The organism is Ruegeria sp. B10 (assembly GCF_056539825.1).
In genome coordinates this window covers 228,899-282,368 of the sequence record NZ_JBQFVP010000007.1, presented here as the reverse complement: position 1 = coordinate 282,368, position 53,470 = coordinate 228,899, and the positions used below count along the sequence as shown (strand labels likewise).

54 protein-coding genes are annotated in these 53,470 nt (G+C 59.7%); 23 read left to right on the top strand and 31 right to left on the bottom strand.

The annotated features are described in order from the left end of the window. The first annotated feature begins 206 nt into the window (after nucleotides 1-206). Both ACR0J4_RS12095 and recR read left to right on the top strand, forming a co-directional pair. Complete coding sequence (locus tag ACR0J4_RS12095) at nucleotides 207-551, top strand: YbaB/EbfC family nucleoid-associated protein (RefSeq protein WP_170328851.1); 345 nt, start codon at nucleotides 207-209, stop codon at nucleotides 549-551. A 61-nt stretch (nucleotides 552-612) separates the two neighbouring features. Next, nucleotides 613-1,206: a recombination mediator RecR gene (gene recR, locus ACR0J4_RS12090; protein ID WP_170552512.1), complete on the top strand. Its 594-nt coding sequence runs from the start codon at nucleotides 613-615 to the stop codon at nucleotides 1,204-1,206. 70 nt (nucleotides 1,207-1,276) lie between these two features. Here recR and ACR0J4_RS12085 read toward each other — a convergent pair whose 3' ends face one another. Next, a complete protein-coding gene (locus ACR0J4_RS12085) occupies nucleotides 1,277-1,774 on the bottom strand; it encodes a lactoylglutathione lyase family protein (protein WP_170483306.1) in 498 nt (165 codons plus the stop codon). A 197-nt stretch (nucleotides 1,775-1,971) separates the two neighbouring features. Between ACR0J4_RS12085 and ACR0J4_RS12080 the strand changes: the two genes are divergently transcribed. Further along, on the top strand, nucleotides 1,972-2,460 hold the full coding sequence (locus ACR0J4_RS12080; RefSeq protein ID WP_170638333.1) for a hypothetical protein: 489 nt from the start codon (nucleotides 1,972-1,974) through the stop codon (nucleotides 2,458-2,460). Here the strand turns inward: ACR0J4_RS12080 and ACR0J4_RS12075 are convergent. Further along, complete coding sequence (locus ACR0J4_RS12075) at nucleotides 2,457-3,098, bottom strand: ribonuclease T2 (protein WP_170642668.1); 642 nt, start codon at nucleotides 3,096-3,098, stop codon at nucleotides 2,457-2,459. The genes ACR0J4_RS12080 and ACR0J4_RS12075 overlap by 4 nt on opposite strands. A gap of 130 nt (nucleotides 3,099-3,228) precedes the next feature. Between ACR0J4_RS12075 and ACR0J4_RS12070 the strand changes: the two genes are divergently transcribed. Beyond that, entirely contained in the window at nucleotides 3,229-3,993 is a 765-nt protein-coding gene (locus ACR0J4_RS12070) for a DUF1013 domain-containing protein (RefSeq protein ID WP_170642667.1), read from the top strand. A 52-nt stretch (nucleotides 3,994-4,045) separates the two neighbouring features. Then, a complete protein-coding gene (locus ACR0J4_RS12065) occupies nucleotides 4,046-4,435 on the top strand; it encodes a hypothetical protein (RefSeq protein WP_170552503.1) in 390 nt (129 codons plus the stop codon). Nucleotides 4,436-4,488: 53 nt separating this feature from the next. Here ACR0J4_RS12065 and ACR0J4_RS12060 read toward each other — a convergent pair whose 3' ends face one another. Then, on the bottom strand, nucleotides 4,489-5,520 hold the full coding sequence (locus tag ACR0J4_RS12060; RefSeq protein ID WP_170747261.1) for a permease: 1,032 nt from the start codon (nucleotides 5,518-5,520) through the stop codon (nucleotides 4,489-4,491). Further along, nucleotides 5,513-5,821, bottom strand: coding sequence for an ArsR/SmtB family transcription factor (locus tag ACR0J4_RS12055; protein ID WP_170642665.1), 309 nt, complete (start codon nucleotides 5,819-5,821; stop codon nucleotides 5,513-5,515). Before ACR0J4_RS12055 ends, ACR0J4_RS12060 begins: the two co-directional genes overlap by 8 nt. 128 nt (nucleotides 5,822-5,949) lie before the next feature. On the opposite strand from ACR0J4_RS12055, the gene pdxR reads away from it, so the two are divergent. The 7 genes from pdxR (at nucleotide 5,950) to ACR0J4_RS12020 (ending at nucleotide 16,034) form a co-directional block, all read left to right on the top strand. Then, complete coding sequence (gene pdxR / locus ACR0J4_RS12050; RefSeq protein WP_170552497.1) at nucleotides 5,950-7,410, top strand: MocR-like pyridoxine biosynthesis transcription factor PdxR; 1,461 nt, start codon at nucleotides 5,950-5,952, stop codon at nucleotides 7,408-7,410. 128 nt (nucleotides 7,411-7,538) lie between these two features. Continuing rightward, on the top strand, nucleotides 7,539-9,317 hold the full coding sequence (gene xsc / locus ACR0J4_RS12045) for a sulfoacetaldehyde acetyltransferase (protein WP_170642664.1): 1,779 nt from the start codon (nucleotides 7,539-7,541) through the stop codon (nucleotides 9,315-9,317). A gap of 5 nt (nucleotides 9,318-9,322) precedes the next feature. After that, the gene (gene pta, locus ACR0J4_RS12040) at nucleotides 9,323-10,360 is read left to right on the top strand and encodes a phosphate acetyltransferase (RefSeq protein ID WP_170642663.1); all 1,038 of its coding nucleotides are present in this window, start codon (nucleotides 9,323-9,325) and stop codon (nucleotides 10,358-10,360) included. Nucleotides 10,361-10,415: 55 nt separating this feature from the next. Further along, complete coding sequence (locus ACR0J4_RS12035; RefSeq protein WP_170642662.1) at nucleotides 10,416-11,447, top strand: putative sulfate exporter family transporter; 1,032 nt, start codon at nucleotides 10,416-10,418, stop codon at nucleotides 11,445-11,447. 27 nt (nucleotides 11,448-11,474) lie between these two features. After that, on the top strand, nucleotides 11,475-14,294 hold the full coding sequence (locus ACR0J4_RS12030; RefSeq protein WP_170642661.1) for a molybdopterin oxidoreductase family protein: 2,820 nt from the start codon (nucleotides 11,475-11,477) through the stop codon (nucleotides 14,292-14,294). Nucleotides 14,295-14,397: 103 nt separating this feature from the next. Further along, nucleotides 14,398-15,147, top strand: coding sequence for a 4Fe-4S dicluster domain-containing protein (locus ACR0J4_RS12025; protein ID WP_170552480.1), 750 nt, complete (start codon nucleotides 14,398-14,400; stop codon nucleotides 15,145-15,147). Next, complete coding sequence (locus ACR0J4_RS12020; RefSeq protein ID WP_170552477.1) at nucleotides 15,147-16,034, top strand: DmsC/YnfH family molybdoenzyme membrane anchor subunit; 888 nt, start codon at nucleotides 15,147-15,149, stop codon at nucleotides 16,032-16,034. The genes ACR0J4_RS12025 and ACR0J4_RS12020 overlap by 1 nt, the downstream gene beginning before the upstream one ends. 71 nt (nucleotides 16,035-16,105) lie before the next feature. Here ACR0J4_RS12020 and dapA read toward each other — a convergent pair whose 3' ends face one another. Beyond that, on the bottom strand, nucleotides 16,106-16,978 hold the full coding sequence (dapA, locus tag ACR0J4_RS12015; protein ID WP_170552474.1) for a 4-hydroxy-tetrahydrodipicolinate synthase: 873 nt from the start codon (nucleotides 16,976-16,978) through the stop codon (nucleotides 16,106-16,108). Nucleotides 16,979-17,112: 134 nt separating this feature from the next. On the opposite strand from dapA, the gene ACR0J4_RS12010 reads away from it, so the two are divergent. Further along, nucleotides 17,113-19,086 (top strand): lytic transglycosylase domain-containing protein, encoded by a 1,974-nt coding sequence (locus ACR0J4_RS12010; protein ID WP_170642695.1) that lies wholly within the window; start codon nucleotides 17,113-17,115, stop codon nucleotides 19,084-19,086. Here the strand turns inward: ACR0J4_RS12010 and ACR0J4_RS12005 are convergent. Together ACR0J4_RS12005 and mnmC2 are read right to left on the bottom strand one after the other, a co-directional pair. Next, nucleotides 19,060-19,929 carry a DMT family transporter gene (locus ACR0J4_RS12005; protein ID WP_480668623.1) on the bottom strand — a complete coding sequence of 290 codons (870 nt, stop codon included), beginning with the start codon at nucleotides 19,927-19,929 and terminating at the stop codon, nucleotides 19,060-19,062. The two genes, ACR0J4_RS12010 and ACR0J4_RS12005, sit on opposite strands and share 27 nt — an antisense overlap. Then, the gene (gene mnmC2 / locus ACR0J4_RS12000; protein ID WP_170642660.1) at nucleotides 19,926-20,591 is read right to left on the bottom strand and encodes a tRNA (5-methylaminomethyl-2-thiouridine)(34)-methyltransferase MnmC2; all 666 of its coding nucleotides are present in this window, start codon (nucleotides 20,589-20,591) and stop codon (nucleotides 19,926-19,928) included. The genes ACR0J4_RS12005 and mnmC2 overlap by 4 nt, the downstream gene beginning before the upstream one ends. 55 nt (nucleotides 20,592-20,646) lie before the next feature. Here mnmC2 and ACR0J4_RS11995 point away from each other — a divergent pair, with 55 nt between their 5' ends. Then, complete coding sequence (locus ACR0J4_RS11995; RefSeq protein WP_170642659.1) at nucleotides 20,647-21,681, top strand: NAD(P)/FAD-dependent oxidoreductase; 1,035 nt, start codon at nucleotides 20,647-20,649, stop codon at nucleotides 21,679-21,681. Here ACR0J4_RS11995 and ACR0J4_RS11990 read toward each other — a convergent pair. The 4 genes from ACR0J4_RS11990 to ACR0J4_RS11975 all read right to left on the bottom strand — a co-directional run bounded on the left by ACR0J4_RS11990 (nucleotide 21,673) and on the right by ACR0J4_RS11975 (nucleotide 24,641). Further along, nucleotides 21,673-22,467, bottom strand: coding sequence for an FAS1-like dehydratase domain-containing protein (locus ACR0J4_RS11990; protein WP_170642658.1), 795 nt, complete (start codon nucleotides 22,465-22,467; stop codon nucleotides 21,673-21,675). The two genes, ACR0J4_RS11995 and ACR0J4_RS11990, sit on opposite strands and share 9 nt — an antisense overlap. Nucleotides 22,468-22,478: 11 nt before the next feature. Beyond that, a complete protein-coding gene (locus ACR0J4_RS11985) occupies nucleotides 22,479-23,024 on the bottom strand; it encodes an NAD(P)H-dependent oxidoreductase (protein WP_170642657.1) in 546 nt (181 codons plus the stop codon). Between the two features lie 126 nt (nucleotides 23,025-23,150). Beyond that, a complete protein-coding gene (locus ACR0J4_RS11980; protein ID WP_170642656.1) occupies nucleotides 23,151-23,822 on the bottom strand; it encodes a YiaD family glycine zipper/OmpA-like lipoprotein in 672 nt (223 codons plus the stop codon). Between the two features lie 126 nt (nucleotides 23,823-23,948). Then, entirely contained in the window at nucleotides 23,949-24,641 is a 693-nt protein-coding gene (locus tag ACR0J4_RS11975) for a helix-turn-helix transcriptional regulator (protein ID WP_170375494.1), read from the bottom strand. A gap of 109 nt (nucleotides 24,642-24,750) precedes the next feature. On the opposite strand from ACR0J4_RS11975, the gene ACR0J4_RS11970 reads away from it, so the two are divergent. Beyond that, nucleotides 24,751-24,942 (top strand): hypothetical protein, encoded by a 192-nt coding sequence (locus tag ACR0J4_RS11970; protein ID WP_170642655.1) that lies wholly within the window; start codon nucleotides 24,751-24,753, stop codon nucleotides 24,940-24,942. A gap of 2 nt (nucleotides 24,943-24,944) precedes the next feature. Here ACR0J4_RS11970 and ACR0J4_RS11965 read toward each other — a convergent pair whose 3' ends face one another. Then, complete coding sequence (locus ACR0J4_RS11965; RefSeq protein WP_170642654.1) at nucleotides 24,945-25,592, bottom strand: RluA family pseudouridine synthase; 648 nt, start codon at nucleotides 25,590-25,592, stop codon at nucleotides 24,945-24,947. Nucleotides 25,593-25,687: 95 nt separating this feature from the next. Between ACR0J4_RS11965 and ACR0J4_RS11960 the strand changes: the two genes are divergently transcribed. Further along, entirely contained in the window at nucleotides 25,688-26,098 is a 411-nt protein-coding gene (locus tag ACR0J4_RS11960) for a nuclear transport factor 2 family protein (protein WP_170642653.1), read from the top strand. Between the two features lie 2 nt (nucleotides 26,099-26,100). Beyond that, complete coding sequence (locus tag ACR0J4_RS11955; protein WP_170642652.1) at nucleotides 26,101-26,811, top strand: SGNH/GDSL hydrolase family protein; 711 nt, start codon at nucleotides 26,101-26,103, stop codon at nucleotides 26,809-26,811. Here ACR0J4_RS11955 and rarD read toward each other — a convergent pair. The 11 genes from rarD to ACR0J4_RS11900 form a co-directional block, all read right to left on the bottom strand. After that, a complete protein-coding gene (gene rarD / locus ACR0J4_RS11950) occupies nucleotides 26,802-27,707 on the bottom strand; it encodes an EamA family transporter RarD (protein ID WP_480668618.1) in 906 nt (301 codons plus the stop codon). The two genes, ACR0J4_RS11955 and rarD, sit on opposite strands and share 10 nt — an antisense overlap. Nucleotides 27,708-27,959: 252 nt before the next feature. Continuing rightward, nucleotides 27,960-30,413, bottom strand: a complete 2,454-nt coding sequence (locus ACR0J4_RS11945) for a GcvT family protein (RefSeq protein ID WP_170747262.1) — start codon at nucleotides 30,411-30,413, stop codon at nucleotides 27,960-27,962. A gap of 89 nt (nucleotides 30,414-30,502) precedes the next feature. Then, entirely contained in the window at nucleotides 30,503-31,486 is a 984-nt protein-coding gene (locus tag ACR0J4_RS11940) for a helix-turn-helix domain-containing protein (protein WP_170642649.1), read from the bottom strand. Between the two features lie 17 nt (nucleotides 31,487-31,503). Beyond that, nucleotides 31,504-32,397: a homocysteine S-methyltransferase family protein gene (locus tag ACR0J4_RS11935; RefSeq protein ID WP_170642648.1), complete on the bottom strand. Its 894-nt coding sequence runs from the start codon at nucleotides 32,395-32,397 to the stop codon at nucleotides 31,504-31,506. A 12-nt stretch (nucleotides 32,398-32,409) separates the two neighbouring features. Next, nucleotides 32,410-33,462: an alcohol dehydrogenase family protein gene (locus ACR0J4_RS11930; RefSeq protein ID WP_170642647.1), complete on the bottom strand. Its 1,053-nt coding sequence runs from the start codon at nucleotides 33,460-33,462 to the stop codon at nucleotides 32,410-32,412. A gap of 97 nt (nucleotides 33,463-33,559) precedes the next feature. After that, entirely contained in the window at nucleotides 33,560-36,007 is a 2,448-nt protein-coding gene (locus ACR0J4_RS11925; protein WP_170642646.1) for a GcvT family protein, read from the bottom strand. 16 nt (nucleotides 36,008-36,023) lie between these two features. Further along, the gene (locus ACR0J4_RS11920) at nucleotides 36,024-36,404 is read right to left on the bottom strand and encodes a GFA family protein (protein WP_170642645.1); all 381 of its coding nucleotides are present in this window, start codon (nucleotides 36,402-36,404) and stop codon (nucleotides 36,024-36,026) included. Nucleotides 36,405-36,408: 4 nt separating this feature from the next. Further along, a complete protein-coding gene (locus ACR0J4_RS11915) occupies nucleotides 36,409-37,032 on the bottom strand; it encodes a LysE family translocator (protein WP_170642644.1) in 624 nt (207 codons plus the stop codon). Further along, nucleotides 37,032-37,601: a helix-turn-helix domain-containing protein gene (locus ACR0J4_RS11910; RefSeq protein ID WP_170375545.1), complete on the bottom strand. Its 570-nt coding sequence runs from the start codon at nucleotides 37,599-37,601 to the stop codon at nucleotides 37,032-37,034. Before ACR0J4_RS11910 ends, ACR0J4_RS11915 begins: the two co-directional genes overlap by 1 nt. A gap of 125 nt (nucleotides 37,602-37,726) precedes the next feature. Further along, on the bottom strand, nucleotides 37,727-38,179 hold the full coding sequence (locus ACR0J4_RS11905) for a GAF domain-containing protein (RefSeq protein WP_170375547.1): 453 nt from the start codon (nucleotides 38,177-38,179) through the stop codon (nucleotides 37,727-37,729). A 74-nt stretch (nucleotides 38,180-38,253) separates the two neighbouring features. Then, on the bottom strand, nucleotides 38,254-39,426 hold the full coding sequence (locus ACR0J4_RS11900; RefSeq protein WP_170642643.1) for an acetyl-CoA C-acyltransferase: 1,173 nt from the start codon (nucleotides 39,424-39,426) through the stop codon (nucleotides 38,254-38,256). Nucleotides 39,427-39,526: 100 nt separating this feature from the next. On the opposite strand from ACR0J4_RS11900, the gene ACR0J4_RS11895 reads away from it, so the two are divergent. The 3 genes from ACR0J4_RS11895 (at nucleotide 39,527) to ggt (ending at nucleotide 42,140) form a co-directional block, all read left to right on the top strand. Continuing rightward, on the top strand, nucleotides 39,527-39,865 hold the full coding sequence (locus ACR0J4_RS11895; protein ID WP_170552425.1) for an STAS domain-containing protein: 339 nt from the start codon (nucleotides 39,527-39,529) through the stop codon (nucleotides 39,863-39,865). A 14-nt stretch (nucleotides 39,866-39,879) separates the two neighbouring features. After that, complete coding sequence (locus tag ACR0J4_RS11890; protein ID WP_170642642.1) at nucleotides 39,880-40,335, top strand: ATP-binding protein; 456 nt, start codon at nucleotides 39,880-39,882, stop codon at nucleotides 40,333-40,335. Nucleotides 40,336-40,562: 227 nt separating this feature from the next. Next, nucleotides 40,563-42,140, top strand: a complete 1,578-nt coding sequence (gene ggt, locus ACR0J4_RS11885) for a gamma-glutamyltransferase (protein ID WP_170642641.1) — start codon at nucleotides 40,563-40,565, stop codon at nucleotides 42,138-42,140. A 25-nt stretch (nucleotides 42,141-42,165) separates the two neighbouring features. Here the strand turns inward: ggt and hspQ are convergent, their stop codons facing one another. Beyond that, nucleotides 42,166-42,492 carry a heat shock protein HspQ gene (gene hspQ, locus ACR0J4_RS11880; RefSeq protein WP_170375556.1) on the bottom strand — a complete coding sequence of 109 codons (327 nt, stop codon included), beginning with the start codon at nucleotides 42,490-42,492 and terminating at the stop codon, nucleotides 42,166-42,168. A gap of 80 nt (nucleotides 42,493-42,572) precedes the next feature. Here hspQ and ACR0J4_RS11875 point away from each other — a divergent pair, with 80 nt between their 5' ends. Beyond that, the gene (locus ACR0J4_RS11875; RefSeq protein WP_170552416.1) at nucleotides 42,573-43,454 is read left to right on the top strand and encodes an AEC family transporter; all 882 of its coding nucleotides are present in this window, start codon (nucleotides 42,573-42,575) and stop codon (nucleotides 43,452-43,454) included. A gap of 61 nt (nucleotides 43,455-43,515) precedes the next feature. Then, the gene (locus tag ACR0J4_RS11870; RefSeq protein WP_170375559.1) at nucleotides 43,516-44,097 is read left to right on the top strand and encodes a transglycosylase SLT domain-containing protein; all 582 of its coding nucleotides are present in this window, start codon (nucleotides 43,516-43,518) and stop codon (nucleotides 44,095-44,097) included. Between the two features lie 10 nt (nucleotides 44,098-44,107). Here ACR0J4_RS11870 and ACR0J4_RS11865 read toward each other — a convergent pair whose 3' ends face one another. From ACR0J4_RS11865 to ACR0J4_RS11850, 4 genes are all read right to left on the bottom strand, one after another. Beyond that, on the bottom strand, nucleotides 44,108-44,704 hold the full coding sequence (locus ACR0J4_RS11865; RefSeq protein ID WP_170642640.1) for an outer membrane lipoprotein carrier protein LolA: 597 nt from the start codon (nucleotides 44,702-44,704) through the stop codon (nucleotides 44,108-44,110). A 39-nt stretch (nucleotides 44,705-44,743) separates the two neighbouring features. Then, nucleotides 44,744-47,677, bottom strand: coding sequence for a DNA translocase FtsK (locus tag ACR0J4_RS11860; RefSeq protein WP_170642639.1), 2,934 nt, complete (start codon nucleotides 47,675-47,677; stop codon nucleotides 44,744-44,746). Between the two features lie 14 nt (nucleotides 47,678-47,691). Beyond that, entirely contained in the window at nucleotides 47,692-48,873 is a 1,182-nt protein-coding gene (locus ACR0J4_RS11855) for an aminotransferase class I/II-fold pyridoxal phosphate-dependent enzyme (RefSeq protein WP_170642638.1), read from the bottom strand. 109 nt (nucleotides 48,874-48,982) lie between these two features. Further along, entirely contained in the window at nucleotides 48,983-50,311 is a 1,329-nt protein-coding gene (locus ACR0J4_RS11850) for an amidase family protein (protein ID WP_170642637.1), read from the bottom strand. 87 nt (nucleotides 50,312-50,398) lie between these two features. On the opposite strand from ACR0J4_RS11850, the gene ACR0J4_RS11845 reads away from it, so the two are divergent. After that, nucleotides 50,399-51,625: an FAD-dependent monooxygenase gene (locus ACR0J4_RS11845; protein ID WP_170375576.1), complete on the top strand. Its 1,227-nt coding sequence runs from the start codon at nucleotides 50,399-50,401 to the stop codon at nucleotides 51,623-51,625. A 25-nt stretch (nucleotides 51,626-51,650) separates the two neighbouring features. On the opposite strand, the gene ACR0J4_RS11840 is transcribed toward ACR0J4_RS11845, so the two are convergent. From ACR0J4_RS11840 to trxA, 3 genes are read right to left on the bottom strand one after another with little or no spacing between them, the layout of a single operon-like run. After that, a complete protein-coding gene (locus ACR0J4_RS11840) occupies nucleotides 51,651-51,836 on the bottom strand; it encodes a Trm112 family protein (RefSeq protein ID WP_170375578.1) in 186 nt (61 codons plus the stop codon). After that, nucleotides 51,833-52,474 carry an LON peptidase substrate-binding domain-containing protein gene (locus tag ACR0J4_RS11835; RefSeq protein WP_170552397.1) on the bottom strand — a complete coding sequence of 214 codons (642 nt, stop codon included), beginning with the start codon at nucleotides 52,472-52,474 and terminating at the stop codon, nucleotides 51,833-51,835. Before ACR0J4_RS11835 ends, ACR0J4_RS11840 begins: the two co-directional genes overlap by 4 nt. Before the next feature lie 27 nt (nucleotides 52,475-52,501). Next, nucleotides 52,502-53,419 carry a thioredoxin gene (gene trxA / locus ACR0J4_RS11830; protein ID WP_170642636.1) on the bottom strand — a complete coding sequence of 306 codons (918 nt, stop codon included), beginning with the start codon at nucleotides 53,417-53,419 and terminating at the stop codon, nucleotides 52,502-52,504. Between the last annotated feature and the right edge of the window lie 51 nt (nucleotides 53,420-53,470).

Below are 53,470 nucleotides of genomic sequence, written 5' to 3'. Positions count from 1 at the left end.
GGCGTGTGCCCACCCCCTCTCTGCGGCGGACCCCCGGGGGCGGCCGGGCCCCCGGCGGCGGGGGGCTTCCTCCCGGCCCCTGCCGGGCCCAACGGGAGGAAAGGTCTTGCCAAAGACCTTGACGACGGGCGGGAGTGTGCTCTGCTCTTGTGTCACCACGGTGACCCCCGTATCTAGTCAAAAACCGGACCTACAGGAGAAGCAACATGCTCAAAGGACTAGGCGGCCTGGGCGATATGGCCAAGATGATGAAATCCGCGCAGGATCTTCAGACCAAGATGACCGAGATGCAGGAAGAGCTGAACAACCTTATGGTTGTAGGCGAGTCCGGCGCAGGGCTGGTCAAGGCGACGGCAACCGCCAAAGGAGAGCTGAAGGGCCTGGATATCGACCCGTCGATCTTCAATGGCGACGACAAGGAAGTGGTTGAGGACTTGATCCTGGCCGCCATCAAGGACGCTCAGACCAAAGCCGCCGAGCGCTCGCAAGCCGAGATGGCCAAACTGACCGAAAGCATGGGCCTGCCCGCAGACATCAAGCTGCCGTTCTGATCTCCATCTTTTCAATAATACTACCGCCGGAGGCTCCCTCCGGCGCCAGACAGGACAGGCCGTGAGCTCCAACAGCGACATCGACAATTTGATCGACCTGATGGCCAAACTTCCCGGCCTCGGCCCTCGCTCGGCTCGCCGCGCGGTGCTGCATCTGATCCGGAAGCGCTCCCTGCTGCTGACGCCCCTGTCCGACGTGATGCAGCAAGTCGCCATCACAGCCCGCGAGTGCCTGAATTGCGGCAATGTGGGCACCACCGACATCTGTGACATCTGCAACGATGAGGCCCGCGCAACCGGAGAGCTCTGCGTGGTCGAAGACGTCGCCGACCTCTGGGCGATGGAGCGTGCCGGCGTGTTCAAAGGCCGCTACCACGTGTTGGGCGGCACGCTGTCGGCGCTGGATGGCGTCGGCCCGGACGAGTTGCGGATTCCCCGCCTCAAGGACCGGGTGGTGGCCGAAGGCGTCACCGAGATCATTCTGGCCCTGAACGCCACCGTCGACGGCCAGACCACGGCACATTACATCGCTGATCAGTTGGAGGGGCAGGTCCGCCTGACCTCACTAGCGCAAGGCGTGCCGATTGGAGGCGAGCTCGACTATCTGGATGACGGGACGATTACGGCAGCACTGAGGGCCCGAAAAGAGCTCTGAGTATTGCGCTACTACAGCAACCGGAACGCTTTCGCCCGGTCCGGTTGCACGCGAGACTCTGACTCGTATTTCAGGTGTAAGCGCCCGACGAGTAGGTCAATTCATAGGAATGGCTATAAATCTCGAAGACAATACCAAAGGGGTCTTCAACGTAGACCATTCGGTAGGGCTTCTCTCCGGGATAATAGTATCGAATCGGCATACGTTGTTTGCCACCCGCCGCAACGATTTTTTCTACCAGGCCTTCGACATCCGGGTCTTGGACGCAAAAATGGAACGTTCCATTCTGGCGAAAATCGATATTGTTTTCCGGTACATAATTACCGTCAAACTCGAAAAGCTCGAACCCGATGCGATCAGCAGTCGCAAGGTGCGCAATACGTAGTTTTTTCCATTCCGGACCAAACACATCAGTGCACATGACACCAATATCTGTGTCATCCTCTACCACATCAGTCGGTGGCATGATTACGTAGAAACCAAGGACTTCGGAGTAGAACTTCACAGCCTCATCGACGTTTGGGACGGACAATCCGATGTGAGAGAACGTTCTTGGATGTTGCGGCATGGCTCGCTCCTTGTTTTATGGGGCGAAAACTATTGTGCTACAGCTGAGTTTCAAGCGCCTACCCAGCGAGGCATACCCAGGTTCCGCCATGCACATAGGTCTTCTTTCGTGGTGCCATCAGTCAATAATGGCCTTTGCCTGCCGCACGCGGCGTGTACTATGGATATGACCTTATCCGTTTGATTTTGGGAACTGTTATGAAACGCCTTTTTGCCCTCACACTTGCCGCCTTTACAGCCACTGCAGCTTTTTCTCAGCAACTGATCGACAAAGGCTTTGTCGACGGCTGGAACATCATGATGGACCCCGCGTTGGGCAATGGGTGCCTGATCCAGACGGTGTATCAGGACCTCTCCGTCGTTCGGATCGGCTATGACGCGCTAGGCAATCGCGGGTATTTCGCCGTCTACAACAAGGCCTGGGGCGATATCGAACAAGGCAAAACTTACCCGATCCGATTTGCTCTGGACGGCAAAAGCTATGACGCTACCGCCATTGGCTTCAACGAGCGTGACGTCCCCGGCGCGACCGTCTTTTTCACTGACCGGAATTTCGTCACCGCGATTGCTCAGAACAAGACGATGACGGTTTACAACCCGGCGGGCGAAGTAGTGATGGCCATCGACCTCAAAGGCACTGCAAAGGCGCTGGAATACGCACGAGACTGTCAAAACAGAAAGCTTTAACGAATCGGGTCGAAAAGGGCGTCTTTGGCCGTGCAGTCCCGGATGACATCGCGGCCGCAGGGCACGGGATCAAGGTCGCGGGACAGGCACAGGCGAACCTCTTCGATGTAACCCTGTTTGCAGGTGATGGTGATCATGTCGCGCCCCAGCGTTGGGTTGGCCTTTAGAAAGGCCTCTTCGACGATCGACGCGGGCAGTTTGACCGAGGTATCAAGCTGGCGGAACACCTCGGGCCGGGTCACGCGACCATAAGCTTCGCGCGACAGATCCATATAGCCCCGCGCCGACAGGCCCGAACAGGTGCCGTGTTTCTTCCACTGATGCCATGCAAGGCCCGCACTGCCCTGAATATCCTCCATCGCGCGGGTCATTGCGCGCGACGGCGGGGCCTCGGGCGTGCGGCAATAGGAGGGCCAGCCCTGATGGAACTGAGGCCAGAGCCCGTGCAATATCCAGCCATGGTCATGCCGGGCGTCGCATTGATCTGAACCCCGCGCATCCCCTTCGCGCGCGCACCAGTTCGGAGACCAGCTCAGCGCCAGAACGTAGTAGTCGAACTCACCGGCCTTTTCGGCTTCGGCCAGCGCGGCAACGGCGCTTGTGACCCACAAAACCAGCGCTAAAAACCCTTGGCGCATTCGCCTCTTCCCTTCTTGCGTCGCGGCGACTATATACACCGCAAGTTCCCCGACAACGGAAACCTGCCCCAAAACCCCGGGGCCGCCGAATTCCGGCGACGGGACAGATGTATGTATAGGAGACGGGCTGATGGCAAAACCGCTTATGGCCAAGGCAACAGCCGTATGGCTGGTGGACAACACCACGATCAGCTTTAAGCAGATCGCGGATTTCGTAGGGATGCACGAGCTTGAAGTGCAGGGCATTGCCGATGGCGATGTGGCCGCTGGTGTTAAAGGGTTCGACCCGCTTGCCAACAACCAGTTGACGCAGGAAGAGATCGATGCAGCGCAGAACAACCCGCTGCACAAGCTGAAGCTCAAGTTCAACCCGTCGGCAACGGGCGAGGAAAAGCGCCGTGGTCCGCGCTACACCCCGCTGTCCAAGCGTCAGGACCGTCCGAACTCGATCCTGTGGCTGGTCAAGTTCCACCCCGAGCTTAGCGATGGTCAGATCGCCAAGCTGGTTGGCACCACCAAGCCGACCATCCAGTCAATCCGCGAACGTACGCACTGGAACATCGCCAACATGCAGCCCATCGACCCAGTTGCCTTGGGCCTGTGCAAACAGTCCGAACTGGACGCCGTGGTGCAGAAGGCCGCTGCGAAGAAAGCCGCCGAAGGCGGCGTGATGAGCGATGACGAGCGCCGCAAGCTGGTCTCGACCGAGCAGTCGCTGGAAATGGACGCAGCACCGAAGATCCCGACCGCGATTGAGGGTCTGGAAACCTTCTCGTTGTCGGAAGAGCCGGAAGCCGAAAAGGAAGACAGTGATCCGATCGTGGACGCCGACAGCTTCTTCAACCTGCCCAAAGGTGGCGGGGACGACGAAGATGAAGACGATCTGCGCCCCTGATTTCTGGCCCGCCCCGGTCTAAACTGGCTGGGGCGTTTTCTTGGGACCTCTCATGCTCAGCATTCTATCTGCCATCTTTGGCCCACACCGCGCCGTAACGATCTATGCCTTCCTAAAAACCTGGGGTTTGGGTCTGGCCGCTGCCGTGGTCATGGCTTTCATCGTCGGCGGTCTTTTCCTGTTAGGGGATGACGGCGAGCATGAGCATCATTCTTTCATGACCGTCCCGGTTCTGTCGGCCACAGCGATCAACGGGGATCTCAAGAACGGGGTCATTGCCTCGGTTCGTCTGCCGGATGGAACGGCCACGTCGATCACCTCAACCGAGGCGCCAGTATCCCAATCGGTGGGCACCAGCGCCTGCGTGGAAAAACGCGTCTACGTGGAAAGCGGAGAGGCACGATACCGGTTCAAACTACCTCGGTTCTGCGAGGCCGGTTGATCGCGAACGAACCAGAAGAAAACGCCCGGACAATGCGCCGGGCGTTTTCTTTTTCAGAGCATCTGGAAAAGGATTCCGGCGACAATCGCGCCCCCAACCCCAAGGGTCAAATAGGTTGCAAAGACGCGCGGTTTCACCAGTGACCAAACCGCAGCCATGGCCGGGATTGAGCTGACCGCCCCTGCCACCATGAATGACATGGCCGCCCCCGCCGTCATGCCTTGCTCCATCAGCCCCGCCAAAAGCGGTGGCGCGACGTAGGAGTTCAGATAGGCGGGCATTCCGACCAGCGCGGCAACGACGATGGGCAGAACGCCTTCTCCGCCGACAACGCGTGCGATCAGGTCTGCTGGCACATAGCTGACCAGAAGCGCCTCAAGCACATAGGCCAGAGCAAGCCATTTCAGCAGGAAGATACCGTTATGAACGAACTCAGAGCGGAAACGCTGACATCGTTCGGGTTCCTGCCAGAACTTCCAGACGGGTTTGTCATCCAGCTTGGGGCCGCAGCCACAGCAACCGGCGGGTTTGTATTCGCGCAGGGGCTGAACGAAGGCTCCGTTGCGCATCAGAAGACGCACGGCGAACCCGCCGAACAGACCCAAAGCGACTGCTGCAACGGCCTTGCCGATGGCAAAAGGCCACCCCAATGCGCCTGCGGTGATCAGCAATGTCGGCGGGTCGATCAGTGGTGAGCTGAGCCAGAAGGCCATCACCGCAGAGAGCGGCGCGCCCAATGCCAGAAGCCCGGCGATAAACGGGATGACCTCGCAGGAACAAAACGGAGCAAGCCCTCCGAACAGAGCGGCCAGCAAAATCATCCGGGTTTCCCGCCCCTCAAAAGCGCGCGCCACCATAACCTCGGCCCCGGTGGCCTTGAGATAGGACAGAAGGAGGACTGCGAAAAGGATATACTGGCCCGTATGCGCCAGTGCCTTGGCGGCGAAACTTGCGACCTCAGCCCAGTTGCCCGGATCGAGGACTGCGACAAGCGCCAGTATCGCGACGATCAAAGCCCAAGGCGTTTTGATCACATCCAACGCGAGTTTGGCCGAGGCTTTCGGATTTTGTGATAGTTCAGCCATCGTTTGCGGCCTTTCCGACTTCGTCTGCGCAGCATTCGCTGAGAATGAACTGCGCCAGGTTTCGCAATTCGTTGAAACAGGCGCGGTTTATGGTCGAGCGCCCGATCTTTTCCTGCTCGACCACGCCCCCTGCGGCCAGAAACCGAAGGTGATGCGCAAGCGTGGAGGGGGCAATTCCGGTGCGCGTCTGGATCTCACCCACGGTGAGACCGGCCTGCCCGGCCCTCACAAGTGTTTTCAGAACCTTCAACCGGGCCTCGGACCCCATGGCCGAAAATCCTGATGCAGCGGTTTCCCACATCTGAATTCTCCATTAAACTAGATTTCTAGTTTTTTAGGTGATTCGAGTTTTCTCGTCAAGTTGCGGAAAATTTCCTTCAGCGCGTAAGTCCAGATTGCCACCGCCTTAAGTCCAATATATAAGCGCTCATGGCTATCTCGGTTGACACTTTCTTTCTTGAGCTGAACGGACAGGGGACGCTGCAGGCGCAAATCCAGCAGATGATCGCCGAAGGCATTCTGTCGGGTCGGTTCCACATTGGGGAAAAGCTGCCCTCGTCCCGCAAGCTGGCGACCCATCTGGGCGTCAGCCGGATTACGGTGACACTGGCCTATACCGAGCTTCTGGCCAATGACTACCTGACCGCCAAAGGGCGTTCGGGCTACTACGTATCAGAAAACGCGCCGGTCCCACCGAAATACACGCCCGTCCCGCGCAGCGAAGAGACGGTCGACTGGGACAATGCGCTGGCCCGGCGGTTTTCGGGCGGTAATGTTCTGACCAAACCTCAGGACTGGCGCAACTACAAATACCCATTCATCTACGGGCAGGCTGACCGGACTCTGTTTGACCACGCGAACTGGCGACTTTGCGCGGTTCGGGCGCTGGGACACAAGGATTTCGAGTCCCTTACGACTGACTACGCTGATCAGGACGATCCTCTGCTGGTCGAGTTTATTGCCCGCCACACCCTGCCACGCCGAGGCATCACCGCCCGCCCCGAAGAGATCCTGATCACGCTGGGCGCGCAGAACGCGTTGTGGCTGGCCTCGCGCATTCTTTTAAAAAAAGGGCGCACCGCGGCAATCGAAGACCCCTGCTACTACGCGCTGCGTGAGCTGCTAAGCCATTCGGATTGCACCATGGCCCCAATCCGCGTTGATGGCGACGGGCTGCCGCCCGGGGCTTTGCCAGACGACACCGATGTTATCTTTACCACCCCCAGCCACCAAAGCCCCACAACGGCCACCATGCCCGTTAGCCGCAGAACCGCCCTTTTGGAACGCGCGTCCGCGCTGAACGCCATGATCGTTGAGGACGACTACGAGTTCGAGATGGCCTATCTGGGCGCGCCTTCACCCGCGCTCAAGTCGATGGATCGCGACGGGCGGGTGGTCTATGTGGGCAGCTTCTCGAAATCGCTGTTTCCGGGGTTGCGTCTGGGCTACATGGTCGGGTCCGAGACCTTCATCCGCGAGGCACGCGCGCTGCGGTCGCTCGTGTTGCGGCATCCACCGGGGCATGTTCAGCGCACGGCAGCCTATTTCTTGTCCCTCGGGCACTACGACGCTCAGATCCGGCGTATGTCGAACGCCCTGGCCCAACGGCGCGAGGCGTTGGACGAAGCCGTTCAGACCCATGCGCTACAGGTCGCGGGGCGCGGTGTACTCGGCGGGTCCTCCATATGGATGCAGGCCCCCGCTCATGTGGACACCGCGCAGCTGGCGGCCACATTGCAGGCGCAAGGGGTGCATATCGAACCTGGCGCGCCTTTCTTTTCGGGGCCAAGGCCGCCTCGGAATTTCTACCGTCTGGGATATTCCTCGATTGCGCCTGACCGTATCGAGGCCGGGGTGAAACTGATCGCGGATGCGATCCGGGCCAGTTAACCCTCGGCTGGACGTATTCCGCCGCCTCATCTGGCCCTAACGCCATCCGCACCCATACGCCAAAACCATATCAAAGGCCGGGCTGTACCCCCCGGCCAATTCACGCATTCAGTTTTGGAGAGCCACCGATGAAAATGACCACGGAAGAAGCCTTTGTTAAGGTTCTGCAGATGCACGGGATCGAGCATGCCTTTGGCATCATCGGTTCTGCCATGATGCCGATCTCGGATATTTTCGGGAAAGCTGGCATCACCTTCTGGGATTGCGCGCATGAAGGCTCTGGCGGCATGATGGCCGACGGCTACACCCGCGCCACCGGCAAAATGTCGATGATGATTGCGCAGAACGGCCCCGGCATCACCAACTTTGTTACCGCCGTCAAAACCGCCTACTGGAACCACACCCCGCTGCTGCTGGTCACTCCTCAGGCCGCGAACAAGACCATGGGCCAGGGCGGTTTCCAGGAAATGGAACAGATGCGGATGTTCGCAGACTGCGTCTGCTATCAGGAAGAAGTGCGCGACCCGTCGCGTATGGCCGAAGTCCTCAGCCGCGTGATCACCAAAGCCAAGCGCGCCTCAGCCCCGGCACAAATCAACGTGCCCCGTGACTTCTTCACTCAGGTCGTCGATATCGAACTGCCAGCCGTGGTCGAATTCGAACTGCCTTCGGGCGGCGCCTCTGCCGTGACCGAAGCTGCCGCTCTGCTGTCCGATGCCAAGAACCCAGTCATCCTTAACGGTGCTGGCACGGTACTGTCCGCGGGCGGCATCGAAGCGTCGAAAGAACTGGCCGAGCGTCTGGACGCCCCCGTGTGCGTTGGCTACCAGCACAACGACGCTTTCCCCGGCTCGCACCCGCTGTTTGCTGGCCCTCTGGGTTACAACGGCTCGAAAGCTGCGATGGAGCTGATCAAGGAAGCAGACGTGGTTCTCTGCCTTGGTACACGTCTGAACCCGTTCTCGACCCTGCCCGGATACGGTATGGAGTACTGGCCGACTGAAGCGAAAATCATTCAGGTCGACATCAACCCGGACCGCATCGGCCTGACCAAGAAGGTCTCCGTTGGTATCGTTGGCGACGCAGCCACCGTTGCAACAAGCATCCTGGCACAGCTTTCAGGCACTGCGGGCGATGAAGGCCGCGATGCGCGTAAGGCGAAAATCGCTGAAACCAAGTCGCGTTGGGCGCAGGAACTGACCTCAATGGACCACGAGCAGGACGACCCGGGCACGACCTGGAACGAACGCGCTCGTGCGGCCAAGCCGGACTGGATGAGCCCGCGTATGGCTTGGCGTGCGATTCAATCAGCACTGCCGAAAGAGGCGATCATCTCGTCCGACATCGGCAACAACTGCGCCATCGGCAACGCTTACCCCTCATTTGAAGAAGGTCGAAAATATCTTGCCCCTGGCCTGTTCGGCCCCTGTGGATACGGTCTGCCGTCGGTGATCGGCGCCAAGATCGGCTGCCCGGATGTGCCCGTTGTTGGTTTCTCGGGCGACGGTGCCTTTGGCATCGCCGTAACCGAGCTGACGGCAATCGGCCGTGAAGAATGGCCCGCCGTGACCCAGATCGTCTTCCGCAACTACCAGTGGGGAGCGGAAAAGCGGAACTCGACCCTGTGGTTCGACGACAACTTCGTCGGCACTGAGTTGGACACGAAGGTCTCTTACGCCGGTATCGCGGAGGCCTGCGGTCTGAAAGGCGTCGTCGCACGTACGCAGGACGAACTGACAGCTGCGCTGAACCAGGCGATCGAAGATCAGAAGAACGGCATCACCACCTTGATCGAAGCCATGATCAACCAGGAACTGGGTGAGCCGTTCCGCCGCGACGCGATGAAGAAGCCGGTTGCGGTTGCGGGTATCGAAGCAGCAGACATGAAGCCGCAAGTCGAGGCCTGATCGCGGTGAAGCCCCTACATCAAATTCTCGGGGCTGCGACCAGTTCCAAAAAGATCATCGCCCTTGCTGAGGGCGATGATCCACGTGTTGTAGAAGGTGCGCTGAAAGCACGTGCCGAAGATGCAGCCGATATCATCCTTGTCGGCGATCAGACCAAAGTTGCCTCGTTATTGGCTGAAAAAGGCGGAAGTGATGTAGCCGGGATAGACATCCACGATCCGGCTACTTCCCCCCATTTGGATCGCTTTGCCAATGCCTATTTCGAACTGCGCAAACACAAAGGCGTAACGGCTGAGACTGCGAAGTCTCTGGTGCAAAATCGTCTGAACTATGCCGCTATGTTGGTCCATATCGGGCTGGCTGACGGCACGGTCGGCGGTGCTGTGGAAACCACTTCGGACACTGTTCGTGCCGCTTTGCAGATCATCGGCAAAGCACCTGACGCCCATATGGTGTCTAGTTTCTTTCTGATGATCTATGAGCGCGACCACCACACGGTTCAGGGCGCCCATATTTTCGCCGACTGCGGGTTGGTCGTTGATCCGAACGAACGCGAGTTGGCTGAGATCGCTCAGGCCTCGGCCGCATCCTATCGCACACTCACAGGAAAAGAACCTCGTGTTGCGATGCTATCTTTCTCGACGAGCGGCAGTGCCAGCCATCCGAAAGTGTCCAAGGTGGTTGAGGCCACACAAATTGCCAAAGCCGCCAATCCAAACCTGATCATCGACGGAGAGTTGCAGTTCGACGCTGCCTATGTGCCAGAGGTCGCCAGTAAAAAGGCCAAGAACTCACCTCTGGAAGGGAAAGCAAACGTGTTTGTCTTTCCCAACCTCGATGCGGGCAACCTGGGGTACAAGATCGCCCAGCGCATTGGCGGGGCCGAGGCCATTGGGCCCGTTCTTCAAGGCTTGGCGAAACCCGCAAACGACCTGTCGCGCGGTTGTTCTTCAGACGATGTGTTGCACATGATCGCCGTGACCGCAGTGCAGGCACAACAAGTGGGTTCATCGCAAGAGCCAGTTCATCCAGCTACTGCATAACCTCTGCGGCTTTGCCGCTTAACTGTAAACGTGTTCAAGAAAGATCAACGAACCGATGCTGGGTAAGACTGAACTCAAAAGCTCCTTCGGCACGGATGTCGCCCAGACGGCTCGAACCATGTTCCCAGGGGTTATGGTGGCGATCACCGTTGCTGTAACGGCAAAATTCCTGTCGGAACACTACGCGACCCCGGCCATGCTGATGGCCTTACTGCTTGGCATCGCGCTCAGCTTTCTGGGCGAAGAGGGCAAGACCGTCCCCGGCATTGGTTTTGCAGCCAGATCCCTTCTGCGCCTCGGCGTGGCACTTTTGGGTGTGCGGATTTCCATGACGCTCATGATGGGATTGGGTTGGGACCTGATCGCCCTTGTGGTTGGCGGCGTATTAGCCACCATTGCGTTCGGTCTTTTGATCGCACGGTTCTTTGGTCACAAATGGCGCTTTGCGTTCCTAACGGCGGGCTCTGTCGCCATCTGCGGCGCGTCTGCGGCAATGGCGATCAGTGCCATCCTGCCCAAGGACGAAAGATCCGAAGAGCGCCTGATCTTTACCGTTCTGGGCGTCACGGTCCTGTCGACCATCGCCATGATCGCCTATCCGATTCTGGTGCGGACGCTGGGCATGGATGACGTGGCAGGCGGTGTGTTTCTGGGTGGCACGATCCACGACGTGGCCCAGGTTGTCGGTGCAGGGTTTTCAATCTCGGAACAGACCGGCGACACCGCCACACTGGTCAAACTGTTCCGTGTGGCGATGCTGGCCCCGGTGGTTCTGGTCGCCTCGCTGATCATCCGCAGCGTCACCGACATGGACGAGGCGGGCAAGCGCCCTCCGATCTTGCCCGGCTTTGTGATCGGGTTTCTGGTGCTGGCTGCGGCCAGCTCGTTCGGCCTTATCCCGGCCTTCCTGTCCGAGTTGCTCAGCCAGGCATCCCGCTGGTTGCTTCTGATCGCGATCGCTGCGGTTGGAATGAAGACGAACCTGAAACAAATCCTCTCGGTCGGAGGCGCAGCCATCGCCCTGATCGTCGTGGAAACTCTTTTTATTGCAGGAATTATCCTCGCCGGACTAACATTCCTAACCTGACCCGCCGCCCCGACATAAGGACGCCAGATGACAATCCAGCAACCGAAGATCGACACCAGCCCGAAAGTCTCGGACGAGATCCGGCGCACCACCTGTTATATGTGCGCCTGTCGCTGCGGCATCAACGTCCACATGAAGGACGGCAAGGTTGCCTATATCGAGGGCAACCGCGACCACCCGGTCAACAAAGGCGTGCTTTGCGCCAAGGGCAGCGCCGGGATCATGCAGGTCAACGCGCCCTCACGTCTACGCAAGCCTCTGCGGCGGGTCGGCCCGCGTGGCTCGGGTGAGTTCCGCGAGATCGAGTGGGACGAGGCGATCAGCACTGCCGTCGGCTGGCTGAACGAATTGCACGAGACCGCCCCGCACAAGCTGGCCTTCTTTACTGGGCGCGACCAGAGCCAGAGCTTCACCAGCTTCTGGGCACAGAATTTTGGTACACCCAACTATGCGGCCCATGGCGGGTTCTGCTCGGTCAACATGGCAGCGGGCGGCATCTACACGATGGGCGGGGCGTTTTGGGAGTTCGGCCAGCCCGATTGGGACCATACAAAGCTGTTCATGCTTTTCGGTGTGGCCGAGGATCATGACAGCAACCCGATCAAGATGGGCATCGGCAAGATCAAGGCGCGAGGCGCGCGGGTGATCGGGGTGAACCCGATCCGCTCGGGCTATAATGCGGTGGCTGACGATTGGGTCGGGATCACGCCGGGCACCGATGGGCTTTTCATCCTGTCGCTGATCCATGTGCTGATGAAGGCTGGCAAGATCGACCTCGACTACCTTGCCCGCTACACCAACGCGCCGGTTCTGGTGAATGCTTCTGACGGCCCGGCGAAGGGCCTGTTCCTGCGCGATGCCGATGGAAAGCCTTTGGTGATCGACCGTGTAACCGGTGAGCCGACCGCCTTTGACAAACCCGGCGTGCGCCCGGATCTGTCCGCCACCTACGACAAGGATGGCGTAACTCACCGCCCGGTCTTCCATCAGATGGCCGAGAAATACCTCTCGGACGATCACGCCCCCGAAAAAGTGGCCGAGCGCTGTGGCATTCCGGCCCAGAAAATCCGCGCTATCGCCGCAGAAATCGCCCGCGTCGCCTTTGATGAGGCCATCGAGCTTGACCAGGAATGGACCGACTTCCGGGGCGAAAAGCACTCCAAGATGACAGGCCGCCCAGTCAGCTTCCACGCGATGCGGGGGATCTCGGCCCATGCCAACGGCTTCCAGACCTGTCGCGCGCTGCATGTACTGCAGATCCTGCTGGGTACGGTCGAGGTCCCCGGCGGCTTCCGCTTCAAACCGCCCTACCCCAAACCCGTCGAGGCCCACCCCACCCCGCACGGAGACCGCCGCCCAGGCCGCCCACTGGAAGGCCCTCACCTTGGCTTTCCGCGCGGCCCCGAGGATCTGCTGCTAGACGAAGACGGCACCGCTCAGCGTATCGACAAAGCCTTTACGTGGGAAAACCCGATGTCAGCCCACGGGCTGATGCACATGGTGATTTCGAACGCCGCCGCAGGCGATCCATACAAGATCGACACGTTGTTCATGTATATGGCGAATATGTCGTGGAACTCCTCCATGAACACCAAAGGTGTGATGGAGATGCTGTCGGCCAAGACCGAGGACGGCAAATACGTCATCCCGCATATCATCTACTCGGATGCCTATTCATCGGAAATGGTCGCTTATGCCGACCTGATCCTACCAGATACCACCTATCTGGAACGGCACGACTGTATCTCGCTGCTGGATCGCCCGATCTGCGAGGCCGACGCCGCTGCTGATGCGATTCGCTGGCCAGTGGTCGAACCCGACCGTGACGTGCGCGGGTTCCAATCGGTGCTGATTCAACTCGCCAACCGCATGAGCCTGCCGGGCTTCACCAACGAAGACGGCACACCCAAGTGGAAGGACTATGCCGACTATATCGTCAATCACCAGCGCAAGCCGGGCATCGGCCCTCTGGCCGGGTTCCGTGGCGAAGATGGCACCAAAGAAGGTCGCGGAGAGATCAACCCGGACCAACTGAACCGCTATATCGACAACGGAGGCTTCTACGTCGCGCATATCCCCGCAGGTGCGGATTACTACAAACCGTGGAATACCGCCTATCAGGACTGGGCCGTTGGAATGGGCCTCTACGACAGCCCGCAGCCCTACCTGTTCCAGCTGTACTCCGAGCCGATGCGCAAATTCCAATTGGCCGCCGAAGGACACGGACCGAGCCAGCCCCCCGACCACCTGCGACAACGCATCAAAGACGCCATGGACCCTCTACCCATTTGGTACGAGACCGACCAGCAGGGCAACGAGGGCTTCACCGTCAACGCCCTGACTCAGCGCCCCATGGCGATGTATCACAGCTGGGGCACCCAAAACGCCTGGCTAAGGCAACTTCACGGGCGCAACCCGCTTTACGTCCCCACCAAGTTGATGCGCGAACACGGGCTGCAAGACGGCGACTGGGCCAAAGTCACCTCTCCTCACGGCGAGATCACCGTGCCCGTGATGGAAATGGCCGCGCTGAATGAAAACACCGTCTGGACCTGGAACGCTATCGGCAAGCGCAAAGGCGCATGGGCGCTGCAAGAGGACGCACCCGAGGCCACCCAGGGTTTCCTGCTCAACCATCTGATCCACGAATTGCTACCACCTAAGGGCGACGGTATGCGATGGGCCAACTCGGACCCGATCACCGGCCAGGCCGCGTGGTTCGACCTGAAAGTCAGGATCGAAAAAGCCGCCCCTCCGGCGGATACCGAAAGCCAACCCGAATTTGCCCCGATCAATTCCCCCGTCGGCACTGGCCCGAAGGATATCGCATGGAAGGTAGGCAAATGATCCAATCTTCATCTGGCCAAAAATATCTCGGGGGTGAATTGAGCCAAAGGCTCAAGAGGGGGCTGGCCCCCTGCCCCGCCCACCAAAGCCGAGGTTCCCTGATATGACCCAGCTCCCCGAATCCTCTGATCGCAAAATGGGCCTCGTCATCGACCTCGACACCTGTGTCGGGTGCCACGCCTGCGTGATTTCCTGCAAGGGCTGGAACACCGAAAACTACGGTGCACCCTTGTCTGATCAGGATGCCTATGGCGGCAACCCCTCGGGCACATTTCTGAACCGTGTCCACTCCTACGAGGTCACTCCGGCCGAGGGCCCTGCCCAACTGATCCACTTCCCCAAATCCTGCCTGCATTGCGAAGACGCACCCTGCGTCACGGTCTGCCCAACCGGGGCCAGCTATAAGCGGGTCGAGGATGGGATCGTGTTGGTCAACGAAAGCGACTGCATCGGCTGCGGCCTCTGCGCCTGGTCCTGCCCCTATGGCGCGCGGGAAATGGACATGGCCGAGGGCGTGATGAAGAAATGCACCCTCTGCGTCGATCGCATCTACAACGAAAACCTGCCCGAAGTGGATCGGGTGCCGTCCTGCGTCCGCACCTGCCCAGCCGGAGCGCGTCATTTCGGGGACCTCGGCGATCCTAACAGCGACGTCAGCAAGCTGGTCGCTGAACGAGACGGTATGGACCTGATGCCAGAAATGGGCACCAAACCTGTCAACAAATACCTGCCGCCCCGCCCCAAGGATCAGATCGAGGACCAGATCGACATTCTGGCCCCACTGCTGGCCCCAGTCGCGGAAGAGCCCAAAGGGTTCCTCGGCTGGCTCGACAAAACTCTGGAGAAGCTCTGATGCATCCGGCCCCATCCGTTATCATCTTCACCACCTTGTCCGGCCTCGGCTTTGGGTTACTATTTTTCCTGGGCCTCGGGATGCCAAACGTTACAGGCTGGGTCGCCTTTGTCTTCTTCCTGATTGCCTACGGGCTGGCCCTCGGCGGATTGCTGGCGTCAACCTTTCACCTCGGTCACCCAGAGCGTGCTTGGAAGGCGTTCACGCAATGGCGCTCTAGCTGGCTCAGCCGCGAGGGTTGGTGCGCCGTGATCGCACTGGTCCTGATGGGCCTGTTCGCAATCGGTTCAGTTTTCATGGGCGAACGCTGGAGTCTTTTGGGCTGGCTCGGCGCGTTGTTCTCGCTGGCCACGGTGTTCACCACATCAATGATCTACACCCAGCTCAAGACAATCCCCCGTTGGAACATGAAGCTGACACCAGCCATGTTTCTCAGCTTCAGCTTGGCCGGAGGGGCCTTGATGGCCGGACAAACCTCGGTCGCTCTGCCTTTGCTGTTGATCGCCGCTCTGGTGCAGATTCTGTATTGGCGTCAGGGGGACAAGGCGCTTGCCAGCTCGGGGACTGACCTTGGGACAGCAACAGGATTGGGCGAACGCGGGTCGGTGCGGGCGTTTGAGCCTCCGCATACCGGGACCAACTACTTGCTACGAGAGTTTGTCCACGTGGTTGGCCGCAAACATGCCGAGAAGCTGCGGATCATCTCGTTCCTGTTGGCCTTTGCGCTGCCCGTCGTGTTCATCGCGATCCCGTTAGAAGGGCTCGCGCTAAAACACCTGCTTGCGCTGCTGGCAGTGGTTTCTCACCTGGCTGGCGTCGCCGCGTCACGCTGGCTGTTCTTCGCGCAGGCGGAGCATGTGGTTGGGCTCTACTACGGCAAGCGGTGAGAACCTTTGCAACAAACAAAAAAGGGCGGCGCTCGATATTCGAGGCCGCCCTTTTCATAAGAACGTCTAACTTAGATCAGACCTGCATGCGCCATCGCGGCTTCGATGGCAGACTTGGTGCTGTCTTCCAGTTCAGTCAGAGGTGAGCGAACTTCAGTGCTGCACAGGCCCAGTTTGCTCAGCGCGTATTTCGCGCCGACTAGGCCGGGCTCGATGAAGATTGCTTCGTGCAAAGGCATCAAGCGGTCCTGATAGTCCAGAGCCTTGGCATAGTCGCCCGCCAGCGTGGCCTGTTGGAACTCAGCACAAAGTTTCGGAGCAACGTTGGCCGTGACCGAAATACAGCCCACGCCGCCATGCGCGTTGAAGCCCAGCGCGGTGGCGTCTTCGCCCGACAGCTGACAGAAATCCGCGCCGCAAGAGGCACGCTGCTGGCTGACACGGGCCAGATCGCCGGTTGCATCTTTGACACCGACAATTCGTGGCAGCTTGGCCAGTTCGCCCATGGTCGCGGGGGTCATGTCGATGACCGAACGGCCTGGGATGTTGTAGATGATGATCGGAATCTCGGCGCAATCGTGCAGGGCGCGAAAATGGGCAAGCAGGCCTTTTTGGGTCGGTTTATTGTAGTAAGGCGTGACCACCAGCGCCGCATCGGCCCCTACATTTTTGGCAAACTGGACGAATCGAACTGCCTCGACGGTGTTGTTCGAACCTGCGCCCGCAATCACCGGCACCCGACCTGCGGCAGCTTTGACCACTTCGGCCACGACGGTTTCGTGCTCTTCATGGCTCAGCGTCGGGCTTTCGCCGGTGGTGCCAACGGGGACCAGGCCGGTTGAGCCTTCCTTTATCTGCCACTCTACCAAGTGTTTGAGCGTATCCAGGTCCAACTCGCCGTTGCTGAACGGGGTGACGAGGGCTGGCATTGAGCCTTTGAACATGGGTCGCGCTCCTTGAAGTGCGGTTGCAGTATTTGCACCATCCTCGCTCACGTTTTTGGCTTTGTGAGTTGATACTGGCGGCGCAAGGTTTATCCTGAATGGCTCTATCCTCGGTTGGTTGGGAAATGCAAGGGATGACACGCGTTCTGGCCTTTTTGGCAACAGTGATTCTGTGTTTTGGGATGCAGGCAAGCGCCGCGCGGGCCGATGCTGCCGGCAATCTGCGCGCCGGGCTGGCCGAAATGCGCAAAGGTGACTGGAACGAAGCGCTAGCGGTTTCTGGCGCACGCGGCTCGGTTACGCGTGACATCATCGTGTGGCATTGGCTCCGCGAGGGCTTTGGCAGCTCGGGCGATGTGCTGGTGTTTCTGGAACGTCGCCCCGACTGGCCCGGACTGGCCTGGTTGCGCCGCAAGAGCGAGCCGTCCTTTACCGGGGCTGATCCAGATCGAGCGGTGAACTTCTACGCCGATCAGCCGCCGCAAACGGCCGAAGGCGCGCTGAACTACGCCGTTGCCCTGAAAGCCAAAGGTCGGATTGGGGACGCTGAGGCCGATATCGTAACAGCCTGGCGCACCATGCCCATGGGGTCGGGCTTGCAAAAGGATTATCTTGAGAATTTCGGCAAATTGCTAAAACCGCACCACACGGCGCGACTGGATCGGATGTTGTGGGACAATCATTTGGTCAGCGCCGGGCGTATGCTGCCTCTCGTCAACGCCGATCAGCGCAAGCTGGCGGAAGCCCGCATTGCCCTACAAAAACGCGAACCGGGCGTGGACGGTAAGATTTCTGCCGTACCCAAGGCTCTGGCAGGGTCTCCGGGACTGGCTTTTGATCGCTTTGTCTGGCGCGACAAGAAAGAACTGGACGACAGCGCTATTGACTTGATGCTAGCGCGATCGACCGGCCCGGACGCCTTGGGTGAGCCGGACAAATGGGCCGAAGGGCGACGCCGACTGGCCCGGCTTGAGATGCGGCAGGGCAGTGCGGCCCGTGCCTATGAGGTTGCCGCCAACCACCATATGACGCCCGAAATGGGTTACGGATACGCCGATCTGGAATGGCTGGCCGGGTTTCTGGCTTTGCGAAAGTTGAACGACCCCGCGACGGCGGTTCGGCATTTCCAGAACTTCGAAGGCGCGGTGAAGTCTCCGATCTCAAGAGGTCGTGCTGGTTATTGGCTGGGTCGCGCCTACGCGGCACAAGGGGATGCCGAGAAAGCTTATGACGCTTATTCGATGGGTGCAGATTATCAGACGTCTTTCTACGGCATTCTGGCAGCCGAGCAGATCGGGCGACCGTTTGACAGCACCCTCGCCAACCCACCCCGCGCCGCGCATTGGCGGCAAGCCGAATTTGCGAACTCCAGCGTTTTGGAGGCAGGTCTGCTGCTGTTGAAAGCTGGGGAGGACAACGTTTCCGAACGGTTTCTGACTCATCTGGTCGAAAGCCTCGATACAGCGCAAGCCAATCAGCTGGGCGATCTGGTCATCGAGTTGAAGGAACCGCATCTGGCCGTGATGATCGCCAAACGCGCCGCGACCACGGGAACGGTTCTGCCCGCAGCCTATTACCCCGTGCATCCGGTCGCAGATATCGGCCTGCCAATGGCCAAAGAGATGACATTGGCCATCGCCCGGCGTGAAAGCGAATTTGATCCGGTGGTGATCAGCGGCGCAGGCGCGCGCGGCTTGATGCAGGTGATGCCAGCGACCGCGAAATTGGTCGCGCAGGAGCTGGGCATCCTCAGCGGACATCAGACCGGACGGCTGACTACGGACTGGGAGTATAATGCCAAGCTGGGCGCCAACTACCTGTCCAGCCTCGCGGCGGATTTCAACGGCAACGTGGTCATGATGGCCGCCGGGTATAATGCTGGTCCACGGCGACCGATCTCATGGATGGAGCGCTATGGCGACCCCCGCGTCGGCGAGGTGGATGTGGTCGACTGGATCGAGACCATCCCCTTCAGCGAAACGCGCAACTATGTGATGCGCGTGACCGAAAGCCTGCCGGTCTACCGCGCGCGTCTGGGGAAACCAGCCCTGCCCGTGCCCTTCTCGCAGGAGCTGACCGGATCAACCCTTGCGGCGTTCGCGCCATAGGGTGAACAGCCCCGCCGCAACAACCAGCCCTGCGCCGATGACGACCTCGGGGCGAAGGACCTCGTTGAAGATTGCGATGCCAAGGATCGCGACCCATACCAGATGGAGGTAGGCAAAGGGCTGCACCGCACTGGCCTCGGCCGCCTCATAGCATTTGATCAGCAACCAATGGCCAAAGGCCCCGCTGACACAGAGCGTTGCCATCCAGGCCCAGTCCGCCTTTGCCATCGGCTCCCAGAACCACATGCCGACTAGCGTCATGGCAACGGCTCCGCTGACACCGGTCCAGAAAAAGCTGGTGGCGGCGCTGTCTCGGCGCGCGGCATAGCGGGTGAGCAGTGAATAGACCGCAAACAGAAAGGCCGAGATCAACGGAATGATCGCCCAGGGGTTAAACACACCGACCCCCGGTTGAAGGATGATCAGCACGCCGACGCAGCCGACCCCGATCGCCGTCCAACGCCGCCAACCCACGCTTTCACCCAGAACCGGGCCGCTGAGGGCCGCGACCAGAAGGGGGTAGCAGATGAAGACCGCCATGCTGTTGATCAGACCCAGTTTGGTGAAGCCGAAAACGGCGACGCAGATCTCGGTCACCAGCAAAACGCCGCGAAAGATCTGCAGTTTTGGCTGGTCGGTGCGCGCCGCCGCCATCAACCCACCCGGAGCACGGGCCGCCAGCGCAATGACAAAAGCGGCGAAGAACCAATAGCGGACCATCACCACCATATAGGTGTTATACGTCCCCGCCAGATGGCGCGAGATCCCGTCCTGCAAGGCAAAAACCACTGTCGAGGCGACCATCAGCGCGATCCCGGCCGAGATATTGTTCTGCTGCGTCACGCCTTTACCGCCCGTGTCATATGCCGTTTGCGACCGTATCCGGGCGCGCGGGTGACTGCGAAACCGGCCTCCTCCAACCCGCGGCGGACAAAGCCCGCTGCGGTGTAAGTGGCCGCGGTGCCGCCTGGTGCCGTGTGATCGGATACCTGCTGCATCAGATCCGCGCCCCAGAGTTCGGGATTTTTGGCGGGCGAGAAGCCGTCTAGAAACCACGCATCGGCCTTGCCTGTCCAGCCGGGCAGTGTCTGACGCGCGTCGCCTTCGATCACCTCAAGGTGCAGCGTGCCGAACTGACAGGACCTGCCGCGCCATTGCGACAGGAAGCGGTCGGCCCAGGGTTGCACCTCCGGGAAAGCGGCCAGGGCGCGCGCCATATCCTCGGGGGCCATGGGGAAGGCCTCGAAACTTGTGAAGCGCAGAGGGGTGGTCTGGCCTGCGGCTTCCCATGCGGACCAGACAGTCAGCAAGTTCAGGCCGGTGCCGAAGCCCAGTTCGGCAATATGAAACCCCGGCGCAAAGCGTGCGGGCAGGTCGTTACCCGATAGAAAGACATGCCGCGTCTCCTCCAACCCGTTCTGCAACGAGAAATAGGGATCATCGAACTGGTCCGAGACCGGAATCCGGTCCTTTCTCCATGTCAATTCGGCGTGCTGGTCTGCCATCGGGGAATCCTGTAGCTAAGCGGCGCGACACTGAACAAGGAAGAGGGGTTTGGCAATGGTCGATGTGACGGTACGTGGCGCTGGCATTTTTGGCCTGTCCATCGCCTGGACCTGCGCCCGGCGCGGCGCAAAGGTGCAGGTTGTTGACCCCTTTGGGCCCGGCGCGGGCTCCAGCGGAGGGTTGGTCGGCGCCCTGGCCCCGCATGTGCCCGAGAACTGGAATGCTAAGAAAGCCTTTCAGTTCGACAGCCTGATCATGGCCGAACCCTTTTGGGCGCAGGTCGAAGCAACCGGAGGGGTCTCAGCAGGCTATGGGCGTCTGGGACGTCTGCAACCCATCATGGATGAGCGCAGCTTGCAGTTGGCGCACCAACGGCACGCCACCGCGCAAGAGCTGTGGCAGGGCCTGGCCGAGTGGCAGGTACTGTCCACGTCAGAGGCAGGCCAATGGTGCCCGCCCAGCCCGACCGGCTATGTCATCCATGACACCCTGACCGCGCGGATGCACCCAAGACGGGCCTGTGCCGCGTTGGTTGCGGCGCTCTCGGTCATGGGGGTTGAGGTGGTCGCTGAGGCCCCGGACAAGGGCCATGTGCTGCATGCGACAGGTGTCGCCGGATTGCATGAGCTCAGCCAAAGCTTCGGGAAAACCGTCGGCAATGGCGTCAAGGGACAGGCGGCATTGCTGCGCTTTGATGCGGGCGCGGTGCCGCAGCTTTTTGCAGATGCGATCCATATCGTGCCGCATGCAGACGGCACGCTTGCGATCGGCTCGACCTCGGAGCGGGATTATGATGATCCAACCAGCACCGACGACGCGCTTGAGGATGTGATCGACCGCGCCACCCGCGCCGTTCCCGTGCTTCACGGAGCCGAGGTGATCGAGCGATGGGCCGGTGTCCGCCCTCGCAGCAAAAGCCGCGCTCCGATGCTGGGTACACACCCGCTGCACGACGGTCAGTTTATTGCCAATGGTGGTTTCAAGATCGGCTTTGGCATGGCTCCGAAAGTGGCCGAGGTGATGGCGGACCTGATGCTGGACGGTCGAGATGAAATCCCTGCGGACTTCCGCCCCGAAGCGTCACTTTGACCGCGCTTCTGCCTGCATGCACTGTCGCCCATCGGGGCCTCGAACCCACAGGTCCGGCCCGTTGCGGCAGAGTGTGGCCGTCTCAAAGTGCAAAAGCGGCGCGGTTGCCCGGAACGAAAAGCGCGTCAGCGGGCCGATCACCTCCTCCGCAAACAACATAAGCAACTGCGCCAATAGCGGCCCGTGTACGACCAGCCCGCCATACCCTTCGACATCGCGCGCATAGTCAAGATCGTAGTGGATACGGTGGCCGTTGAAGGTAAGCGCGGAATACCGGAACAAAAGGGTGCTGTCGAAGCTCACCTCGCGGTGGTCTGTTTCGTCACCACGCGCCACGGGCGGCGTTGGCTTTACCTCATCCAGACCGGGATCTTCTCGATAGACCAGATCCTGCCATTCGGTGACACAGAGCGCCCCATCCTGCCAGATCTCATGCTTGAGCGTGACAAACCCCAACGGCCCAGTGCGCCCGGTTTTGCGGCTCTGTTTCTCCAAAACGGAATGCCGCTCGGCCTCCACACCTGCCCGCAGTGGGGTATGGAAGTGCACCCCCCCCCCGGCCCACATCCGACGCGGCAGGCCCATGTCCGGGATCAGATCAATCCCAACCCGAGGGTGCCCGTCGCGCCCCAGATCAGATGGCCTGCGCGGGGACCAGAAATAAAGCTGATGAAAGAACGGTGGCAACGCAGAACCGCCAGAGATCGTAGGCTCCAACCCCAGCGCAACTTGCAAGGCCGCCGCCCGGGCCGGGTCCATCACATCGCTTTGCCGATCCTGATGCATACCGTATCCGCCTAAAGACGCTCGACCTCGGCCCGCAGCTTTTGCATCAACGCATGGATGGTCTTTTCATAGCGCTCGCTAGTCAGCCGTCCCCCGTCGTCAAACGCGTTGGAGCTGTTGGCCAGATGGACCTCGGGGCCTTGCAGAATGCGCGGTTGGAACGGCACCAAATAGGCGCGAAGGACCATCTGGGCGCGCTCCCCTCCGGCCCGACCCGCAGCGGCGGACATCACCGCAACCGGCTTGTCGGCCCAAGGTTTGCCCGACGTGCGGCTGACCCAGTCCAGAGCATTCTTCAGCACGCCCGACGGCCCCTTGTTGTATTCCGGTGTGGAGATAATCACCGCATCCGCTTGCCCGATCTGGTCAGCCAGCGTTTGCACGGCGGCTGGGATGCCCTCACCCTCTTCCAGATCCCCATCATAGAGGGGCAGGTTCAAATCCGCTTCGACAAAGCTGGCAGGATCAAAAAGGCGTGCCGCCTCGCGCAGAAGCTTACGGTTTGTTGCTGACTGACGCAGGGAACCGGACAGGCCAAGAAGGGTCGGTTGGGACATTGCGGGAAACTCCGTTTCAGTGTTTCCCAATAGGTAGACCGAGACGCGCCTGATCCAAACCCCATTTCTTGCACAGATCGTGCGCGCAAAAGGGCAGCCCCAAGACCGCCCGCAATGCACATAGAATTACGAGTTTGCGCTGGGTACGATCACGATCTCGACCCGGCGGTTCTGCGATTTGCCTTCCGGCGTCAGGTTCGAGGCAACCGGGTTATCTTCACCGCGCCCGATGGTGACGATCCGGCTGTAGTTCACACCGTTCGCCTGAAGGACGTCTGCAACCGCATCGGCGCGACGCTCGGACAGGCCTTGGTTATAGGAGGCCTCGCCATCACTGTCGGTGTGACCGATGATTTGCACGTTGGAGTTCGGATAATTCACGAGGTTCTGACCAACCCGCACCAGGTCGGCCCGCAAGGCCGGGCGGACCGTCGCACTGTCAGTGTCGAAGGTGATGTCATTGGGAACGGTCACAATCAGCCGGTCGCCCGCGTTGACAATGGTGATCCCGTCATTGGCCAGCTGCTGACGCAACTCTGCCGCCTGTTTATCAAGTTGGTTGCCGATCAGGCCTCCACCAGCCGCACCGATCGCACCGCCTGCTACCGCGCCCAAAAGAGGGTTCGAGTTGTTCGCGATTGCGCCGACACCAGCACCAACCAAACCCCCCAAAACCGCGCCCTGCTTGGCATTCTGATTCGGATCGGAGGGCAGGTTCAACGTGCCCGGATCGGTACAGGCCGTCAGAGTCATGGCCGAGCATAGCCCGGTTGCCAGAAAAAACTTGGAAATCGTCATGGTATCACCTTCTGCTCGGGCACCCGTTGATCGGGTTTGCCTTGTTGCAGATCAGTATATCACGGCAGCGTTGCGCGGGCTCAAGCAACAAAGCGGTGAAGTCGGCGAATCCCCGCCCATACTTGTTCAGACGGTCTGCGCGGCCGGATCTTTGCCCTCCTGCTCGTTCCACAAATCCCGGAGCGAACTGCCTTGGCCACGGAAACTTTGGCCCGTGTCTTCACAGGCCCAGATACGGTCGGTCCGGAAATGCCGGAACCCGCCCCGCAGCTCGCACCATCCGGCGAGCATCGTGCATTCGATGTGGTAGATCAGAGCCACAGGCCGAATGACTCGTTCCGAGCGTTCGCCCGCGCCGTTGACATAGGTGATGCGCAGTTTCTGCTCGGCCCGTATGGCTTCGCGGTAGCTGGCCACCGGGATGCATCCTTTCGCGGGATCATCAACCGGCGCACCCCAGGTCGAGACCTGCAGCCAATCGGCAGGACAATGGAGCGCGTCGATCTTGTCACAGATGCGCCGCGCTGCCCGTTGCAGATGGCTGTCCCCGGTGCGCGCCAGCATCGACAACCCGACCCACAGTGCCTCAACCTCTTCCGCGTCGAAATTCAACGGAGGCAGATCATAGCCGCGCCGCATCAGATAGCCCACGCCTGCCTCACCCTCAATCGGTGTGCGCTGCGCCTGTAACTCGGCGATATCACGGTAGACTGTGCGCGTGGAAACCTCGAGCTTTTCGGCCAGTTGATCGGCTGTCACGGGCGCATCTGCGGCCCTGAGCATCTGGATGATTTCGAACAACCGGGTCGAGCGGCTCATGTCGGGGTCTCCTGTCAAACTGCTGACAGCCTAGCACATCCCCCTGACAAGGGGGTGTCAGGAGTGGTGCGCGAGATTGGGTCAGATTTCAAAAACTCGGAGGCCCAATATGCCCAGCCTAGACAACCATGTTCTGTTGCACCTGAAACTTGAATGCTGGTCGCAGGATCACACGCTTCGCGCCTATGAGATCGAGCGTGAACTAGCCGCAGATCGACACCGCGCACAACCCGCGCGCCGCAAAAGATCGCGTAGGTTTTCTCTCGGGAACCTGAAACTGTTGTGGACCAACGTGGCCTGAACCTAGAAATCCGCCTTGGCACGAAATTTCATCGCCACGCCGCCCTCGGGGCTTTTCAGGCGCAACTCCTCGGAATGCAGCATGAGGCGCGGGAAATCGCGCGCTGCGCCATCGGCGTAAAACGGGTCACCCAGAATCGGGTGGCCCAAGGCCAGCATGTGAACACGCAACTGATGCGAACGACCGGTTTTCGGAAACAGCCGCACGCGCGTCGTATCACCTTCGTATTTGACGACACGCCAATCCGTGACGGCCTGTTTGCCCGTGTCATGGCACACCATCTGACGCGGTCGATTGGGCCAGTCTACGATCAGCGGCAGATCAACCGTCCCCGTTTTGCCCTCAACCCGCCCCCAAACGCGAGCAATGTAGGTTTTGCGGGTTTGTCGCTGCTCGAACTGCATGCTCAGATTGCGTTGCGCGTGGGGCGTCTGCGCAAAGACCATCACGCCCGAGGTATCCCGGTCCAACCGATGCACCAACAGGGCCTGCGGAAACACCGCCTGCACGCGGGTCATTAGGCAATCCGCCAAATGCGCACCACGCCCCGGCACCGACAACAAGCCCGAGGGCTTGTTCACCACAATCAGTTGCGCATCTTCATGCAGCACATCCAGCGGTGTCTGGGGGGGATCGTAGATCTCGCTCATGCCCGCGTGCCTATCCCACAGCGCCACTTCCCGCAACGTCGTCCTTGCGTGCGGCGCGCGTATCGTGAACCGTTGAGGCAAAAAGGGGAGAGGACATGCATCCAACAATCGAACGCATGCAAGAGGTTGTCGCCAAAGGGGACGAAGCCCTCATTCATGAGCTTTTGGCCGAGGACGTCCGTTTCATGCCGCCCACCTACTACAGCACATGGATCGGTCGAGCGCCGGTTGCGGCCGTTTTGGGCCATGTGGGTAAGGTATTTTCCGACTTCCGCTATCGACGGATCATGGGCAGCGGCAATGACTGGGCGCTGGAGTTTCAATGCAAGGTCGGAGATCTGGATGCGGTCGGCGCGGACCTGATCACGCTAAACGAAGAGGGTTTAATCCAGCAGTTCGAGGTTGTGATGCGCCCTCACAAGACCATTGGTGCCCTGCGTGAAGCGATGATGGCCCGTGTGATGACCGACCCGCGGTTTCTGGAATTCAAATCCGCCCTAAGCTGATCATGTCAAATCCGCTTGCCGCCGATCAGATTCTGCGTGTGCCCCTTCTGCCGGTTCTGGCGGCGCAGGGATTGGCTGTGCGCCGCAAGGCCCAGCTGCTGCCGGAACCAATCGGTCCACGCGAAGGGCGAACGGGCCGTGGGCCTCGCCTGCGCCTGTTGATTGCGGGCGACAGTTCTGCCGCCGGCGTAGGCGCGGGCACGCAAGAACAGGCGCTGTCAGGCCATTTGGTCAAACACTTGGCGCGGCATCACTCGGTCGAATGGCGGTTGGAGGCAACAACCGGACACACGACACGAGACACGCTTGAGAGGTTGCAAGCGATTGATGGCACATTCGATGCGGTTGTGACAGCGCTCGGCGTAAACGACGTGACCCGAGGCGTGACCTACAAACGCTTCGTCGAACGGCAAAACCAGTTGGCCAGGATATTGACCCAACACCTCGGCGCGCGACGCGTTGTGGCGACAGCAGTGCCGCAGATGAACCGCTTTCCGTCCCTGCCCCATCCCTTGGCTTGGGTTTTGGGTCGACAATCCGCGCGCTTGGATCGGGGTCTGCAACAGGTCGTTGCCGCCCATCCGCAACTCCGACACTTGTCACTGGATTTACCGGATGATCCCGCTCTGGCGGCGCCGGATGGATACCACCCCAGCCCCAAAACCTACGCGATTTGGGCCGAAAGCGCAGCGCGGCTTCTACTTCAGGCCTGAGCCCGCGCCTGCCGGATCATCGGGATCGAATACACCACAAGCGCTGCCCAGATCAGAGGGAAGGCAATCATGCGGCCGCGGTCAATCTGTTCTCCGAACACGGCGACTGCGGTGATGAAGATCATGGTGGGCGCGATGTATTGCAGGATACCCATCGTCGACAGCCTGACGAGCTTGGCCCCATTGGCATAGACCAGCAACGGCACCGCCGTCACGACACCAGCGCAGGACAGCAAGAGAGTATCCGAGGCCAACATCCCGAAGTGCCCAGTTCCCTGAACACCCAGCCACGTCACATAGGCGATTGCGGGGATCAAAAGGATAAGAACCTCAAGCAGAAATCCCTGATTGGGACCAATCGGCAGAGACCTTTTGAAGAAGGCATAGAAACCCCAACTCACCATCAAACCCAGCGCCGCCCAAGGCAGACGCCCAGCCTCGACCACCAGAACCAAAACGCCCAAAGCCGCCAGACCGACAGCAACCAATTGCATGCGCGTCAGAGGTTCTCGCAGCAACACAGCGCCCAAGGCGATACTGAACAAAGGGTTGATATAATACGCGAGCGCCGCATCCAACGCATGGCCGGTTGAGATCGCCCAGACATAAATCGCCCAGTTCACCGAGATCAGCGCCGCCGTCAAAGCCGCCATTCCCAACATCTTGGGATTGCCCAACGCGGCCCTAAGGTCTCGGGTCCGCCCCAGAATGACCAGAAGAAGCCCTGCCACCGGCACCGACCAGATGACCCGATGCGCCACAACCTCAACCGGGCCAATATGGCTCAGCGCTTTCATATAGAGAGGCAGGAAACCCCACATGACATAGGCTGAAACCGCCAGTACAAACCCCTTTGGAGTGTCCGCATTTTGTAAAGGTGAGGAGGCAGTCGCCACGGGAAATCTCCGACAAGTATCGGACCCATTTACGGCAGTTCCGGAAGGGTTGAAAACTCTGAAAACAGTGAAGTCGCACATAACGAATTGTGATGGGTCGACTTCGAAACCGCGCAATTTTGCGAGGCTCTGCCTCGCGCTCCGGGATATTTTTAGCCAGATGAAGACTGGATCCCCTGCTTCATCTGGCCCTAAGTATCTCAGGGGAGTCGCGGCTTACCGCGACGGGGGCAGAGCCCCCTGTTCTGCGGGTTAAACTTTCACGCGCTCGGACTTGGGATCATACATGGGCTTCAAAGACGCCTCGGCCTTCACTTTGACACCACAAACGTCGATCTCGTAGCTCGATGCCAGAACATCCGCAGCTTTTTCACCTTCACACGGCACATAGCCCAGACCGATAGCACCACCCAGAGTGTGGCCGTAGTTGCCGGAACTCAGATAGCCGACATATTCACCGTCACGCACGATAGGTTCGTTGTGGAACAACAGCGGCTCGGCCTCAGTCAGCTTGAACTGCACGAGGCGGTTTTTGGGGCCAGTCTCTTTGCGCGCAATCACGGCTTCGCGGCCAATGAAGTCACAGCCCTTGTCGACCTTCACGGCAAAACCAAGCCCGGCATCAACCACGTGGTCTTCACAGGTGATGTCATGCCCAAAATGGCGGAAGCCCTTTTCGATGCGGCAGCTGTCCATCATGTGCATGCCGCACAGTTTTAGACCCATATCCTGCCCGGCTGCGTGCAGCGTCTCGAAGGCATGACCTGCCATATCAGAGGAGACATAGATCTCCCACCCCAGCTCTCCCACATAGGTGACGCGGTGCGCGCGGGCGAGGCCCATGCCAAGCTCGATCTCTTGCGCGGTACCAAATGGGTTGGTCGCGTTTGAGAAATCGTTGGGCGAGACTTTTTCGAGCAAAGCGCGCGCGTTCGGTCCCATGATGGCCAGAACGCCTTCGCCTGCGGTCACATCCGTGATGACGACGTTGAAGTTGCCTGCATGGCGCTGCATCCATGTTTGATCTGACAGACGGGTCGCGGCTGGCGTGACGACTAAATAGGCGGTCTCGGTCAGGCGGGTCACGGTTACGTCGGCCTCGATCCCGCCGGTGCGGTTCAGGAACTGGGTGTAGACAATCTTGCCGTTCGGCACCGAGTAGTCGCCGCCGCCGATGTAGTTCATGAATGCCTCGGCATCCGGACCTTCGACGCGGATTTTCCCGAAGGAGGACATGTCATACATGCCGACATTCTCGCGCACAGCGCGGTGTTCTGCGGCAGAGTTTTCGAACCAGTTCTGACGCTTCCAGCTATACTGGTATTCGCGTTCCTGCCCGTCATTGGCGAACCAGTTGGCCCGCTCCCAACCGGCTAATTCCCCCATGACCGCGCCTTGTTCCAACAGGTGATGGTGGAACGGAGTTCGCCGCACCCCGCGCGCAGTGGCTTTCTGACGATACGGGAAGTGATCGGCGTAGAGCAGGCCCAGAGTCTCTTTCGAGCGCTCGAACAGGTACTGCTTGTTGCCTTGGAAGGGCTGCATCCGGCTTATGTCGACATCCCCCAGATCAAACGGCTTCTCACCGCTGTCCATCCATTCGGCCAACGCCATGCCCGCGCCACCGGCCGATTGGATACCGATCGAGTTGAAGCCCGCCGCGACCCAGACATTGTCCATCTCGGGCGCAAGACCCAGGTGATAGGCATCATCAGGAGTGAAAGACTCAGGTCCGTTGAAGAAGGTGTGAATCCCGGCTTCGGCCAGCATCGGAATACGGTTCACCGCCGCTTCGAGGATCGGTTCAAAATGGTCGAAATCCTCGGGCAACTGGTCGAACTCAAAGCTGTTGGGGATACCATTCATGCCCCAAGGCTTGGCGTTCGGTTCAAAGGCACCCAGAAGGATTTTGCCAGCGTCTTCCTTGTAGTAGGCGCATTCATCCGGAACGCGCAGAACTGGCAGCTGAGTCAGGCCGTCAATGCCCTCGGTCACGATGTAGAAATGCTCGCAAGCATGCAGCGGGACGTTCACGCCCGCCATGCGACCCACTTCGTGGCCCCACATCCCGGCGCAGTTCACCACCATATCGCATTCGATATGGCCCGAGGCGCTGCCATCGTCGGCAACCCAGTCAACGCCGGTGACCTTGCGCCCTTGCCTGACGATATCGGTGACCTTCACACGCTCTTTCACGATGCCACCGCGCTGGCGCGCACCTTTGGCCAGAGCCAGCGCGATATTCGCCGGGTCGCCCTGCCCGTCCAACGGCAGATACACAGCCCCTTTGACGTCTTCGATGTTGAGATGCGGATACAGCTCGGCCACGCGCTCGTTCGAGATTTCTTCGACTTCGACTCCAAAGGCGCGTGCCATGGCGGCTTGGCGGTAGATCTCTTCCTTGCGCTCTTCGGTAAGCGCGACAGTGATCGAGCCGCAGCGTTTGAAACCTGTCGCGACACCGGTCTCTTCCTCGAGCGAGCCGTATAGTTCCTGACTGTACTTGGCCAATTTGGTCATGTTCGCCGTCGCACGCAGCTGCGCGATCAGGCCAGCCGCATGCCAGGTTGTGCCGCTAGTCAGTTGTTTACGCTCAAGCAGCACAACATCTTTCCAGCCCTTCTTGGTCAGGTGATAGGCAACCGAGCATCCGATCACGCCGCCGCCGATAATGACCACGCGGGCCTTGCTGGGAAGATCAACCATAGTGAAGACTCCGTTCGTTCAGGTTTCCCCCTGAATGGCATGAAAAATCGGCGCGGAATCCATCAAAAACGTCATCGCATCCGCAAAAATCATCGCTGCGCGGCTTGTCTCTTTTGTTGGCGCATCACAAAGGGCGTCACACCGAAAAAACTCCGGTAAACTGATGAGAACCCGTTCGGGAAACCGCAGGCCAAACCTATTTCGCGCACGCTCATAGTGGTGTTCAGCAATAGGTTGTTGGCCTTGGCAAGCCGCATTTCGCGATAGAACCCGTTAGGTGTGGTGCCGAAGAACGCTTTGAACTTCCGCTCAAGCGATCGGTTCGAGATATTCAGGCTGTCCACGAGATCCTGGATCGGCAAAGGGTCTTCGATGTTGGCCTGCATCAGCTTGATGCATTGATCCAGTTTCTTATCCCCAGTCGCGGTGTTTTTCGCGCCCGAGAAGGGCTGCATCGACGAAAAATCGCGGATGTTTTCATGCAGCATGACGTCCGCCACGGTCAATTGCGTGGGCCCCGAGATATGCCGCCCAATCACGACCAGCGCGATATCGGTGGTGGCCCCCATACCTGCACAGGTGACGACTGCGCCGCGCTCGGTTGCGATGGACAGTTTCGCCTCGAACCGCGCACCGCGCTCACGCAGGAATGAGGCGTTTTCCCAATGGGTTGCCAGATCGGCTGTGCCCTGCTCGTCGATATACCGGCTTGCCGCTTCTGCCAGCAAAAACACCTGTGCACCGCGATAGGTATAGTTCGACACGACCCGGCCCAAAGACAGGTCGGGGTGATCCGGGTTAGAGTTTCCGATCACAAACAGATAGGTGGCATCGGGTTGGGTAGGCACGGTTTCGGTCTGAACCGTTGCGTCGCTGCTGCTGGCGATTAGACCGCCACGCAGGGATCGGTAGGTATAGGTGAACGGCGGCGTCGCAGACACCCGATTGGAAATCCTTAGAACATCTACCAGCGACGCGAGTTCCAGCAGCACAAAGCCCGGTGCGACCAGAATGTCGAAATGCACGGGGCTGGTCTGACGCCTGTCAGTGGCTGGCGATGATGTCTCGGACATACCGTTCCCTTGTCGGTTCAGACGATCCGATGACCGGCTGATTCCAGGCGACGCGCGAGGGCCTCGATATGATCCGGGCCGATCTCGCAGCATCCGCCAACGATTGTTGCGCCTTGGTCGACCCAGGCCATCGCGTGGTCGGCATAGGCCTCGGGGCTGAGATCGTGGCGCTGTGCGAGACTATCAACCGTAGGGGCGTCTTGCAAAAACCCCTCGGCGATATGCGTGAAGCCGTTGGCATAGGCGCCATATGGCAGTCCCATCCCGGACAGTATCTCAAGCCCGGCTGGAACCGCTTCGGGACGGGTGCAGTTGATCAAAACGGCTTGCGGATTGTAACGCTCGACCAAGGGGGCAATCTGACCCAGCGGCTCGCCAGATCGCAGCCGCGTTCCGTCTTCGTCCATCGGAGACAGGGCCAGCCACACAGGTTTCCCGCAGCCAGCAGTGCCCCTCAGGGCGCCTTCGGCCTCCATCACCGACGAGACAGTTTCGATCAGGATCAGGTCCACACCATCGCCCATAAGCGCGACCAGTTCAGCGAATTTGCGTCCGGCCTCCTCCGGATCAGGCTCGAGATCGGGTCTGTAAGAGGCCAATAGCGGCCCGAGCGCTCCGGCAATGCGCCCGCCATTCCCTGCGCGCGCCAGATCGGCCTGAGACACGGCGGTGTGGATCAATTGCGCCAACTGGTCCTCGATCCCTTCGCGCACAAGGCGCGAGCGGTGGACGGCATAGGTGTTGGTTGTCGCGACTGTGGCCCCGCGCCGGAAGTATTCGGCATGAACCTCGCGCACCAATTCCGGATGATCGATCATCACCCGCGTCGACCAAAGCGGCGTTGGTTGTTTGCCGCTGCGCTTGACCAGCTCCTGCCCGATCGAGCCATCTAACAGAGTAATTTCGGCCATGTCATAAACTCCTTACGGGATCAGCACCAATTTCCCCGGCAACGCTTTGGATTGGAAATCCTCTTGTGCCTTGGCAATATCCCTTAGGGGATAGGTGCGGGAAATCAAAGGCTTGATCCGACCGGCATTCATCAGCTCAACCAGACGGCCAAACACCTCGGGCGGTTGGTGAGTGCAGCCGTGAATGGTGATATCGCGCAGGTAGATGTCGCGCAGATCGGCCTGCACCATCGGGCCTGCAATTGCGCCTGATACAGCGTAGTGCCCGCCGGGTTTCAGGGCCAGCATGAGGCCCGCCCATTTAGGGCCTCCAACCACGTCGATCACGACGTCGAACATGTCTGCAGGCAACGCAGCATCGCGATCAAAGGTCTCAACCGCGCCTTGGGATTTCACAACCTCGGCCTTGGCGGCACCGGTTATGCCCCAGACGGACGCGCCGCGCAGGCGGGCCAGTTGCACTGCCGCCAGACCGACACCGCCCGAAGCCCCAGTGATCAGCACCTTGTGGCCAGCTGTGACCCCGGCGCGGGTCAAAAGGTTCTCGGCCGTGCCATAGGCGCAGGGAATGGCCGCGATCTCGGTATCTGACAAGGGCGAAGCGGAGACATCGTAGAGATCATTCGCTTCGACCAGACAGTATTGGGCAAAGGCGCCATCAATCTCAGAGCCTAAGGCAATAAACCCCTGTGGATGGCCAGGTCGCGGGCGCGGCAGATTGATCGGGCAGGTCACGCGCTGACCGGGTTGAAACCCTGAACCCGGACCGGCTGCTTCGACAATGCCGCACAGGTCGCCGCCTTGAATTCGAGGGAATTGAAGCGCGCCGCCCCACCCTCCGGCATCGATATCCTGATCGACGTCATCGGTGGCCCCGGTCACGTCCGAAGAGTACCACCCGACCCGCGTATTGATATCGGTGTTGTTGACCCCGGCAGCTGCGACGCGGACCAGAACCTGCCCGGGACCGGGCGTTGGAACGGGAATATCCTCGCGCCACTGCAAAGCCTCCGGCCCGCCGTGATGAGTGAGGTAAACGCCGGACATATGTGCAGGGATCGTCATTTCAGCCTTCCGATTTGGACTTTGGTGAAAGGCAGACTGGGGCCCGCCATGGGCCCCAGCTTGGAGTTTTGTGCCAATTTGGCAATCCCCAAAGGGATCAGGCGCGCAGACGCTCGTTGGCGGGATCCCAGAGCGGCTGGTCTTCCTGCACCACAGCCCGGTACTTCTGGCCGTAGATCTCAACCTCAAGCTCTGTGCCCGGGTTTGCGACCTCGGTCTTGACCATGCCCAGCGCGATAGACTTGCCAACACGATAGCCCCATGCGCCCGAGGTCGTCTCGCCCACGATCTGATCGCCCTGCCAGATGCAAGACATGTAAGGCGCGTCGCAATCGCCTGCGTCCACTGTCAGCGTGACAAAGGATTTCTTCACACCCTGTTGCTTTTCGTTCAGGATTGCGGACTTGCCGGGGAAGTTCTGCGGTTTATCCAGTTTGACGAACCGCTCCAGCCCGCCTTCCAGCAGCGAGTAGTCGGTCGACAGATCGCCCTTCCACGCACGGTAGCCTTTCTCGATACGCAGCGAGTTCAGGGCGTACATGCCGAACGGGGTCGCACCCGCGTCGAGGATCGCTTCGTAGATCGCCGGCATGTCTTCGTTGAGGGCGTGAACCTCCCACCCCAGCTCTCCGGCGAAGGAGACGCGGATCAGGAAGGCCGGTTTGCCCGCCACGGTCGCGGATTGATGCGTCAGCCAGCCGGTGGACAGATCCGCATTGCTGAGGCCCGAGAGAATCTCGCGCGATTTCGGGCCGGTCACTATCAGCGTGTCACGAGTGGTAGTGACGTCCTCGACCGAAACACTTTCTGGCATTGCTGACATCAGGATGTCGCGGTCGTGCCACTGCGCGGTAGCGGCCGTGATCATCACGAACTCATCCTCGCCTAGTCGGATACAGGACATCTCGGTCAGGATACGGCCACGGTCGTCCGAAATGTAGACGAGGTTGATGCGGCCAATCTTGGGCAGACCACCGGTGATCAGGCCGCGCAGAGTTTCGGCAGCACCTTCACCTTTGACCATGAAACGCGAGAAGCCCGGCAGGTCCAGCACGCCGCAATTGTCGCGGACAGCTTCGCACTCTTCCTTGATGCGCTGCTCCCACGGGCCCGAGCGACCCCATGTATGTGTGGCCTCAAGCGAGGTGTCGTCGCCCGGCTTGGCAAACCAGTTTGCGCGTTCCCAGCCGTTATAAGCGCCCATGACGCCGCCCAGTTCCTTGACCTTGGCATGGACTGGCGACAGTTTCTTGTCGCGCGCAGCAGGCCATTCATGGTGCGGGAAGTGCATGGCGTATTCGTTGCCGTAGACCTCCATGCCCTTCTGGTTGCAGTAGTCCTGATCGGTGTAGTCGGTGTAGCGTCGCGGATCGACGGCCCACATATCCCACTCGGTGTGGCCATCAACGATCCATTCGGCCAGCACTTTGCCTGCACCACCGCCTTGCGCGATGCCGAAGGTAAAGCTGTGCGCTTCAAACGCGTTCTTCACACCGGGCATCGGGCCGATCATCGGCAGACCGTCCGGCGCGTAAGGGATCGGGCCGTTGATCACGCGACCAACCCCCGAGGTTGCCATCAGCGGAACGCGTTCCATCGCGTCGGTGATGATGTCCTCAATCCGGTCCAGATCGTCGTTCCAAAGTTGGAAGCTGAAATCCTCGGGCATCGGGTCGTCTTCGGTCATCCATTCGCCCTTACAGTTGGGCTCGTAGGGGCCGAGGTTGAAGCCGTTCTTTTCCTGTCTCAGGTAGTACGAGATATCCACGTCGCGCAGCAAAGGCAGTTTGCCGCCGTTTTCTTTCGACCATGCCTCAACCTCGGGGACTTCATCGGTCAGCAGGTACTGGTGGCTCATGACCATGGCGGGCACCATGCGGCCGCCATAGGGATTGAACATCTCACCGACACGCTGCGCGTAGTATCCGGCTGCGTTGACGACATAATCACAGGCAATGTCGCCCTTTTCGGTGTGAACGGTCCAAGTGCCGTCATCGTGTTGCGTTACATCGGTGGCCGGGCAGAAGCGGATGATTTTTTGGCCCAGATCACGCGCGCCTTTGGCGAAGGCTTGTGTCAGCTGCGCCGGATCAATGTCGCCATCGGTCGGGTCGTACAGCACGCCTTCCAGATCATGGGTTTCAAGGAACGGGTAGCGCTCTTTCGCCTGCTCTGGGGTCCACATCTCCATCGGGATGCCCTGGTACAGACCCATCGACATCGCGCGTTCGAATTCCTGCATGCGCTCTTTACTGTGCGCCAAACGGATAGACCCCGAAACGTGGTAGTTCATCGGATAGTCGACTTCTTCGGCCAGACGCGAATACAGCTCGGTCGAATAGCGCTGCATGTTCATGATCGCCCACGAAGTCGAGAAGGTCGGCACGTTACCCGCCGCGTGCCATGTAGACCCCGCAGTCAGTTCGTTCTTTTCCAGCAGAACGCAGTCCGTCCAGCCCTTTTTCGCCAGATGATACAAGGACGAGCAGCCGACAACGCCGCCACCGATGATGACCACACGGGCCTTGGTTGGAAAATCACTCATGTGTTTTGATCCTCTGTTACTGTGCCCGCTGGGGCAGATCGTCTGAGATGTCGTAGTAGTCACCCTTGTCCGCGACAAAGATGTGCTTTGAGAGTTTCAGTCCCGTCGGTTCGCTGAGCGCCCCCATCGAGATCGAAATCGTGTCTTCTTCATTGTGCTGCCAGAACAGGAATGAGCCGCATTCGCTGCAGAACCCGCGCCGTGCCGTTTCTGAGGCGCGGAACCAACGTAGCGTGTCACTGGCGGTGAAGCTTAAGTTGTCCTGATGTGTCCAAGTCGATGACCAGACATGACCCGATTGTTTGCGGCACTGACCGCAATGGCAGGCAGAGGGCGGCGAGAGGTCTCCGTCAATCGTAAACGCGACTTTGCCGCAAAGGCAGGATCCCGTCTCCATATAGCTACCCCCTTGCTGCGGGCGAAGAGCTGGCACCCAGCAACACGCCATAGATGATGAAACAGGTCGCCATGATCCGGCGGACCCAGATATTGAACACAGCCCCCAATGCCGCCTTGCCCATCAGCGCGCCCAGCAGGGTAAAGCCGGTATAGCTGAGCGTCGTGATGATCAGAGCGGTCGGCATGATCACCCCCATCTGCTGCCAGATCGGCACGTCGGGCTGCACAAATTGCGAGAAAGCCGCCAGATAGCCAGCAACGCTTTTGGGGTTGATCGTCGCCACCGCCAGCGCATGCAGATAGACATGCCGCGCAGGGCGCTCAGTGGCAGGCGCTGGCCGTTTCGCGTTGATCCATCCGCGAATACCGACCCAGATCAGAAACCCCGCCCCGACCAATTTGGCAATGAAGAACGCGGCGGGTGAGGCTGCGATCAGGGCGGTTACGCCCAATGCCGACAAGCTCAAAAACGCACTGGCCTGCGTCAGGATCGCAAGCACACCAAGCATCGCCTTCGGGAAGGGCAAGCTCATGCCGTTTGAGATACAATTGACCGCGTTCGGCCCCGGAGTGATGACGAACACCACCCAGAACAGCGCGAATATGGTCCAGGCCTCAAAGCTCATCAGTATACCGGTGGTGCAATGACCCAGATGGCCACGGCGGGCTCATCATAGGGGTTTGCCCATTGATAGGGTTCGTGCTTGATCCGGAAACTGTCGCCCGGGCCGACCGTGAAGTGCCGCGCGCCGATCGTCAGGTCCAGTTGGCCCGAGATCATATATCCGACCTCCTGCGTAGGTCGGTCCGCGGGTTTTTGCATTTTGGATCGGGGCTCAAACGTGGAATGCACCATCTCGAAATCATCGGTCAGGTCTGGCGACAGCAGTTCTTCGATCAGACCTTCTTCACCCGAGCCCATAGGACGTCGTGAAACGGCGCGAACCACATAGCCTTGCTCCTCAACCGGAGCGGCAGAATGCGAAAACAGCATCGACATGGGAACACCCAGACATTCCGCGATCTGACGCAGGTCCGAGATTGAAGGGTCGGACATGTCCCGCTCGACCTGACTCAGCCAGCCGACCGAGCGGTTCAGGCGATCGGCAATTTCAGTCAGCGTCAAACCCCTTGCCTTTCGCAAGGCCCGCAAGTCCGCTCCGAGCGTCGCGCGCTGAGGGGTTTGCGTGTTCAAAGCCAGACTCCGATTCTCGTGAAATTCCTTCTACGTTTTTCACGATGCCTCAGTTCCGTGAAATTTCAAAGCATTTTTTCACGGCAAATCGCAGGTCAGCGACCAAACCCAAGCATCACAAGGGTTTAGGCGGAGAACACGTTCTGAAGAATTTTGGTCAGTTCCGACGCGTCCACATCCGTGAAAGCATCCGGCTGGTCGCTGTCGATGTCAAAAACGGCAATAACTGCGCCCGAGGCATCGCGTACGGGCAAAACAAGCTCTGACCTTGTGGAAGATGCGCAGGCGATATGACCCGGAAAGGCATCTACATCCGGAACCAGCTGCACTTCACCCGTGCGCGCGGCTGCACCGCACACGCCGCGCTCGAACGGGATGATCAGACAGCCGTGACCGCCTTGATACGGGCCGATTTTCAGCAGGCCCGGTTCGGTGACGCGGTAGAACCCTGTCCAGTCAAAGCGATCATCGGCATGATGCACCTCGCACGCAATTGTCGCCATCAGAGAGATCTGATCGGTTTCGCCTTCGGTCAGCGAGGCGACTGTCTTGGAGAGGGTGTCATAGTCAACGTTCATGTGGGCACTGCTCCGATCCGGGTCTTGGGGGGCGATGCCCCCAGTCCCCGGAGTATTTGCAAAAGCGCAGAGGGTCAAACGCGTTCAATGGCGATTGCCGTGCCCTCTCCGCCACCGATACAGATCGCAGCGATCCCGCGTTTCAGGTCGCGTTTTTCCAGAGCGTTCAGAAGGGTGACCATGATCCGGGCACCAGATGCGCCGATTGGATGGCCCAGGGCGCAGGCTCCACCATTGACGTTGACCTTGTCGCGCGGCAGGCCCATTTCGTGCATGAAAGCCATAGGAACGACGGCAAAGGCCTCATTCACCTCCCACAGGTCCACATCATCTTTGGTCCAACCCAGACGATCCAACAGCTTTTGCGCCGCAGGAACCGGAGCGGTTGTGAACAGGCCCGGCGCTTGCGCATGGCTTGCGTGACCCAAAACACGCGCGCGGACGGTTAGTCCTTTCGCCTCAGCGGCGTCTGTAGAGGCTAGAACAAGAGCCGCCGCTCCATCGGAAATGGAGGAGGAATTTGCTGCCGTCACCGTGCCGTCTTTGCAGAAGGCTGGTTTCAGCGTCGGGATTTTCTCAGGCCGGGCGGATTTGGGTTGCTCATCCGACCCAAGCACCAGCGCGCCCTTGCGGGTTTGCACGGTGACCGCGGCGATTTCTCCATCAAACGCGCCACTTTCCTGAGCGGCCAGCGCGTTCGAGAGGGATTGCAGCGCGTATTCATCCTGCGCCTCACGGGTGAACTGATAAGTCTCGGCGCAGTCTTCGGCAAAAGTTCCCATCAGACGGCCTTTGTCATAGGCGTCTTCAAGCCCGTCCAGAAACATGTGGTCCACAACCTGCCCATGCCCGATCCGCGCACCGCCGCGCATCTTTGGCAACATATAGGGCGCGTTTGTCATACTCTCCGTCCCGCCCGCGATCATGGTATCTGTATGGCCCAACGCGATCTGATCAAAGGCGATCATGGCGGCCTTCATGCCAGAGCCGCACATCTTGTTGAGGGTCGTGGCGGGCACCTCTTCTCCCAACCCGGCGGCAAACCCCGCCTGACGCGCTGGGGCCTGCCCTTGCCCCGCTGGAAGCACACAGCCCATTAGGACTTCGTCGACAGTTTCCGCACCTGCCTGCTGCAAGGCGGCGCGAATCGCGGTTCCGCCAAGTTCGGCAGCGGGAATACCATCGAACATACCCTGAAACCCGCCCATAGGTGTACGGGCTGCGCCTGCGATCACTACGTCTTTCATCGGAAAACCCTCCTCTTGCCGGAACTTGAATACCGAATGGTAAGATTTGCCGTCTAGCGTATTTCTACGACGCAATTTCAGCTAAAAAGGGCGGTCAATCATGGGGCTGACCAGCACAACAACCGACGCGGCTCAGATCATCACCGTTCATTCGGTACGGATAGATGCGGCCATCGCCATCCAGTTCAAGGAAGACATGCGCCGCGAAACCGAAACCGACGCAACGCGCATTGTTCTGGATCTGGCAAGCGTGGCATTCATTGATTCAAGCGGATTGGGGGCCATCGTCGCCTCGATGAAACAAATCGGAAGCGAACGCCGGTTGGATCTGGCCGGGCTGCAACCCGTGGTCGAAAAAGTGTTTCGCCTGACGCGAATGGATACCGTTTTCAGGTTGTTCGATTCCCTCGACGACGCGCTGTCGGCGCAAGCAGAGTAACGCGGCCAACGTAGATGTGTGTGACGCCGTCCAGTGATCAAACCTGCCTGCAGTTGAGCTTTCCGGCAATTGAAGCGGAAGCCAGCGCTGGCATTGCAAAATTGAGCGCAGGCCTGGCCAAACACGGCTTACCTGTTGAAAAAGCGGACGACGTGAAGATCGCCTTGGCGGAAGCAATCAACAACGTCGTCGAACATGCCTATTCTGGTATTGAACCCGCCAAAGTGCAGGTCTGTTGCCGGTTGGAGCACAACCAGCTGGACATTCTGATATCGGATACGGGGCGTCCGCTGCCCGGCTGCAAACCTCCGGATGGAACCCCGGCTTCGGTTGAGACCAGCCTGCAGGACCTGCCCGAAGGGGGTTTTGGTTGGTATCTGATTCACGAGCTGACCAGCGAGATTCGGTATGAGCGTCGCGATGGTTGCAATCTGCTGTCACTGCGGTTCGACGTCCCAATGCCCGAATGAACCAAGGGATTTGACGCGAAATGGCCACAATAAGGCCTTTTTCGAACCATTACGCCGCCCCAAACGACTGTCAAACAGGTCACCGTAGCTCAGATAGCTTCCCTCGGCGCCAAGTGTCACAGCCCCCACCCAGTGAACGGCGCCGAGGAACCTCCCCCACTCATTGAAGAACTGGACAATCATTCCCTGCGCGATAATTTCGCGGTGTTCAATGTAGGGGGATGATGATGCGGGATTTACACAAGCCGGGCCGGTCCGAAGTTCTGGCCACAAACGGGATGTGTGCGACCTCGCACCCCCTTGCGGCGAAAACCGCCGTCGACATTCTGGAACGCGGCGGCAATGCCATGGATGCAGCCATTGCCGGGGCGGTTTTGCTGGGGATTTGCGAGCCGCAGATGACCGGTTTGGGTGGCGATTGCTTTGTCCTCTACAACCGTGCGGGGGAACAGCAGATTCGCGCTTTGAATGGCTCGGGCCGGGCTCCTGCTGCTGCGCAAGCCAGCGCACTACGGGATCGGGGCTTGACTTCAGTGCCTCTGACCAGCCCAGACGCGGTTACAATTCCGGGCGCGGTCGATGCGTTCTGCCATCTCATTCAAACCGAAGGCCGACTGGGGCTGGATGCAATACTGCAACCGGCCATTCACTACGCGGAACAGGGTGTGCCGGTTGCTCCACGCGTTTCTTTCGACTGGCGCAATGGCGAACCGACCCTTCAGGGGGCCGCGCGGTATCACTATTTGATACAGGGGCAAGTACCCAAGACAGGTCAGGTCTTTCGAGCGCCAAAACAGGCCGAGGTTCTACGACGGGTTGCAAAGGATGGCCGGGATGCCTTCTATTCAGGTGAAATCGCAGAGGATATGATCGCCGCCCTTTCCGCCTTGGGGGGCCTCCACACCGCCGAGGATTTCCAATCGACCCAATGCACCCCCTCCGATCCGATGCGCGGCACCTATCAGGGCGTTGATCTGGTCGAGCATCCCCCCAACGGCCAAGGCGCAACGGCGATTTTGCTACTGAATATCCTCAAGCATTTTGACCTTGCCAGCATGAACCCATTGGGCGCGGAACGGGTCCACATCGAGGCCGAAGCTACGAAACTGGCCTATGACGCACGCAACCGCTTCATCGCAGATCCCGATCATATGGCGCGGGCCGAGCAGTTTTTGGACAAAGACATCGCCACATCCCTCGCGGCTTTGATTGATCCGAAACAGGCCATGCCCGCTGCCGCCCCGCTGACCGAAGCGATCCACAAGGACACCGTCTACATTACAGTCGTCGACCGCGATCAGATGACCGTGTCGTTGATCTATTCGATCTTCCACAGTTTCGGCTCGGGGATCGCATCCGAGAAATACGGCATCTTGCTGCAAAACCGCGGCGCAGGCTTCACCCTGCAAGCCGGACACCCAAATGAGCTGGGTGGCGGCAAACGCCCGATGCACACGATCATTCCCGGCATGCTGGCCGAGAACAACCGCGTTACGATGCCCTTCGGCGTCATGGGTGGGGCGTATCAACCAACAGGACATGCGCGGTTCGTGTCAAACCTGATGGATTTCGGTTTTGACCTGCAAGAGGCCATCAACGCCCCCCGTGCCTTCGCCGACGGAGGCATCCTGAAGCTCGAGCGCGGGTTCCCCGAAGCGGTTGCTCAACAATTAAGCGAAATGGGTCACACTGTGGAGGTCCCAGAAACTCCACTGGGTGGCGCACAGGCCATACGAATCCGTGAAGACGGTGTTTTGGAGGGGGCCAGTGACCCCAGAAAGGACGGTTGCGCGTTGGGGTATTGATCAACGCGCAGGCGCGCCGCCCCGCTCAGTTCAGATGGAAGTGCAGCGGGTAGGATCCATCTTCGAATGGGCCGAACATGTTAGGGATGTCGGGATGCTCAACCGGCTCACCCGATCGGTCCTCGATCAGATTTTGTTCTGAAACATAAGCCACATAGAAGGATTGATCGTTCTCAGCCAACAGGTGATAGAACGGCTGATCCTTGATCGGCCGACTGTCTTCTGGGATGGCTTCGTACCATTCCTCGGTATTTGAAAACTCTGGATCCACGTCAAAAATCACCCCTCGGAAGGGATGTTTCTTATGTCGCACAACTTGTCCCAGGCCGTACTTGGCATGTGTCTTTAGCATTGTTTCAGCCCCCAAAGAGGTTACTACCTCTTTCCGGGCAGAAAAGCCAATCATTGATGTGAAATTAAGGGAAACAGTCTGTGAACCTCTTACTGACAGTGTTCGAAATTGCGGCACCCGTGTTCCTTTTGTCAGCAATCGGCTTTGTCTGGGTCAAGCTTGGCTTTGAATACCGCCTACAGTTTGTGACGCGTTTTGCAATGACGCTGGCAGTCCCCAGCCTGATTTTCGTGGCCTTGATGCAGACCGAAATTCCGGGTGGTGACCTGTCAAGGTTCACTCTGGCCACCATTGCGGCCAATCTGGTTCTCGCGGTCGTGTTCTGGTTCATTGTAAAGGTGCTAAAGCTTGAGCAACGCACCTACCTTTCGCCGCTGATCTTCGGAAACACCGGCAATTTGGGCCTTCCCCTATGCATCTTTGCATTTGGTCAGGCCGGTTTGGGATATGCCGTGATCTTTCTGGCCGTGACCGCGCTGTTTTCCTTTACCTACGGGATCTATCTGGTCGCGGGCAAAGGCGCTTTTGGACAGGTCATCCGTCAGCCCATGGTCTGGGCCACGCTGCTGGGGGCGCTGTTCTTGTGGCAAGACTGGGAAACACCTCTGTTCCTAACCAACACCTTGGATTTGCTGGGGCAAATGGCTGTTCCGATGATGCTTGTAACCGTTGGTGTGGCAATCGCGCGACTAACCTCTCGCAGTCTTCACCAGGCCATTTGGCTGTCGCTTCTCAAGCTGGTGGTCTGCTTCGCCCTTGGTTGGGGCGTTGCCATCCTCTTCGGGCTTGAAACCATCGCATTCGGTGTTCTGGTCTTGCAAATGTGTACCCCAGTCGCTGTCACTTCATACCTGCTGGCCGAGCGGTTTGAGGCCGACGCAGACGCCGTAGCAGGCATGGTTATGGTCTCAACGGTGCTGTCTGTCGCCGCGTTACCGGGTGTTTTGGCTATCGTTCTGTAACGATTGTGATTTCCTCAGCGCTCAATCTGCGCTAGAATGCCAGAAAAAAGGCACGAGGCACATGAGCAGAATTCTATTCGTACTCCTAGGGGTGCTGCTTTTGGCATCCTGTGGTGGCGGGTCTAAACAGCCACCCAGCAGACTAAATGACGCGTGCAGCATTGCGCGCGAGAAACCTGACTACATCAAAGCCTTCAAAAAAACCGAGCGGAAATGGGGTGTCCCCGTTCACGTTCAGATGGCGACGATCTATCAGGAAAGCCGCTATCGTCATGATGCGCGCACCCCGCACCGCTATGTGCTGGGCGTGATCCCGATGGGTCGGCAGAGCAGCGCCTTTGGCTACAGCCAGGCTCTGGACGGCACGTGGGAAGAATACCAGCGTGAAACCGGAAAACGCCGGGCCAAGCGGGACCGAATTCGCGACGCGTCCGATTTCATCGGCTGGTACATGAACAAAACCTACGAGCGGAACGGCATCAACCTAGGCGACACGCGCAACCAGTATCTGGCCTATCACGAAGGTCATACAGGCTATGCGCGCGGCAGCTACAACCAGAAATCCTGGCTATTGAATGTGGCCAGCGATGTCGATGCACGGGCCAACCTGTATCAAGCTCAGCTGGCCAGCTGCCGCTACTGACTTGGGCGGGTCAGCGGTCGCTGGACCCGACCCGCTTTCCGTTCGAGAACAAGCTCTGATCGAGGCGTCCGCCCTCGGTCAGTTCCCCCAGAAGAACCGTGGTTTGAGTGCCTGCATTATCGTGGATCACCCATTTCCGCAGCTCGACCGGGTTGTCCGTGAACATAAGCTCAATCCGGCCCGATTCAGGGTTTTTTGGGTCCTGTGCCGTCACCACGGTCGCGGTCCCGTCAAAGTCGTGACCAACAACCATATTGGCCTGCCCCAGATTCACGTTCCGGGCCAGCACAAGTGACAGTGGCGTCCGTTTCAGCGGGTATTGTTCGGGCGGCTGGTTGGATTTCGGGTCAAAGATCTGAACACTCCCCGAACGCGCAAGGACAACCGCGCTGTCGGGCGGATCATATTCAAACCGCATCTTACCGGGCCGCTGAATCCATAGCTTGCCCGTACTGAGCGAGCCGTCATCATTCACTTGGGTAAAGCTGGTCTGAACCGTTTTCATCTTGTTCAGATAATTGGAGATCTCCGACAGCGGCAGCTTGTCCGCCGCCCATGCGGCAGGCGCGGCCAGTGTCAAAGCAAGGGCAAAAGCAATCTGTTTCATACGACTCAGATAAGGCTTCTGCCCTTGTTATTAAATATCCTACTGCTCGGGGACGAGGATTTCCCGCTTACCGACGTGATTTGCCGCCGAAACAACGCCTTCGTCCTCCATCTGCTCAACCAGACGGGCGGCTTTGTTATAGCCGATGGCAAGTTTCCGCTGGATGTAAGAGGTCGAGCATTTGCGATCCTTGATCACAATCGCCACCGCTTGGTCATACAGAGCATCCTCGCCGTTGGTGTTGCCACCGGTGCTCAAACCCAATACGGCGTCGATGTTATCGGCTTTTTCCTCAGCCGGGCCATCGACCACACCGCTCATGTAATCGGGCGGACCGAATTGCTTCAGATGGTTGACGATTTCTTCGACCTCTTCGTCCGAGACAAACGGGCCGTGGCAGCGGGTAATCTTGGCGCCACCCGCCATATAGAGCATGTCACCCTGCCCCAGCAGTTGCTCGGCGCCCATCTCACCCAAGATGGTGCGGCTATCGACCTTCGAGGTAACCTGGAACGAAATCCGTGTCGGGAAGTTCGCCTTGATCGTACCGGTGATCACGTCGACCGAGGGACGCTGCGTGGCCATGATCAGGTGGATACCCGATGCCCGCGCCATCTGCGCCAGACGCTGAATGCAGGCTTCGATCTCCTTGCCTGCGACCATCATCAGGTCGGCCATCTCGTCGACGATGACGACGATATAGGGCATCGCCTCAGGCGCGAACTCTTCCGTCTCGAAGGTGGGTTCGCCGGTCTCATCGTCAAAGCCCGTCTGGACCGTGCGGCTGAACATCTCTCCCTTCGCCAGCGCGTCCTTCACCCGGCCGTTGTAGCCTGCGATGTTGCGGACACCCATTTTGGACATCTTGCGATAGCGATCCTCCATCTCGCCCACGACCCATTTCAGAGCAACAACCGCCTTTTTCGGGTCGGTCACAACGGGCGACAGCAAGTGCGGGATGCCGTCATAGACCGACAGTTCCAGCATCTTGGGGTCGATCATGATCAGGCGGCATTCGTCCGGCGACAGCTTATAGAGTAGCGACAGGATCATGGTGTTGATCGCCACCGACTTACCCGATCCGGTCGTCCCTGCGATCAGGAGGTGAGGCATTTTCGCCAGGTTCGCCACAACGGACTCGCCCCCGATATCCTTGCCCAACGCCAAGGGCAGTGCATGGTTGCCATCGCCGAAATCACGGCTGGCAAGGATTTCGCGCAGTACCACCATCTCGCGGTTTTCGTTGGGCAGTTCGATACCAATGACAGAGCGCCCCGGCAGGGTCGAAACACGAGCCGAAAGCGCCGACATCGAACGTGCTATATCGTCGGCCAGACCGATTACACGGCTGGCTTTGAGGCCCGGGGCCGGTTCCAGTTCATACATGGTGACCACGGGACCGGGGCGGACACTGACGATCTCACCCTTCACGCCGTAGTCGTCCAGCACGTTCTCCAGCATCCGCGCGTTTTCTTCCAGCGCCTCGTCACTCAGATGATGACGCTGAATGCTGGCCGGGTTGGACAACAGGCCCAAGGGGGGCAGTTCGAAATCGGAATGGCGTTCCTCGAACGACAGGGTCGGCTGCGCCTCGGCCTGCGCCCGACGGGACGGCGGCGGAGTGCGACGGACGGGTTGGGCAACAACAGGCTTGCGCGGCTCGGCTACCGGGATCTTCACGGCTGGGCGCTGTGGCACAACGGGTTCCGGTGTCGCCGCATCTTCGAACACCGCGTCATCGTCGTAAGCATGCGCGGCGTAGTCATCCTCGGGCAAGTAGTCTGCCTCGGGCTCATAATCAGGCTCAGGCTGATAGTCATGCGCCGTGTCTTGCCACGTCGGTTCAGCCGACAAAACAGGCTCGGGCGGCAGGCCGGCGGCGGTCATGGGCGGCTCGGGCGGCAATTCATCCACCCCTCTGGGATTGAAGATCAGCGGGTCCGGCCCACGACCGCGGCCCTTGGTCAGAGGCAGGTTGGGGTCATATTCCGGGGGCATCTCGCCGGTCGCCACCTTGCGGTTGCGCACAGCGGCCGAAATCTTCGAGCGGATACGATCTTCACCCGGCATTTCATCGAAACCCTGCACAGGCATGGCTTCGACCAATTCAGGTTCTGGCAGCGGCTCGGGGCGGCGGATCAGGGCTGGCATCCGCGCCAGAAGGCCGGTTTTCGGGGCAGGTTCGGGGTCTTCTTCGACCTCTTCGAAGATTGGGTCTTCAAACGCGATCTCATCATCGAATACGGGTTCGATCCGCGCGGCGCGGTGCTCTTTCCATTGCTCACGACGCTCTCGCGCAGCCTGTGCCGTGGCCGAGGCACCCCGCCCCAGCAGGTTCATCAGCATGTCGTAGGACATCACCAGCCCCAACAGGAAAGCCCGCGTTCCACGCGCGACATCAACTTTGGTGAAGCCAAGAACAAAGATACCCAGCGCCAGCATGCCAACGGCCATGGCCAGCGACATCAGCTTGACGAGGAAGTGCGAGGAGATCGGCAGAAGCGTCAGCAAAGCCCCCATGACTGTGTCGCCAAACAGCCCGCCCAACCCATAGCTATGGGTCGCGCGCCAGACCTCGCCCGGAACCAGAGTGGCGGCGTAAACCGAGACGATGGCGATCCAGATCGGCGCAAAGATCAGCCGCGCCACGGCGCGGTCTTCGCCGAAATGACCGGCAAAACGCACACCCCAACCAATCAGAACCAGCGCGATCCCCCAGCTGCCCCAGCCAACGATCATGAACAACGGCGCAGCGATCGAGGCACCGATCCGCCCCATCCAGTTCTGCACCGGCGCGTCGGTCGAGACCATCCAATTCGGATCTTCCGGCGTGTAGGACCAGATCATTGCCGCAGCGGCCAGCCCCAACAGGATCAGAGCGATCCCGATCAGTTCCTTGGTGCGCCGCTCAATCGCGGCCTGAGTCGTGCTGTCCAGTAATGGATCGCGGTTGCGCGCGTTCAATGATGCCATTTTGCCCTCGTACCTCACGAATAGATGCAGTCACGAAGCTTGATCAGCCCCTGCTGCAACTCTTTTTTTGGAGCCACTAAAGCGGCCCGGATAAATTGCTCGCCCGGGTTTTGCCCCGGATCACCTTGAGAAAGATATGCACCCGGCAGAACCCGAACGCCGGTCTCCTGCCACAGCTTCAACGCTGTTTCTTCGCCGTTCTCGACGGGCAGCCACAGGAAAAACCCAGCCTCGGGCGGCATATAGCCCTGCAGGCCTGAGAAGACGTCATCCGCAATGGCGTATTTTTCCTGATAGAGCGCGCGGTTCTCGACCACATGCGTCTCGTCGGCCCAGACGCGCGCAGCGGCAGCTTGCAGCGGCAGCGGCAATGGCGCACCCGCATAGTTGCGCAGCTGTTTGACCCGTTTGATACTGTCCGGCCCGCCCGCAATCAGGCCCGAGCGCAGCCCGGCCAAGTTCGACCGTTTCGACAGAGAATTGAATAGCACGACCCGCTCAGGATCAGCGCCCAGCTCTTGCGCGACAGTCAGAGCACCAGTTGGGGCCTCATCGCGGTAGATCTCGGAATAGCATTCATCGGCGAAAATGCGGAAATCGTATTTCTCGGCCAACCCGATCAACTCGGCCCAATAGTCGCGCGAGGCGACAGCCCCCTGCGGGTTCGCAGGCGAGCAGATATAGGCGGCAACCGTCCGGTTCAGCACATCCTCAGACAGGCTGGCATAGTCCGGCAAATGGCCGGTCGTGGCGGTGGCGGACACGAAGTAAGGCTGCGCCCGGACCGAGATCGAGGCGACCATATAGACCTGATAAAAAGGGTTCGGACACAGGATGATGGGATCTTTCCCGTTCTTCTTTTCGGGGCACAGCGCCATGGCAGCATTGTACAGCCCCTCACGCGTGCCGTTCAGTGCCATCACGTTGGTATCGGGGTCCATCGACACGCCGTAGCGGCGCTTGATCCAGTCGGTGATCGAGCCTCGCAGCTCAGGCGAGCCCTCATTCGGCGGATAGCCCTGAAACCCGGCCGCGTTTTCCGTGATAACGTCTGTGACCCAAGCGGGAAAGTCATGCATCGGCGCGCCGATGGTCATGTGAATCACGTCTCCGCCCGGTTGATGGTGGTCCAACAGGGTGCGCAGACGCGGGAATGCGTATTCCGGTAGGTTCGAAAACCGCTCGGGGAAATTCATATCTACTGCCTCAATATCGGGATCGTTTTCGCCCCGTTTGATTGGCAGATTACAGATCAGACCCCGCCCCGTCCAGACAAAGAGGTTCCGAATCAGGGGATTGTGGCATTCACGCCAATGCGGTTTCCGCCGCCGAACCCAACCGCAGCAGTGCTTCTTCCGAGCCGGGATAGCCCAGCATCATCAAGCCACAACCCGCAGTTCCCGTCGGCAGCGTCAGCGCTGCAAGCCCCATCAGATTGCCGACACGCGTGTTGCGCAGGGCCAGCAGGTTCTCGGTCACGTAATAGTCGTGATCGCTGAGGAGTCTTTCCAGATTGGGCGGTAAGATAGGTGCGGTTGGGGCCAGAACCGCATCAAACCCGGCGGTCGCCGCATCCCACGCTGCGCGGCAGGCCTTGAGCTTGGACCACGCGGCCACATAGTCGGGGCCCGATACATCTTTGCCGGTGCGGAACCGTTCAAGAATCTCGGGATACATCGCCTCGGGGTTGGCTTCGATGACCTCTTTCCACAGACCGTAGGCCTCAGTCGTGTAGAGCACACCCGAAAGCGCCATTGCGTCGTGCAGTTCAGGCACCTCCAGCGGCACGATCTCGGCCCCGGCATCGCGCAAACGATCCAGCGCATCGTCGAACGCCTGTCGCGGCGCATCGCGCAGGTCGTCCTTGGCGACGTTCTGCAAATCGGCAAAGCGGCGGCCTTTCAGGCTTGCACCACGCAGATCCGCCGGCGTGCCGCCTTCCAGCAAGGCCAGCATATGCGCGGCATCTTCGACGGAACGCGCCAGAGGGCCAACCGTGTCGAACCGCAAACAGAGCGGCACGACCCCTTCAAGGCTGAGCCGCCCGGCCGTGGTTTTCAGCCCCACCAGATTGTTCCAGGCTGCCGGGATTCGCACCGACCCGCCCGTGTCCGAGCCAATCCCGCAGGCCGCCAGCCCCCAGGCCACCGAGGCCCCGGCCCCCGAGGATGAGCCGCCCGGCACGGCATCTTCATCGTCCACACAGGGCGGAGTGTCCGTGATCGGGTTCAGACCAAGCCCGGAAAACGCCAGCTCGCTCATGTGTGTTTTTCCGAGGCACACAGTGCCCATGGCCGTTGCGTTGCGCAAAACCACCGCGTCCGCGTCCGGCACTCGCCCTTTCAACAGGGCCGAGCCTGCCTCAGTCCCGATATCAGCCGTGTCGAACAGATCCTTCCAGCTGATCGGCACGCCATCCAGCAAGGATCGGCGCAAGCCAAAGGCAGCGCGCTCTTTCGCGGCTTTCGCCTCAGACCGGGCGCGATCATGGGTGACGCGCGCATAGATACGGTCGCGGTGGGGATGTGCGTCAATGGCGGCCAGATAAGTTTCGGTCAGTTCAACGGGGTCGATTTGCCCCTTCCCGATCCCACGGCCCAAATCACAGGCCGTCATGGTTAGCCATTCCTGCATCACACCCCTCCTTGCGTCTGACTTTCTGGGACGGTAGCGACAGGACCGCACATGGACAATCCCGAAAGGGCGCGCATATTGCAGGGCATGACACAGGCATCGAAAATCCTGATCGTGGGCGGAGGCCTGAACGGCGCGGCCCTTGCATTGGCACTGGCGCAAACCGGGCATTCTGTTTGCGTGATTGACACGTTGGGCGAAAAGGTCCGCAAGAACGCGGCATTCGACGGGCGGTCTTATGCGCTGGCGCTGGCGTCCAAGCGGTTGCTTGACGCAATCGGTGTGTGGGAGCGGGTCGAGGAACATGCCCAGCCCATGCTTGAGATCAAGGTAACCGATGGTCATGCGGGTATCGGGCCGTCACCCTTTTTCATGCATTTCGACCATGCCGAGATCGAGGAAGGCCCGATGGGTTATATGGTCGAAGATCGCCACCTGCGCCGCGCGTTTCTTGAGGCGATGGCGAAAGACAATGCGATCATCCAGATCAACGGCAGAACGGTCGTTTCGCAACAGGTCGATGCAACTGGTGTGACGTTGACGCTGGATGATGATGCGAGTGTTGAGGGTCATCTGATCGTAGGCTGCGACGGGCGCAGTAGTGGAACTGCATCCCGCGCCGGGATCAAGCGTACCGGTTGGGACTACGGCCAAACAGCCCTTGTCTGCGCAATTGAACACGACCTGCCGCATCACGGCATTGCACATCAGTTCTTCATGCCCCCCGGCCCACTTGCGATCCTGCCACTGACCGGCAATCGCAGCTCGATCGTCTGGAGCGAACGCACCGAGGCAGCGCAGCGCATCAACGCCCTGCCCGAGGCCGACTATTTGCAGGTCTTGCGCCCTCGGTTCGGGGATTTTCTGGGCGACATCCGCCTGCAGGGCGACCGCTTCACCTATCCATTGAACCTGACCATAGCCAATTCCTTCATCTCGGATCGCCTTGCCCTTGTGGGCGATGCCGCACACGGGATGCACCCCATTGCAGGCCAGGGCCTGAACGCCGGGCTGCGGGACGTGGGTGCCTTGGCCGAAGTGCTGACCTTGGCCGGACGGCGCGGCGAGGATATCGGGTCGGTTCTGGTGCTGGAGCGCTATCAGGAATGGCGGCGGTTCGACACGGCCTCACTGGCCATGGCAACCGATATGTTCAACAAGCTGTTTTCGAATGACAACCCGCTGCTGCGCCTTGGGCGGGACATAGGGATGGGCATTGTCGGATCCCTGCCCGGCCTGCGCCGGGGCTTTGTTCGCGAAGCCGCCGGGTTGACCGGCGACCTGCCGAAGCTATTGCAAGGACGGGCAATCTAGAACATTCGTGAGCGCTCAGAACCGCTCAGTCCAGAGCGCGCGCCTCATCGACCAACATAACGGGGATGCCGTTGCGGATCGGAAAGGCCAGACCCGCGGCCTTTGACACCAGTTCCTGCTTATCCGCATCATAGTGCAGCGTCGTATGCGTCTGAGGGCAAATCAGCGCTTCAAGCATGTGGCGGTCGAAGGCGTGTTCAGTCTCGCTCATTGCAGTTTTTCCTCATTTGATCCGCCCCGCAGCGCGAATTCGATCAATGTCACCAGCGTCTCACGCCTTGTGCGCAGACAGGGGGCCTCTAGCAGGGCCTGTTTGTCCTCCGGATCGAAATCCATCAGCATCGACAGAGAATTTACCAAGAGCTCATCATCTGCTTCTTTCAGCGAATCCCAATCGGTCGACAGATCACGCGAGTCGAAGAAGCGTTCCAGCAGGTTCAAAAAGCGGCTGCGGTCGAACACATCGTCCTTCTCGGCCTTGCCAAGATCGCGGTCAAATCCCTCCCAGGACACTTCGCACCGGCGATAGGGTGTGAAGGCGTCCAGTTCGGACTTGATACGGAACCGGGACACACCGGTCAGGGTGATCAGATAGCGGCCATCCTCAGTCTCGGAGAATTGCGTGACACGACCGGCGCAACCGATCCGATGCAGCTTTGTGTCATCGCTTAGCGAGGGGTTCGGCTGAACCATTCCGATCAGCCGCTCCTTTGTTTTCAGGGCATCGTCCAGCATCTGAAGGTAGCGCGGCTCGAAGATGTGCAACGGCAGTCGCGACCGAGGCAGCAGCAGCGCCCCGGGCAGTGGAAACACGGATATCGTATCCGGCAAGTCGGCGGGATGAATCATAGACCCGAGTCTAGCTCTGATCCGAAATTAGGCAAATATCATCGAGCTGAGTTTGCGCCGCCCGTTCAGAACAATCGGATCATTGGGCTTGAGCGCATCGAAGATCGTGAACAACTGCGTTTTGGCAGCGCCCTCATTCCACTCACGATCGCGGCGGAACAGCTCCAACAGCTGCGTCACGGCCTCTTCCACATCGCCATTGGCGTGCAGGGCCTGCGCCAGATCGAACCGGGTCTGATGATTGTCCGGCTCGGCCTCAACGGCAGCGGTCAGCTCGGCCACTGGGCCCGCATCCGCCGCCTGCTTGGCCAGTTCCAACTGAGCATGGGCAGCTTCGAGTTCCGGAGTGTTTGAGATCTCGGCGGGGGCACCGTTCAGGATCGCCTCGGCCTGTTCCAGATCGCCCGAGGCAATATGCGCACGCACCAGACCACCATAGGCAGCGGCATGGTTGGGGTCTTCGCCCAGAATCGCGGCAAAGGTCTGCGCCGCATCCACGTCTGCGCCTTCTGCCAGCATTTCCTCGGCTGCTTGTACGGCATCCTCCAGTTGACCACCGGGGCTTTCGCCACCGGCCGCCTCGATCACGCGGTCGATAAATGCTTTGATCTCGGACCCCGGCAAAGCGCCTTGAAAGCCGTCCACCGGCTGACCCTTGAAGAATGCATAGACGGTCGGAATCGACTGAATGCGCATCTGAGACGCGATCATTTGCGCCTCATCTACGTTAATTTTGACCATTTTGACCGCGCCTTTTGCCGCGGTCACCGCTTCTTCAAGCGCGGGCCCAAGCGTCTTGCAAGGCCCACACCAAGGTGCCCAGAAATCCACGATCACCGGAATTTCCTGCGAAGCCTCGACAACATCCTCCATAAAGGTGGCTTCGCTGCTGTCCTTGATCAGATCGGTGGCTGAGGTGCTTTCCGCGCCGCTCAGAAGGTCCATGGCATTCACTCTCCGGTTCAAACGTGCGCCCTATATGCAGTCCCTTGCTGC

Coding starts and splice junctions, on each gene's coding strand:
- ACR0J4_RS11835 (WP_170552397.1), bottom strand. CDS start 52,474: ATGATTCATCCCGCCGACTTGCCGGATACGATATCCGTGTTTCCACTG.
- ACR0J4_RS11870 (WP_170375559.1), top strand. CDS start 43,516: ATGAGCAGAATTCTATTCGTACTCCTAGGGGTGCTGCTTTTGGCATCC.
- ACR0J4_RS11890 (WP_170642642.1), top strand. CDS start 39,880: ATGTGTGTGACGCCGTCCAGTGATCAAACCTGCCTGCAGTTGAGCTTT.
- ACR0J4_RS11945 (WP_170747262.1), bottom strand. CDS start 30,413: ATGGTTGATCTTCCCAGCAAGGCCCGCGTGGTCATTATCGGCGGCGGC.
- trxA (WP_170642636.1), bottom strand. CDS start 53,419: ATGGACCTTCTGAGCGGCGCGGAAAGCACCTCAGCCACCGATCTGATC.
- ACR0J4_RS12075 (WP_170642668.1), bottom strand. CDS start 3,098: ATGCGCCAAGGGTTTTTAGCGCTGGTTTTGTGGGTCACAAGCGCCGTT.
- ACR0J4_RS12055 (WP_170642665.1), bottom strand. CDS start 5,821: ATGTGGGAAACCGCTGCATCAGGATTTTCGGCCATGGGGTCCGAGGCC.
- ACR0J4_RS12095 (WP_170328851.1), top strand. CDS start 207: ATGCTCAAAGGACTAGGCGGCCTGGGCGATATGGCCAAGATGATGAAA.
- ACR0J4_RS11860 (WP_170642639.1), bottom strand. CDS start 47,677: ATGGCATCATTGAACGCGCGCAACCGCGATCCATTACTGGACAGCACG.
- ACR0J4_RS12025 (WP_170552480.1), top strand. CDS start 14,398: ATGACCCAGCTCCCCGAATCCTCTGATCGCAAAATGGGCCTCGTCATC.
- ACR0J4_RS11935 (WP_170642648.1), bottom strand. CDS start 32,397: ATGGCCGAAATTACTCTGTTAGATGGCTCGATCGGGCAGGAGCTGGTC.
- ACR0J4_RS11895 (WP_170552425.1), top strand. CDS start 39,527: ATGGGGCTGACCAGCACAACAACCGACGCGGCTCAGATCATCACCGTT.
- ACR0J4_RS11995 (WP_170642659.1), top strand. CDS start 20,647: ATGGTCGATGTGACGGTACGTGGCGCTGGCATTTTTGGCCTGTCCATC.
- ACR0J4_RS12065 (WP_170552503.1), top strand. CDS start 4,046: ATGCTCAGCATTCTATCTGCCATCTTTGGCCCACACCGCGCCGTAACG.
- mnmC2 (WP_170642660.1), bottom strand. CDS start 20,591: ATGGCAGACCAGCACGCCGAATTGACATGGAGAAAGGACCGGATTCCG.
- ACR0J4_RS11975 (WP_170375494.1), bottom strand. CDS start 24,641: ATGAGCCGCTCGACCCGGTTGTTCGAAATCATCCAGATGCTCAGGGCC.
- ACR0J4_RS11845 (WP_170375576.1), top strand. CDS start 50,399: ATGACACAGGCATCGAAAATCCTGATCGTGGGCGGAGGCCTGAACGGC.
- dapA (WP_170552474.1), bottom strand. CDS start 16,978: ATGTTCAAAGGCTCAATGCCAGCCCTCGTCACCCCGTTCAGCAACGGC.
- ACR0J4_RS12010 (WP_170642695.1), top strand. CDS start 17,113: ATGACACGCGTTCTGGCCTTTTTGGCAACAGTGATTCTGTGTTTTGGG.
- ACR0J4_RS11965 (WP_170642654.1), bottom strand. CDS start 25,592: ATGAGCGAGATCTACGATCCCCCCCAGACACCGCTGGATGTGCTGCAT.
- ggt (WP_170642641.1), top strand. CDS start 40,563: ATGCGGGATTTACACAAGCCGGGCCGGTCCGAAGTTCTGGCCACAAAC.
- ACR0J4_RS11905 (WP_170375547.1), bottom strand. CDS start 38,179: ATGAACGTTGACTATGACACCCTCTCCAAGACAGTCGCCTCGCTGACC.
- ACR0J4_RS11915 (WP_170642644.1), bottom strand. CDS start 37,032: ATGAGCTTTGAGGCCTGGACCATATTCGCGCTGTTCTGGGTGGTGTTC.
- ACR0J4_RS11920 (WP_170642645.1), bottom strand. CDS start 36,404: ATGGAGACGGGATCCTGCCTTTGCGGCAAAGTCGCGTTTACGATTGAC.
- ACR0J4_RS11930 (WP_170642647.1), bottom strand. CDS start 33,462: ATGACGATCCCTGCACATATGTCCGGCGTTTACCTCACTCATCACGGC.
- ACR0J4_RS12020 (WP_170552477.1), top strand. CDS start 15,147: ATGCATCCGGCCCCATCCGTTATCATCTTCACCACCTTGTCCGGCCTC.
- ACR0J4_RS11865 (WP_170642640.1), bottom strand. CDS start 44,704: ATGAAACAGATTGCTTTTGCCCTTGCTTTGACACTGGCCGCGCCTGCC.
- ACR0J4_RS11940 (WP_170642649.1), bottom strand. CDS start 31,486: ATGTCCGAGACATCATCGCCAGCCACTGACAGGCGTCAGACCAGCCCC.
- ACR0J4_RS11900 (WP_170642643.1), bottom strand. CDS start 39,426: ATGAAAGACGTAGTGATCGCAGGCGCAGCCCGTACACCTATGGGCGGG.
- ACR0J4_RS12035 (WP_170642662.1), top strand. CDS start 10,416: ATGCTGGGTAAGACTGAACTCAAAAGCTCCTTCGGCACGGATGTCGCC.
- ACR0J4_RS11990 (WP_170642658.1), bottom strand. CDS start 22,467: ATGCATCAGGATCGGCAAAGCGATGTGATGGACCCGGCCCGGGCGGCG.
- pdxR (WP_170552497.1), top strand. CDS start 5,950: ATGGCTATCTCGGTTGACACTTTCTTTCTTGAGCTGAACGGACAGGGG.
- ACR0J4_RS11960 (WP_170642653.1), top strand. CDS start 25,688: ATGCATCCAACAATCGAACGCATGCAAGAGGTTGTCGCCAAAGGGGAC.
- ACR0J4_RS12080 (WP_170638333.1), top strand. CDS start 1,972: ATGAAACGCCTTTTTGCCCTCACACTTGCCGCCTTTACAGCCACTGCA.
- hspQ (WP_170375556.1), bottom strand. CDS start 42,492: ATGCTAAAGACACATGCCAAGTACGGCCTGGGACAAGTTGTGCGACAT.
- ACR0J4_RS11970 (WP_170642655.1), top strand. CDS start 24,751: ATGCCCAGCCTAGACAACCATGTTCTGTTGCACCTGAAACTTGAATGC.
- ACR0J4_RS11850 (WP_170642637.1), bottom strand. CDS start 50,311: ATGCAGGAATGGCTAACCATGACGGCCTGTGATTTGGGCCGTGGGATC.
- ACR0J4_RS11855 (WP_170642638.1), bottom strand. CDS start 48,873: ATGAATTTCCCCGAGCGGTTTTCGAACCTACCGGAATACGCATTCCCG.
- ACR0J4_RS12070 (WP_170642667.1), top strand. CDS start 3,229: ATGGCAAAACCGCTTATGGCCAAGGCAACAGCCGTATGGCTGGTGGAC.
- ACR0J4_RS11980 (WP_170642656.1), bottom strand. CDS start 23,822: ATGACGATTTCCAAGTTTTTTCTGGCAACCGGGCTATGCTCGGCCATG.
- ACR0J4_RS11840 (WP_170375578.1), bottom strand. CDS start 51,836: ATGAGCGAGACTGAACACGCCTTCGACCGCCACATGCTTGAAGCGCTG.
- ACR0J4_RS11925 (WP_170642646.1), bottom strand. CDS start 36,007: ATGAGTGATTTTCCAACCAAGGCCCGTGTGGTCATCATCGGTGGCGGC.
- ACR0J4_RS11955 (WP_170642652.1), top strand. CDS start 26,101: ATGTCAAATCCGCTTGCCGCCGATCAGATTCTGCGTGTGCCCCTTCTG.
- ACR0J4_RS12085 (WP_170483306.1), bottom strand. CDS start 1,774: ATGCCGCAACATCCAAGAACGTTCTCTCACATCGGATTGTCCGTCCCA.
- ACR0J4_RS12060 (WP_170747261.1), bottom strand. CDS start 5,520: ATGGCTGAACTATCACAAAATCCGAAAGCCTCGGCCAAACTCGCGTTG.
- ACR0J4_RS11985 (WP_170642657.1), bottom strand. CDS start 23,024: ATGTCCCAACCGACCCTTCTTGGCCTGTCCGGTTCCCTGCGTCAGTCA.
- ACR0J4_RS12030 (WP_170642661.1), top strand. CDS start 11,475: ATGACAATCCAGCAACCGAAGATCGACACCAGCCCGAAAGTCTCGGAC.
- xsc (WP_170642664.1), top strand. CDS start 7,539: ATGAAAATGACCACGGAAGAAGCCTTTGTTAAGGTTCTGCAGATGCAC.